General features: G+C 59.5%; 50 protein-coding genes (2 of these 50 running past the window's edge). 11 read left to right on the top strand and 39 right to left on the bottom strand.

Annotated elements, in window-relative coordinates; translation table 11 throughout:
* The 31 genes from ABWQ15_RS03790 to ABWQ15_RS03640 all read right to left on the bottom strand — a co-directional run.
* Positions 1–383, bottom strand: partial view of a PP2C family protein-serine/threonine phosphatase gene (locus tag ABWQ15_RS03790; protein ID WP_353907498.1) — the 5' portion only. It extends 1,282 nt beyond the left edge of the window; the window shows 383 of its 1,665 coding nt (coding positions 1–383); the start codon lies at positions 381–383; the stop codon falls past the left edge of the window.
* Entirely contained in the window at positions 380–2,413 is a 2,034-nt protein-coding gene (locus ABWQ15_RS03785; protein WP_353907497.1) for a SpoIIE family protein phosphatase, read from the bottom strand. Before ABWQ15_RS03785 ends, ABWQ15_RS03790 begins: the two co-directional genes overlap by 4 nt.
* A gap of 27 nt (positions 2,414–2,440) precedes the next feature.
* On the bottom strand, positions 2,441–4,189 hold the full coding sequence (locus ABWQ15_RS03780) for an MATE family efflux transporter (RefSeq protein ID WP_353907496.1): 1,749 nt from the start codon (positions 4,187–4,189) through the stop codon (positions 2,441–2,443).
* Between the two features lie 16 nt (positions 4,190–4,205).
* Complete coding sequence (locus ABWQ15_RS03775; protein ID WP_353907495.1) at positions 4,206–4,499, bottom strand: STAS domain-containing protein; 294 nt, start codon at positions 4,497–4,499, stop codon at positions 4,206–4,208.
* 25 nt (positions 4,500–4,524) lie between these two features.
* The gene (locus tag ABWQ15_RS03770) at positions 4,525–6,672 is read right to left on the bottom strand and encodes an ATP-binding protein (protein ID WP_353907494.1); all 2,148 of its coding nucleotides are present in this window, start codon (positions 6,670–6,672) and stop codon (positions 4,525–4,527) included.
* Between the two features lie 78 nt (positions 6,673–6,750).
* Positions 6,751–7,128, bottom strand: a complete 378-nt coding sequence (locus ABWQ15_RS03765) for a DUF4280 domain-containing protein (protein ID WP_353907493.1) — start codon at positions 7,126–7,128, stop codon at positions 6,751–6,753.
* An 18-nt stretch (positions 7,129–7,146) separates the two neighbouring features.
* On the bottom strand, positions 7,147–7,881 hold the full coding sequence (locus tag ABWQ15_RS03760; protein WP_353907492.1) for a hypothetical protein: 735 nt from the start codon (positions 7,879–7,881) through the stop codon (positions 7,147–7,149).
* Complete coding sequence (locus tag ABWQ15_RS03755) at positions 7,878–8,468, bottom strand: Pvc16 family protein (RefSeq protein WP_353907491.1); 591 nt, start codon at positions 8,466–8,468, stop codon at positions 7,878–7,880. Before ABWQ15_RS03755 ends, ABWQ15_RS03760 begins: the two co-directional genes overlap by 4 nt.
* A gap of 92 nt (positions 8,469–8,560) precedes the next feature.
* On the bottom strand, positions 8,561–10,942 hold the full coding sequence (locus tag ABWQ15_RS03750) for a TolC family protein (protein WP_353907490.1): 2,382 nt from the start codon (positions 10,940–10,942) through the stop codon (positions 8,561–8,563).
* Between the two features lie 102 nt (positions 10,943–11,044).
* Positions 11,045–11,374 carry a hypothetical protein gene (locus ABWQ15_RS03745; RefSeq protein ID WP_353907489.1) on the bottom strand — a complete coding sequence of 110 codons (330 nt, stop codon included), beginning with the start codon at positions 11,372–11,374 and terminating at the stop codon, positions 11,045–11,047.
* Between the two features lie 60 nt (positions 11,375–11,434).
* Complete coding sequence (locus tag ABWQ15_RS03740; RefSeq protein ID WP_353907488.1) at positions 11,435–14,047, bottom strand: hypothetical protein; 2,613 nt, start codon at positions 14,045–14,047, stop codon at positions 11,435–11,437.
* 7 nt (positions 14,048–14,054) lie between these two features.
* The gene (locus ABWQ15_RS03735) at positions 14,055–14,780 is read right to left on the bottom strand and encodes a hypothetical protein (RefSeq protein WP_353907487.1); all 726 of its coding nucleotides are present in this window, start codon (positions 14,778–14,780) and stop codon (positions 14,055–14,057) included.
* 34 nt (positions 14,781–14,814) lie between these two features.
* On the bottom strand, positions 14,815–16,584 hold the full coding sequence (locus tag ABWQ15_RS03730; RefSeq protein ID WP_353907486.1) for a hypothetical protein: 1,770 nt from the start codon (positions 16,582–16,584) through the stop codon (positions 14,815–14,817).
* Entirely contained in the window at positions 16,577–17,671 is a 1,095-nt protein-coding gene (locus ABWQ15_RS03725; protein ID WP_353907485.1) for a hypothetical protein, read from the bottom strand. The genes ABWQ15_RS03730 and ABWQ15_RS03725 overlap by 8 nt, the downstream gene beginning before the upstream one ends.
* Before the next feature lie 39 nt (positions 17,672–17,710).
* A complete protein-coding gene (locus tag ABWQ15_RS03720; RefSeq protein ID WP_353907484.1) occupies positions 17,711–19,777 on the bottom strand; it encodes a baseplate J/gp47 family protein in 2,067 nt (688 codons plus the stop codon).
* Between the two features lie 20 nt (positions 19,778–19,797).
* Complete coding sequence (locus tag ABWQ15_RS03715) at positions 19,798–22,719, bottom strand: baseplate J/gp47 family protein (protein ID WP_353907483.1); 2,922 nt, start codon at positions 22,717–22,719, stop codon at positions 19,798–19,800.
* The gene (locus tag ABWQ15_RS03710; protein WP_353907482.1) at positions 22,716–23,135 is read right to left on the bottom strand and encodes a GPW/gp25 family protein; all 420 of its coding nucleotides are present in this window, start codon (positions 23,133–23,135) and stop codon (positions 22,716–22,718) included. The genes ABWQ15_RS03715 and ABWQ15_RS03710 overlap by 4 nt, the downstream gene beginning before the upstream one ends.
* A gap of 48 nt (positions 23,136–23,183) precedes the next feature.
* Positions 23,184–23,957 (bottom strand): phage baseplate assembly protein V, encoded by a 774-nt coding sequence (locus ABWQ15_RS03705; protein WP_353907481.1) that lies wholly within the window; start codon positions 23,955–23,957, stop codon positions 23,184–23,186.
* Positions 23,954–25,060, bottom strand: coding sequence for a phage late control D family protein (locus ABWQ15_RS03700; protein ID WP_353907480.1), 1,107 nt, complete (start codon positions 25,058–25,060; stop codon positions 23,954–23,956). The genes ABWQ15_RS03705 and ABWQ15_RS03700 overlap by 4 nt, the downstream gene beginning before the upstream one ends.
* Positions 25,061–25,097: 37 nt before the next feature.
* On the bottom strand, positions 25,098–25,820 hold the full coding sequence (locus ABWQ15_RS03695; RefSeq protein WP_353907479.1) for a CIS tube protein: 723 nt from the start codon (positions 25,818–25,820) through the stop codon (positions 25,098–25,100).
* Positions 25,821–25,838: 18 nt separating this feature from the next.
* Complete coding sequence (locus tag ABWQ15_RS03690) at positions 25,839–29,174, bottom strand: hypothetical protein (protein WP_353907478.1); 3,336 nt, start codon at positions 29,172–29,174, stop codon at positions 25,839–25,841.
* Entirely contained in the window at positions 29,174–29,593 is a 420-nt protein-coding gene (locus tag ABWQ15_RS03685) for a phage tail protein (RefSeq protein WP_353907477.1), read from the bottom strand. The genes ABWQ15_RS03690 and ABWQ15_RS03685 overlap by 1 nt, the downstream gene beginning before the upstream one ends.
* Positions 29,594–29,621: 28 nt before the next feature.
* Entirely contained in the window at positions 29,622–30,095 is a 474-nt protein-coding gene (locus ABWQ15_RS03680) for a phage tail protein (protein ID WP_353907476.1), read from the bottom strand.
* Positions 30,096–30,112: 17 nt separating this feature from the next.
* The gene (locus ABWQ15_RS03675; protein ID WP_353907475.1) at positions 30,113–30,295 is read right to left on the bottom strand and encodes a DUF6760 family protein; all 183 of its coding nucleotides are present in this window, start codon (positions 30,293–30,295) and stop codon (positions 30,113–30,115) included.
* A gap of 95 nt (positions 30,296–30,390) precedes the next feature.
* Entirely contained in the window at positions 30,391–30,750 is a 360-nt protein-coding gene (locus tag ABWQ15_RS03670) for a phage tail assembly protein (RefSeq protein ID WP_353907474.1), read from the bottom strand.
* Between the two features lie 141 nt (positions 30,751–30,891).
* Positions 30,892–31,371, bottom strand: coding sequence for a phage tail protein (locus ABWQ15_RS03665; protein WP_353907473.1), 480 nt, complete (start codon positions 31,369–31,371; stop codon positions 30,892–30,894).
* Positions 31,372–31,406: 35 nt separating this feature from the next.
* Positions 31,407–33,215: a phage tail sheath subtilisin-like domain-containing protein gene (locus ABWQ15_RS03660; protein WP_353907472.1), complete on the bottom strand. Its 1,809-nt coding sequence runs from the start codon at positions 33,213–33,215 to the stop codon at positions 31,407–31,409.
* Positions 33,216–33,390: 175 nt separating this feature from the next.
* Positions 33,391–33,822 (bottom strand): hypothetical protein, encoded by a 432-nt coding sequence (locus tag ABWQ15_RS03655; RefSeq protein WP_353907471.1) that lies wholly within the window; start codon positions 33,820–33,822, stop codon positions 33,391–33,393.
* Entirely contained in the window at positions 33,819–34,223 is a 405-nt protein-coding gene (locus tag ABWQ15_RS03650; RefSeq protein ID WP_353907470.1) for a hypothetical protein, read from the bottom strand. Before ABWQ15_RS03650 ends, ABWQ15_RS03655 begins: the two co-directional genes overlap by 4 nt.
* Positions 34,132–35,145, bottom strand: a complete 1,014-nt coding sequence (locus ABWQ15_RS03645; RefSeq protein WP_353907469.1) for a hypothetical protein — start codon at positions 35,143–35,145, stop codon at positions 34,132–34,134. Before ABWQ15_RS03645 ends, ABWQ15_RS03650 begins: the two co-directional genes overlap by 92 nt.
* A complete protein-coding gene (locus ABWQ15_RS03640) occupies positions 35,142–35,504 on the bottom strand; it encodes a hypothetical protein (RefSeq protein ID WP_353907468.1) in 363 nt (120 codons plus the stop codon). Before ABWQ15_RS03640 ends, ABWQ15_RS03645 begins: the two co-directional genes overlap by 4 nt.
* A 343-nt stretch (positions 35,505–35,847) precedes the next feature.
* Here ABWQ15_RS03640 and ABWQ15_RS03635 point away from each other — a divergent pair, with 343 nt between their 5' ends.
* The 3 genes from ABWQ15_RS03635 to ABWQ15_RS03625 are packed head-to-tail and all read left to right on the top strand — an operon-like array spanning position 35,848 to position 38,106.
* A complete protein-coding gene (locus tag ABWQ15_RS03635; RefSeq protein ID WP_353907467.1) occupies positions 35,848–36,585 on the top strand; it encodes a LytTR family transcriptional regulator DNA-binding domain-containing protein in 738 nt (245 codons plus the stop codon).
* 37 nt (positions 36,586–36,622) lie between these two features.
* The gene (locus ABWQ15_RS03630) at positions 36,623–37,348 is read left to right on the top strand and encodes a LytR/AlgR family response regulator transcription factor (RefSeq protein ID WP_353907466.1); all 726 of its coding nucleotides are present in this window, start codon (positions 36,623–36,625) and stop codon (positions 37,346–37,348) included.
* 2 nt (positions 37,349–37,350) lie between these two features.
* Positions 37,351–38,106 carry a GHKL domain-containing protein gene (locus tag ABWQ15_RS03625; RefSeq protein WP_353907517.1) on the top strand — a complete coding sequence of 252 codons (756 nt, stop codon included), beginning with the start codon at positions 37,351–37,353 and terminating at the stop codon, positions 38,104–38,106.
* A gap of 214 nt (positions 38,107–38,320) precedes the next feature.
* Here ABWQ15_RS03625 and ppdK read toward each other — a convergent pair whose 3' ends face one another.
* A complete protein-coding gene (ppdK, locus tag ABWQ15_RS03620) occupies positions 38,321–40,957 on the bottom strand; it encodes a pyruvate, phosphate dikinase (protein WP_353907465.1) in 2,637 nt (878 codons plus the stop codon).
* Between the two features lie 413 nt (positions 40,958–41,370).
* Here ppdK and ABWQ15_RS03615 point away from each other — a divergent pair, with 413 nt between their 5' ends.
* Positions 41,371–43,254, top strand: coding sequence for a CvpA family protein (locus tag ABWQ15_RS03615; RefSeq protein WP_353907464.1), 1,884 nt, complete (start codon positions 41,371–41,373; stop codon positions 43,252–43,254).
* 156 nt (positions 43,255–43,410) lie between these two features.
* On the opposite strand, the gene ABWQ15_RS03610 is transcribed toward ABWQ15_RS03615, so the two are convergent.
* From ABWQ15_RS03610 to ABWQ15_RS03600, 3 genes are all read right to left on the bottom strand, one after another.
* Positions 43,411–45,861: an ATP-dependent Clp protease ATP-binding subunit gene (locus ABWQ15_RS03610; protein WP_353907463.1), complete on the bottom strand. Its 2,451-nt coding sequence runs from the start codon at positions 45,859–45,861 to the stop codon at positions 43,411–43,413.
* A 36-nt stretch (positions 45,862–45,897) separates the two neighbouring features.
* Positions 45,898–46,389 (bottom strand): UvrB/UvrC motif-containing protein, encoded by a 492-nt coding sequence (locus tag ABWQ15_RS03605; protein WP_353907462.1) that lies wholly within the window; start codon positions 46,387–46,389, stop codon positions 45,898–45,900.
* Positions 46,390–46,479: 90 nt separating this feature from the next.
* Entirely contained in the window at positions 46,480–46,935 is a 456-nt protein-coding gene (locus ABWQ15_RS03600) for a CtsR family transcriptional regulator (protein ID WP_353907461.1), read from the bottom strand.
* Positions 46,936–47,222: 287 nt separating this feature from the next.
* Between ABWQ15_RS03600 and fdxA the strand changes: the two genes are divergently transcribed.
* The 3 genes from fdxA to rsmI all read left to right on the top strand — a co-directional run bounded on the left by fdxA (position 47,223) and on the right by rsmI (position 49,121).
* Positions 47,223–47,396: a 4Fe-4S ferredoxin gene (gene fdxA, locus ABWQ15_RS03595; protein ID WP_353907460.1), complete on the top strand. Its 174-nt coding sequence runs from the start codon at positions 47,223–47,225 to the stop codon at positions 47,394–47,396.
* Between the two features lie 141 nt (positions 47,397–47,537).
* Positions 47,538–48,263, top strand: a complete 726-nt coding sequence (locus ABWQ15_RS03590; protein WP_353907459.1) for a tRNA1(Val) (adenine(37)-N6)-methyltransferase — start codon at positions 47,538–47,540, stop codon at positions 48,261–48,263.
* Positions 48,264–48,275: 12 nt separating this feature from the next.
* On the top strand, positions 48,276–49,121 hold the full coding sequence (gene rsmI, locus ABWQ15_RS03585; RefSeq protein ID WP_353907458.1) for a 16S rRNA (cytidine(1402)-2'-O)-methyltransferase: 846 nt from the start codon (positions 48,276–48,278) through the stop codon (positions 49,119–49,121).
* 58 nt (positions 49,122–49,179) lie between these two features.
* On the opposite strand, the gene ABWQ15_RS03580 is transcribed toward rsmI, so the two are convergent.
* Together ABWQ15_RS03580 and ABWQ15_RS03575 are read right to left on the bottom strand one after the other, a co-directional pair.
* Positions 49,180–50,655: an S-layer homology domain-containing protein gene (locus ABWQ15_RS03580; RefSeq protein ID WP_353907457.1), complete on the bottom strand. Its 1,476-nt coding sequence runs from the start codon at positions 50,653–50,655 to the stop codon at positions 49,180–49,182.
* Positions 50,656–50,689: 34 nt separating this feature from the next.
* Complete coding sequence (locus tag ABWQ15_RS03575) at positions 50,690–51,700, bottom strand: LCP family protein (RefSeq protein WP_353907456.1); 1,011 nt, start codon at positions 51,698–51,700, stop codon at positions 50,690–50,692.
* Positions 51,701–52,021: 321 nt separating this feature from the next.
* On the opposite strand from ABWQ15_RS03575, the gene ABWQ15_RS03570 reads away from it, so the two are divergent.
* From ABWQ15_RS03570 to ABWQ15_RS03555, 4 genes are all read left to right on the top strand, one after another.
* A complete protein-coding gene (locus ABWQ15_RS03570; RefSeq protein ID WP_353907455.1) occupies positions 52,022–53,125 on the top strand; it encodes a hypothetical protein in 1,104 nt (367 codons plus the stop codon).
* A 122-nt stretch (positions 53,126–53,247) separates the two neighbouring features.
* Complete coding sequence (locus ABWQ15_RS03565) at positions 53,248–53,958, top strand: response regulator transcription factor (RefSeq protein ID WP_353907454.1); 711 nt, start codon at positions 53,248–53,250, stop codon at positions 53,956–53,958.
* Positions 53,955–55,391 (top strand): HAMP domain-containing sensor histidine kinase, encoded by a 1,437-nt coding sequence (locus ABWQ15_RS03560; protein ID WP_353907453.1) that lies wholly within the window; start codon positions 53,955–53,957, stop codon positions 55,389–55,391. Before ABWQ15_RS03565 ends, ABWQ15_RS03560 begins: the two co-directional genes overlap by 4 nt.
* Before the next feature lie 13 nt (positions 55,392–55,404).
* The gene (locus tag ABWQ15_RS03555) at positions 55,405–56,919 is read left to right on the top strand and encodes a S1C family serine protease (RefSeq protein WP_353907452.1); all 1,515 of its coding nucleotides are present in this window, start codon (positions 55,405–55,407) and stop codon (positions 56,917–56,919) included.
* 40 nt (positions 56,920–56,959) lie between these two features.
* Here ABWQ15_RS03555 and ABWQ15_RS03550 read toward each other — a convergent pair whose 3' ends face one another.
* Together ABWQ15_RS03550 and ABWQ15_RS03545 are read right to left on the bottom strand one after the other, a co-directional pair.
* Positions 56,960–57,361 carry a sulfite exporter TauE/SafE family protein gene (locus tag ABWQ15_RS03550; RefSeq protein ID WP_353907451.1) on the bottom strand — a complete coding sequence of 134 codons (402 nt, stop codon included), beginning with the start codon at positions 57,359–57,361 and terminating at the stop codon, positions 56,960–56,962.
* A protein-coding gene (locus ABWQ15_RS03545) for a TSUP family transporter (RefSeq protein WP_353907450.1) crosses the window boundary here: on the bottom strand, positions 57,358–57,671 show its 3' portion. 37 nt of this gene lie beyond the right edge of the window; the window shows 314 of its 351 coding nt (coding positions 38–351); its start codon lies beyond the right edge, outside the window; its stop codon occupies positions 57,358–57,360. Before ABWQ15_RS03545 ends, ABWQ15_RS03550 begins: the two co-directional genes overlap by 4 nt.

The raw sequence follows: 57,671 nt of genomic DNA, 5'->3' as shown, positions 1-57,671 counted from the left end.
GCATAGTAGTTGCCGTCCTCCCCCGTCTTCAGGTCGGAATCAAAGAGAAATGTGACGCCCGTTCCATTAGGGCGTACAACATAGAGATACTCCACATCGTTGGTGTCCACCAGGCTCAGTATAAAGTCCTGAATTTCGTAATACCGGTCGTCCGTTGTCTGCGCCGCGTAGTAATGATCCAGATCGTCCGCCGTAAGCTGGCTGGCCAGTGTTTTCACCAGGCTGACGCCGGTTTTGTCATAGTATTTTGTGATTTCCCCAGAGTACACGCGGTAGCTCACTGTCACGGCCACTGCCCCGAGCACCACGCTGATCAGCGCAATCAGAATAGTCAGCTGCTTTCCGAAGGACTGATTTCTCTTCCTCTTGATAAGCTTTTTCATGATTCCTGCGCTTCCCCCTCCGATACGGTATCCTCAGGACGCTTTTCCACGGTTAAAATATCCTCTGCGCCGCCCGGCGTAAAGCTGGTTTTATCCGCGCTTGCGCGGATAAACCGGGCGGTCTGCTCGGCGGCCATGCCTTCGGCTGCGTCCAGCGGGTTCCTACCGCCCAGCGGCACCCTGACCCGCAGAGTCACGCTCCGCGTCTGCGGATTGACGGTGCATTCCAGACACACCGACTCTCCCTCTTTCAGCCTCCAACAGCACAGCGTGAATAGCTCCCCGGCCAGAACCACAATCTGCGCGATGGCGCGCGGCGCATAGCCGTTTCGGGACAGCTGCCGCTTGAGGAACTGTGTGATCCGCGCTTCTCCGTCTCGGTTCGCCGAAACGTCGCACTGGTCAAAATACATGCTGCTGCGCCGATACTCCAGCAGCATGCTTGCAAAGCTGTCCACTGCCTCCGGACGGCCCGCATAGGCCCTGCCCTCGTCACCGACGCAGCGCAGAAGGCCATCCAGATCCATATTTCTGCCGCGGCTGAAATTCAGCGTCACCTGAAGCTGCCGTCCAGAAAACTCTTCCCCCTCTGCGTTCGCAATGCGGCTCAGGCCCGCCGTGCAGAAAAAGAACCGATCCCCTTGACGCAGCGTGACTTTCCGCGCCTGATAGACGACATTCTCGTTCTGACCAAGCGGCGCATAAACCGGCTCCTTCATCGCCTCGTAGCGGTCCTTGCTCCGCATCAGAAGCGGGGAGCACTGCCCGGCGTTGATATAGGAAAATGTTCCGTCCTCTTCCAGAACACCGGCTAGCGCCTCCAGCGCCATTCCGCTTCCGATCTCATAAAGCAGCCGGTTGGCGGCGGTCATCGCCTCTACCAGCGGGAGACCGGAGCGCAGCTGACTTTTGACCGTCGTCCGAGCCACCACCATAAAAAGGCCCGCCGACATCCCCTCGCCGGGGACCTCACCAATCACGATGCCAAGTCTGCCGTGCTCCAACAGAAAATAATCAAAAAAGCAGCTGCTCAACTCATGCGCCCGCTCCACGCGGCCCCGGATATCAAAAGCTTGCCCCTCCGCCGTCAGCGCTTTAGGCAGCATGGCCGCGTTGATCTCATTGGAAAGCTGAAGCTCCGTCTCCAACCGCTCCTCCCGCACCGCCAGCTGCGTTTGCTCCTGACTGTGGCGGTCGATCTCCTCCAGCATTCTCCGGAATGCGTCCGACAGCATTTGCAGCTCGTCATGGCTCCTGATCTGAAGGCTGGAAAAGGCCCCTTTGTTCTCTCCGCCCTCATAGGCCCGCGCCGCCTCCGTCAGCTGACGGATCGGACGGATCACGGAGCGGCGGACAAAAATCAGATAAACCACCATGATCCCAAATGTCAGCAGAGAGAACAGCACCGCCATACTGAGCAGAAACTGATGCTCTGCGGACAACACCTCACTCATGCTGATGTCCACCATAATATAGCCCGCCATGGTGCCGTCCTTGTGATTCACCGGATAGCTGATGGTCATCAGCCATCCGTAACTCTCGTCCTTGGACTGGACGGGGGCAATTGTCTGGCCCGTCAGCATCTGATCGGTCAGCTGGGCGAAGGGTCCCGCCAGCTCTACGTAGGTTCCCAGAGAGCAGTTCCCTCCCGCATAGTAGTCGCCATTCGCGTCGGCGCGCATATCGGAGTCGAACAGGAACGTCACCCCGGTACCGTTCGGCCGGACGACATACAGATATTCCACATCGTTGTTGTCCGCCAGATCCAGGATGAAGTCCTGCAGCTTATAGTACCGGTCGTCGGTTTTATCCGTCTGGTAGTATCGGTCCAGATCCTCCGGCGTCAGCTCGCTGGCCAGAGTCCGGTCCAGATTTTCCCCCATCCGCTGCAGGGAATTTCTCAGATTGGTACTGTAAGATCGGTAGCTGACCGCCACCGAAGCCGCGCAAATGATCGCGCACATCAGAAGTGTCAGCAGCACGATCTTCTTTCCCAAGGTAAACCGTCTCTTCTCTTTCAGCCTGCCCATCCCCTTTCTCCCGGCCGTGGCTCAGATTCAGATCCGTACCACAAGCGTGTTGAATCCGGCATAGCGCCGGTAGAAAAAGTCCTTCGCCCGCGTTTTGATGACCTTGATGCCAATGGCATCCAGTCCTGTCTCCCGCTCAAGGCTGATTCCGTCCGTATTGAGTGCAAACGGATTGAACTCCTTGGCGTTGTCGCGCAGGTGCAGAGTGATGTCCCCATCTTCCTGCGGAACGATTGTCAGCTGGATATAGCCGTCCTGTGCGTGAAACGCTTTGCTGAGAATGACGCCGCAGACCTCTTCTACCATCATGGAAACATAGTAGGTCTGCTGGTGGCTAGCCCCGCGCTGCTCCATGTAAGCGTCCACCTCTCGCTCCACGCAGCCAAGGTCCGCCGTCCCGCTGTACAAAAATGCCGTATAAACGTTGCCGTCGTCCGGTTTCAGATAGGTCCAGCTTCTCTTTTTTCGGTTATAGAGAATCATTACCAGCAGCGTTGCCGTTTCCGTGGCGGGGTAAATCCACCAGAAGACGCCTATCCCCGCGCGTCCGAACAAGAGGCTGAACGAGAGGAAGAATACAAAGTTGCGCAGCGTAAAGAGCATAAAGCTCATGGACTCCTTTTCCAGCGCCTGATAATAGTAGGTCATCAGCATATTGACGCCAGAGAAGAGAATCCCCGCCGCGTAAATACGGACCGCCCCCGTACCCGCGGCCAGCTCGGCGGCCCCTCTCAGACCGAATGCAAAGCACACCTGCTGCGGGAAGAGGAGCAGTACCGCCGTCAGAAAGACACTAACCGCCGTGGTCACCCGAAACGCTTCTTGCAGGGAGTCCCGGATGTTCCCGTTGTTCCGCTCGCCGTTGAAGGTGCTCACCATGGGCTGGAGCGCCATGCTCACGGCGTCATAGGCAGAGCTTGCCAACAGCGCCACGTTGAACACAATGCCGAACACAGCCACGCCCAGATCGCCGGTGAGGCTCATGAGCAGGTGGTTGCACACCAGAATGGTGATAAACTGGTAGACATACTGAACCGACGTGGCAAAGCCCATGCGGAAGGACTTGGCGAGGCCGCGCCAATCCGGCCGGGCGGCGGCAAACCTCAGACAGCCTTTTTTGCCCAGAATGTGGGTCAGGCTGATGCAGATCATCACGGCCGCGCCCACGCCGGTGGAATAGACCGAGCCCGCCGGTCCCAGACGAAGCAGCACCACAAAAATGTAGTTGAAGACGATGTCCAGCGTATTGCTGGTCAGCAGAGCAACGCCCGCCAGCTTGGGGTTGTTGTCGCTGTTGATGAAATAGTAAAACGGGCCCTGACAGAACATCAGGGGCACCAGCATCAGCTGCGCGCGGACAACGCTTTCGCAGTTCGTCCAGACCTCCGTCCCGGGCACGCCGGCTCCGAGGAAGGTCAGCACCTGGGGTAAAAACAGCAGCCCTAGAGAGCACAGGACCAGATAGACGCACAGGGCAATCCCCAGCACGTTGGCAAAGATCCGGTTCCCCTCCTCCGTCTTGCCGCCGCTGAGTGCGGCGGAGTAGCGAATGGATCCGCCGATCGACAGCGAATAGCTGATCGTATTGAACAGCATATAGACCGGCTGGCCGATATTCAGCGCGGTCAGGCCCGTCATACCGACGACGTTTCCCACAAAAATGCAGTCCGCCAGCCCACCCACCGCCAGCCCCATGCAGGAAAGGAGGCTGGGCAGGAAAAAGCTTCGAAATGCTTTCCGGACAAAGATCTCGCCGCTGAAGGCGGTCTCTTTCACATTTACACCACTCAAATTATTCAATTGTCAGAATATCGGCAAAGCCGGTCATCTCAAATACCTCCATGATCTCACCGCAGACGTGCCGGACGATCATTCTACCCTGCCGGCTCATTCGCTTTTGTAGCGTGAGAATGGCGCGCAGCCCCGCAGAGGACAGATATACCAGCTTATCCATGTCCAGCACCAGCTCAGCCACACCGTCCAGCTCCTTAAGTTCCGCCTCCAGCTGCGGGGCCGTGGAAGTGTCCAGCCGCCCCTCCAGAGAAACCGTCAGCGAGGTTCCCGCCCTTGTTTTTGCAACCGTCATGATTTCCGTCTCCTTTCGTAGCCCGTCAGTCGTTCAGAAGATCCGCGAACTCCCGAAGTTCCTCCCGTACCACCACTATTTCATTTTTTTTCAGTTCACCCACCGCGGCGCGGAGCAGCTGCGACATTCCGATGGGAACGCCCTCCTGTGCCGCCAGAAATGCGGCCGAAAGCACAATGTTCTTGATATGTCCGCCGGAGAGCTGGAACTTCTCCGCGAGGAACTTCCAGTCGATATCGCCGGCCAGTGGGGCGGCGGCCGGAATCGTGCGCCGGTAAATTTCCGCCCGCATGGCGGCGTCCGGGAACGGGAAGTGCACCACATAGGTGATCCGGCGCATAAACGCATCGTCAATGTTGCCGATCAGGTTGGTCGCCAGGATGCACACGCCGTCGTACTCCTCGATCTGCTGGAGAAGGTACGCCACCTCCACGTTTGCGCTGCGGTCATTGGAGTCCTTCACCTCGCCGCGCTTTCCGAACAGGGCGTCGCACTCGTCGAAAAACAAAATGCAGTTGGCGTGCCGAGCCTCGGCAAACACCGCCTGGAGATTTTTTTCCGTCTCCCCAATGTACTTGCTGACGATCTGGGAGATGTTAATTTTGTACATCTCCATATTCAGCTCGTTCGCCATCACCTGCGCGCACATGGTCTTCCCGGTACCCGGCGCGCCCGCGAACAGGACGGACAGCCCCCGTCCGTAAGCAATTTTTTTGTCAAAGCCCCAGCCATAATAGACCTGATAGCGGTATTTGATGTGGCTGCATGCGTGCCGCAGCAGCTTTTTCTGCTCCTCCGGCATCACCACGTCGTCCCACGAAAAGGCCGGCTGCACCTGCACCGCCAAATTTTCAAGCTTATGAACCGCCTGGCGATAACAGCACTCGTGCATCCGCCGCGAGGAAACCGCCGCCTTCCCGTCGAGGTGGGCCAGTCCCAGCGCCTGCTCACAGGCCAGCCGGATCTGTCCCGGTGAGAAACGGAACTTGGAGGCAAGCTCCTCCACAGTCAGGCCATCCTCCAATTTGCCGTCCCGCAGATATTCGCAAAACAGCGCGATCCGCTCCTCTTCCGAGACGGGCGGAATCTCCAGATCCGCCGCGAGGAAGTGCGTTCTGCTGCGGATGGGCAGCTCGGAGAGGAGAAAGGTCTTGTCCCGACAAAGGTCCATGCCCAGAATCGCGTCGATCAGCGGATTTGAAGGAGGAATGCGCACTCCCTCGCCGTCCCGCCCATCCAGGTGGTAGCAGCACAGGTATGCCCCGTACAGCCGGGCGGACAGCGCCGCACGCGCGGCCAGCTCCTCCGGGTGCTCCGTCTCCAGATCGGCAAACACACAGCACTCCCTGTGGCGGACCATCAAACGCTCCACCTGAAAGCGTTTTCCCGCTCCGGGGCCTCCGTGCAGACAAACCGCGCAGGACCCGGGCTGCGCAAGGACCGCGTCCAGCCGTCCGGCGCGGCAGGCGCCCACCGCCATTGGTCCTGCGGGCGCCTGCCGCGCGCCGTCGAACAGCCGCAGCCCCGGTGAATCCGAAAAGGCGCCGGTGCTCAAAAACTCCAGAACCGTCTGATTGAGGACCAGCACTCCGTCTGAGAGCCGCGGGGAATCAAATAGCTCCGTAAATCGGTCCCTCCGGGAAAAGCGGGACAGGAACTCTTCCATCGTGTGGTCTTCCGGGAGAAAAAGCTCTGCAGCCAGTGAGCAGGTGAGCGCTTTTTGTGTGATGTCGTCCTGCAGATAGGCAAACAGCTTCTCATATTTCCGGTCCAGCACCGCCACATACGCGGTGGCCACGCACTGACACTCAAATTCATCCAGACGAAACCGTTCAAACAGCGCCAGTAACGGAAATTCCGGCTCCGTCCGCTCCAGTCGCAGCTGGACCGCCTGACCGGCGTCCTTCAGCTGCGCGGCGTCCTGCGGACTCAGGCAGGACATCAGTCCCCTCTGCGCCGCCTTTGCCAGGCTGTGCTCAAATTCCTCCCGGCTGACCACCAGTCCCAGCATATTCTTCATTTCGTTTTTCGGGCCCAGCCACTGGTGGTTCTGATAGTAAAAGTAGAGCCGCAAATCCAGCCAGGCAGAGAGATCGCTTATCAGCTCCCACTGCGTTTCATAGCCCCGATCGAGTTTGTCGCAGGAGACCTCCCGCAGTGCGTCTTCCTCCATAGTCATCCCTCCCTTTTGGCATATTTTCCGTGCTATGCGGACATGTATCTACAGTTCAGCGCCATCTGGCCCGCACTATCAAGGGCTTTGCACCGTGACGTTCGGGTTGACCGCCACCTGGATCACGCCGCCATAGGCGCACATCAGCTTACTGGTGTTATTCAGAAGCGGCTTTCCACACACCAGAACGGTGGGGCATCCGGGCATCCATGGGGCGGGCGTCACCGGCACGCAGGGCGCTGGGGTCGGTACCCCCAAGGCGGCGGCAGTTGCCGCAATCACCGCCGGATTCGCCGGATTGCTGCACATTCCGAATGTTGCAAATTGACTGTCCATGATCGTCGCGGCAGGCATGCCGCCCATGATCACGGTCTGCTGGCTGCTCACCATCAACGGCATGGGAGCCGCACCAAAAGAACAGGTGCACACTGCCATGGACACCACCGGATTCGCCATCTCGGATCTCCTCCGTTTCTATAAGGTTATGAGCCTCTCCGTCCTGCTTTCCGCCAGCTCCAGCGTATCCACCGTACCCCGGCCGTCCTCGTACACGTCCACGGTTCCGCCCGAGCGGAAGACGGCGGTCAGCCAGCCGTCCCGGTCGGTCCGAAACTGCTGCGCGGGCAGCAGACATTTGCTCCGCTTGTGCCGGTGCACCAAGGGTGCGGCGAGCTTTCCCGTCTCCTCCTCCGCAAAGAGAAGGGAGACAATCTCGCTGTCTTTTCCGTCCTCGATCAGAAATGTCCCCGGGACCGTCAGCGGCTCTGCCGCGCTCTTGCAAAAGATCCTGAATTCGTCCTCCCCCGCCTCAGCCGCCTCCTGTGCAATCCGGCACTCCGACGCGGTGGGAACAGTCAGCCAGAGCGCGCGGCCCGCGGCGGGCTCTTTTTCTTCAAACAGCCGAAGATGCAGCCAGACAGCCTCCTGACGGAAAACGTAATCCTCCGCCGGCTTGAGGGAGAGGTACAGCTTTTCAGGGGACCCTGCGCTTACGGAAAAATCGGTCAACTCCTCCTTGAACCCGGCGCGCCGCAGGGAGAGCCGGTGAGGGCCCTCTGAAAGGTTCAGCAGCACCAGATAACCGCCCGGCTTGCACACCGCCCGGACGGGTGCGCCGTCCAGCGCGCACCGCAGGCCCGCGCTTTCTATCGGGCGGCCGGTAAAGCCGTCCCGTACCTGACAGACGGCGCTTACATGCAGCTGAATCATTCCGGTTCCCCCCGCTGCTTTGTCTGCGTCGTAATAACGACGTCCGTGACGCGGCCCACCCTGCGGGTGCGGCGCGATTCGATTTCCACCCCGGTCAGCATCACCACAAAGGACAATTTATAAGGAGACGACGTGTTGTTCCAGATTTTCAGCATCTGGTCCTGTGTGGTCTTTTCCAACAGGATATGGATTGTGCTGCCGCTCTCCGCCAGCGAGCCGCTGAGATACTGGCGGTCGATGACCGGATGGTCCTTCAGCACTTGAAGCGCGGCGCCGACGATCCGGTACTGGTCCGCCTCACGCAGCTGCGCGGGCGCCTTGGAGTGCGCCGTAAGCAGAAAACGGAGGCTATAGCGCGACGGACTGATCCGCTGCAGGTTTTCCTCCGCCTGATAGTAGCCGACGGAAGCGCCCTGCGTATCTTCTTCGACCTGATAGAGGTATGCGGTCAGCTGGTTGTTCTCGCTGCTGTGGGGTGAGCAGAGCGCAATCATCTCCCGGTTTCCGATGGGTTCCGGCGTCAGATTGTCCCGAAGCAGCTCCACCAACGCACTGCCGGCCTCCACCAGCGCGGTATATCCTGCCATGGCAGGTCCCTCCTCTTCGCTGCAACCCGTTTCCGGTCACTGCGGTATTTTCCCGGCGGCCCTCCGCCGCGCTATGCCGTCTGCGTACGATCCTAGTCTGCCTGCGTTTGGTAAATTGCCGTGAAGCTGTCCGCGAGCCAGCCGCACTGCTTTGAAAGCCACCCGCCGGAAAGCCCGTTGAGCGCGCTGACCTGACGGGTAAATTCGGTCAGCGCGGCGTAGATGTCCGCGACCGCTTCGTTCTGATCCACCTTGGCGCGGTCAAGCGCGCTCTCCTCCACACTGCCCTTGGCATACGCCTGGCTCTGCTCCTCCACGTTCTTCTCTGCCTTCTCACCTGCGGAGCGCGTGGCCTGAACGTCCTCCCAGGCGACCTCCAGATTGATCAAAGCCGTCTTGGCCTGCACGGTCAGGTCCTGCGTACTCACGGCGTTCGGGTCCGTCGCGGTGGCCGCGGCATAGGCGGTCACCGCGTCGCACAGCGCCGTGGCGTCCAACTGTGCCGGATCGAAGGAGCACAGCAACCCATCCAGCGGGACGTCCTCACCGCTCTGTCCGGTCAGCTTCTGAACGGTCAGCTTCGCTTTTTCCGCATCGGCTTTACACCGGCTCAGCTTTCGGTCCAGGGCCTCCAGCTCGCCTTGAAGGGCCTGCGCATCTTCCTGACTGCCGATTCCCCGCTGAAGTGCCGCCTGCGCCGCCGTCTGCATCTTCAAAAGCAGCTTCTCGCTTTCCTTGAACGTCTCTTCCGTCCGGCGGCTCTCATAGCTGTCCAGCAGCGCGCTCACTAACGCTGCCGCGTCATCCGGCGTCTTCACGGACGTCAGCAGCTTTTCAAGCTTCCCATCGGAGCTTGCGGGAGCTCCGACGCCAACTTGGTCCAGCGCATCCAAAAGATTGTCCATCTGTTTTTGGGCATTGCTGGACGCGCTGCCGGAATCGGCCGCGGCCGTGTTGAGCGCACCGTCGGAAATCCACCGCAGCACATCCGGCGCGCCGCTTTTCGTCCTGCCGAAAGCCGTGCATGCGTAAGAGTCGTATGTATTCCGGAATTTCCAGTACTTCCCGGACGCGCCGTCGGGCAGCGAGACGGCCGTATAAACCGCCTCGTCCTGGCCGGTGCTGTCCGGATCGGCCCAGGAGAGGTAATCCGTTATCGTCTTCCACGGGAGCAGCAGCGCCATGGACTTCTCCCCATTGGCGGGAATCAGCCAGACACTGTGGGCTGCGGCGTCGCTGTCCTCCTTCTGATAGCCGCACTGCACCGTCACCCCCAGCTCCGCGTTGCAGATCAGAAAGCCGCCGCCGCTGTACTCCGACTCGGAGACGGTCGCGTCTCCGAATGCCTCCCGAATTGCGTCCGCGGTCTGGCTGAGTAGCCATCCGCCGTCCAGCGTCCCCCGCTTCAGCTGTCCCGCGTACACCGCCTTTCCGTTTGCGGCATACAGCGTTCCAAATCCGTCCGGCGTCAGATTATCGGCACTCCCCTCATACCAGAGCTTTCCGCTGCGATACCAGCTGATCTCTCCGTCGGTCCGTCCGGAGGCGAATTCCGCCTGAACCGAGCCCGCTCCGTCTTCCAGATAATAGGTCCCGCTCCCCTCGTACCGTCCCTGGGAAAACGAACCCTTATACTGTGTGCTTCCGTCCTCGCGGTACTCGGTGCCGTCGCCGTCATAGGCGCCGTCGGCAAACGAGCCCTTATACTCCACCGCGCTGTCCGGATAATAGGCGATCCCCTGGCCGGAGCGGACGCCGCCGTCAAACATTCCCACATAGGCCTTGGCCCCGGCGGCATACTCGGTTCCAAGACCGCTCTTCTCTCCGGCGGAAAATGCGCCCTCGTAGGAGACTTCACCGCTGCCGTACAGTGTTCCGGTCCCGTCATAGACGCCGTCGGCAAACGAACCCTCGTAAATCAGGACGCCGTTTTCATAGGCGCTTCCGTCACCGGAGCGCTCTCCGTCCGCGAAATTCCCCTCGTAGACCGGGGAGCCGTCCTCGGCGTACTGGATACCGTGTCCCTGCAGTACGCCGTCCTCCAGCTTTCCCAGATACATGGGCTGCTTTTTCTTTTCGTCATAGTAGACGATCACCTTCCCGGACCAGTCCGGCAGCTTCTGATCCTTTTGCCAAAGGTGGGCGGTGAAAAAGTGACTCAGCAGAAACGGCCACACGAAGAAGTAAATCAGCGCGATGGCCCCGGCAATCCCCAACGCCAACAAAATGAGAAAGGACTTGGCGACGTAGAGCCGCCGCGTCTCAACATAATCCTCGCGCTTAGTCGGCTTTTTCAGGGCGGTGGCAGCATTCTGAAATGAATCCGAGGCCACCTTGGTCGCCTGACGGGAGAAGTTGGTGATCCGCCGGATTCGCGCGCCGAGTCCCACAAATTTTCTTGTAAAATACGCCCGAATCGTCCGGAAGAAAATCCCGAACGAATTGATGAGCTGTCGAAACAAATAACTTAGCAAAGGAAGTCCTCCCACGTATCAGTTTCACCGATTGACAGGCCGCGTTTTGTCCGCCCCGTGCCTGATAAGCGCGTCTCCGTCATCCGCGCGGCGAAAATCGGGTCAAAACGCCAGAATCCCCGCGCCGATCAGAATCCGGACGAGAGCAATCAGCGCCGCGGCCAGAATGATCAGCCCAATGATGCGGCGAATGCGGCGCCGGTAATAATCTACCGAGACCCGTACGGGCTGCACCGGCGAGCGGCGGAGATACCCGTCCGCCAGCGGCACGGAAGCATGGTCGGCGGACCCATTTTCGGGCGCAGTGCCGCCTCGGCCCCGGGCGGAGCGCCCTTCTGCCCGCGCGGCCTGCCGCACCAAACTGTCCAACTGCGGCGGCGCCGCGCCGGTCTCCGCCTGACGCAGCGTCTCCTGTTCCAGTAATTTGGCCACTGTCTCTCCCTCCTGTTCCGCAAATCGATTGCCACACTCTGCTTCGCGCAAAACGACGCATCATCGGCCCTCCAGACCAATCTCCCGGTCCGGGTGCTTCTCCAGCTCGTCGGCGAGATAAAGATAGTATTTTGTCCCGCCGTCCCCGGTGTTCTGGTGCATCAGATCCAGGAAAATTTTCTTGGCCCCGGAAAAATCCCGGCTGTACAGGGCATAGACCCCCTCGGAGAATTTCTTTCCGGTAAACTCCTTCAGCCGACGGACCTCAAATGGATCGCCGTCAAAGATCTCGTAGATGCGGACGCTCTCCTTTTCCCCAACGCTCTTCCCCATATAGCGGACACCGTATTCCTGCGCGCTTTTCGCCACGGCTTCCGTACAGAGAATATTGGCCTCCAGCGAATTGCACAGGGAAATGAGTTTCCACTCCACAGAAAAGCTCGGAGAAATTGCCGCCGGCTCCATCTGTATGTCGTCTCCCACAATGCCAATCATAAGGTTGCCCTCGTCCAGCGCGATGCGGAGCACAATGGCAGGCCGTCCCGCGGCCTCCCGCTCCCTGTTGATGGCCAGCAGCTCCTGCTGCACCGCCACCGCCGTGCTGACCGCAGGGGCGGAGCCCTCCTCAAACACGGCGTCGTAGCCGCTGTATGTAAAATTGAACACCGTTCCGCCCTTGCCGGACACGATGGACGCCGTGCGCTCGATCACCTCGTTCAGGTTGTCAAACAGCTCCCGTCCGCTCTGCTCGTACAGCTGGGGCGGAAGGCTGAACCAGATCATCATGGTGGTCATCCTGCCGGAAGCGAATGTCTGTTTATCGACCTGTGTCAGGGATTCCTTGCCCAGCAGGGATAAGATCCGCTTCGGCACGAAGCGCTGATAAGAAAGGGACAGTTCAATCTGCCGTCCGTCCATCTTCTCCACAGTGTCCGCCAGACTGCTGAGTGCGCTGCTCATTCCCTCTAGCTCGTCGCCGGTTTTCAGCCGGACCCTGCGATCTGTTTTTCCGGCCGCCAGACGCTGCATTCCGTCGGTAAGCCGCCTCAGGCAGGAGCTGATCCACGCCAGCATGATAAAGGAGAGCAGAAGCAAAAGCGCGGTCAGCCGCCACGCGCTTTGTGCGCTCCGGTAATACGCGGAGTGCGCCGAAGCCTCCAGAGCGCTTCGACCAATACTGACGACAAGCAGCGATCCGCTGCGATATACGCAGCGGCACAGCCGATCTCCGCCAGCGCCCGGCAGCGCTTTGAAAGCGGAGCCGTTCTCTTGCGCGGACAGCGCCAGCTCGCGGTCAAACCCCTCCGTCAACTCTGCGCGCGCCCCGGGCAGCGCGCCCGCGTCGGACGATTGCAGAATCCAGACCTTCTCCGATCCCTGCCGATAGATGGACACCGCCGCGTCCCGGTAATCGTCGCCGGCGGCAGACAGACTCCGCGCCAGAACGCCGGGCAGAGTGTCGCTGTTCCATCCGGAATGATCCAACGCAAGCGACGTGACGCTCTCCATCAGCTCCTCTGCCCGGGAGACGGCCAGCGCCTCCTGCTCCGGCAGGACGGTGCAGCGCAGCATTCCGCCGGTCACAAGGCCGCAGGCCGCAAGCAAAGCGCCCCAGCGCAGCAACAGCGGCAGCTGAAACGAGCGCAGCTCACTCACGCTGTACCAAATACCAAACGACACCAGCAACACCGCCAGAGCAATCCCCCCGAGAATCAATCCGCATCGCAGCGGGCTTCTGTACAGCATCGCCGACAGGTCCCGTACGGAGCTTCCATTGTCCAGAAGAAGTGTCTCCCCCTGAAGCAGCAACAGCAGATCGCCGTCTCGGCCGAGGGATACGTCGGTGCCGCCGTTGAAGTCACAGCCGTCTTTTTCCGGTTTCAAAACCGACTGGAAATTCTCCGGATTGGTAAAGTCCGTATAAAACACCTCAAGACCGGCACGGTCTATATAGTAAAAACCGGTGCCCGCCTGCGTAAAGTCCGTCATAATTTGATTTTCCCGGGTTTGAAGCAGCTCCCCGTCCCGGTACAGCTTCTCCCCGGAACCGGCAATCAGCGACCCGTCCGCCGTCACGAGCGCGGTCTGTACGTCGGGAATTGAATAGGTTTTCCCGCCGGTCAATCCCTTCTGGGTTCCGGAGCAGGCATAAACCTCGACCGTATCCCCCTTCATCAGCGCAAACGAGATCACTCCGTCCGATTTTGTAAACGCGGAGACGCGTACGCTCTCCATCTGCTCGGGCACCGTATCGCCGGTGCAGGACTTTTTAAGCAGCTGAACGACTGTCTTTCCCTCATCGGACACGCGGAAGATCCGAAGGTCAGCGCCGCCGTTTGAATCAAACTCGTAAAGGCCCAGATAGAGGTCCCGGGTGTCCGGGTAGAGCGCGGCAACCCGACCGCCCGGAAGCAGGTTGGGGGCCAGCCTCCACGAATCGGACCGCGCGCCGTTTCCGTCCCCGAAAATGATGCTCCACGCCCCTTTTTCCCAGCCCATGGCGCAGACTCCGCCATCGGCGCTGAGCGCCGCAGCCTCATAGCGCTCCTGCCCGCGCCCGGAGCGGAGGACGCAGACGCACTCCCGGATCAACGGTGAAAACAGCAGTGCCGCAAACCCGGACAGGAGCGCCGCGATCAGCAGGAAAGCGCCTGCTTTTCTTACCTTTGCCACGCGCGTTTTACCTCCTCTTCCTCGCCTTTCGGCGGATTGCTCTTCCCAGATCGCAAAAGGTCCTGGACACCGGATTTCGCTCCTCCCGCTCCTCGTAAGCCGTCTGAAGCTTTTCCCGCTCCGCGTGCCAGAGGGAATAGAGCTGTACAACGCTTTCAAAGGAGCCGTCGTCCAGCCGGTTCAGAAATACGAGTTCCTCCTCCGGGGCCGAAAAGCCGCCCAAAAGGATCTTCTTCACCTGATCGCCCGCCAGCAGGGCCAGCTCCCGGCGGTTCATATCCTCCATCGGGCGGACACGATAGCGCAGGCGGACCCGGTCGCCGGGAAGATCCACGAACACATTCTCCGACAAAAACGCGGCGCAGCTCACCAGCGGCGGGAGGTTGGCCAGACTGAGTGCCTTGTGGAGCAGCAGCTCCGTGTAGACGAGCCGCGTCTTCCAGTTATGCTCCGCGCCTAAGTAAAAAACTTCGTCAATGGTGCGGCCCAGACACTCGTCAAAGACCGCCACAAGGCTCTCTCCGGCAAGGAAAATGCGCTGAAACCCCGGGCAGTCGGACATCTGCTCAAAGCAGTCCAGATACCGGCGGAGAAGGGGTCCTTCGTAGACGTTCAACAGGCAGGTATTGTTTTCGCGATCCTGAATGTCCACCGCCTCCATAAACGCATAGTACTCCTGCGCCTCCAGAACGCGGACAACCTTGTACCGCTCGCGAATCAGCATTGTGTCCAATGTCCGTCCCCCTTCTCTCCTTACCGAAAGCCTGTCATTCCACGATGACAAACGCGCTGGCGGTCACAGTCTCGTCCGCGCCGGACGCGGCCACGATCTCATAGGTACCGGGAAGCTCGGGTGCTTGGTACGTACCGTTACGGTCAATCGCCCCGCCGTTTGGCTCCTTGACCGACCAGGCGACAGATTTATCCTCACAGCCCACGACCTCGGCCCGGAACTGCAGCGTACTGCGGCAGGCCAGCCGGGAGAACTCCGGTGTCAGCGTCAGGCTGATCTTCCGATTGGAGAGGATGCGGCTGGTGTCCCGCTCCGGTTTCTGGGCGAAATAGTGGACCCGCACACGATTCCCGTCCACGGTGTCATGCAGCCACAGGCCGATGCGCATGGTTCCTTTTTCCGGGTAGACCACCGCGGCGGTCTCCACCCATGGGGGCGATATGGATACGCCCTTTCCCTTGAACACCTCGCTGTTGCCGTAGAGCAAAGCGGGTTCTTGATCGTCCAGAAATTCGACGCTCAGACGGATGTCAACCGCGCCGGTACCCAGACCGTGGGCTATTTCCTCAGAGAACACGCGGGTGTTGACCCGGATGCCGCTGGGCATCGTCAGATCCACCGCGCCGTGCGCCACAGCGTAGTCGTACTGCTCCGGAGACGGAATACCGAAATTAAAGTGCAGGCTCCGTCCGGACTGCTGATACGCCGCGCGGACATCCGGCTTCTGCCAGTATTCCAGACTGTGGACCGAGGTGGTGACCGTCAGGTCCCCGCCAATGGAGCTCCGGCTCTCGCGGCTTTGCCTGACGCTCTGTCCGAAGGGCAGGTTGGTAACACCGCCGAGGAACACGCCGCCAGCGGAATTGATCAGCTCCAACTTCGCAAGGTAGATTGGAATATCCCGGCCCAACAGATGCTGCTCCAGCGCGTCCCGCCGACGGCAGTACGCAAGTAGCGTCTCCTCGTCCCGGCAGAGGCAGACGGAGGAGTCCGCCTCCAGATAGTTTTTGTAGCGATGGCTTCCCAGCTCCAGATTCAGCTCCATCCCGGAGGGGAAGAGTTTGCTGGTGATGTCGCTGAGCGCGCGGGCCCGAAGTGGCAGGTCCACGCTGTAGACGCTGCGCTTTTCCTCCCGGCTCTCATGAAAAGAGAGGAGTACGCGGCCACTCTCGCTCTCCACAAAGGAGCTCTCTCCCTCCAGTGAGAAATTGACCTGCGGGGTCTTTTCACCCTTGACCACCAGGATACGGACCTGAAATTCCTCCCCGGAGCACACTGCAGAGGGGACGGAAAGCACCAGCGTCAGCTCGTCGCTGCTGTAAAGAACGGAGACATTTTCTTGGCCCGACGCCTCCAGCAGCCCCCGGTATTCCGGAGCCTGTGCGGTCAGATAGAGGTGGCAGCCCTCGCGGGTCATGTTAAATTGACTGCTCTCGCCAGCCTCGCCGCCCACCGCATTCACTGGCTCAACAGCCGCCTCATCATAGGTCAGGCACAGATATGCCTGCTGTCCGCCAGCCAGTGTTTCCTGTCCGTCCAGCATCTGGAGCTTGCGAAAGATCGTCTCGGGCAGGACGATTTCCCTTCCCTGATAGTCCATCGCGAGGCCGCTTTCGATCATCAGCGTGGCGTCATCGCTGGCCGTCACACCGAAGCCACAGACCACACCCGCGCCCTGCAGCACACGGTTGAGCAGCTCCCGCTTGGCGCGGTTATACTGCTGTTCAACCTCAAAATCCCGGACAGTCAGCAGCTTTCCATAAAAGTACCGATTTCGCTCCAGAGGGAAGAAATGCTCATTCATGGCTTGCTCCTCCAATCGTGGTATCATAGTGAATCGTCATAGTCTCGTCAATTGCCACGGGGACGTAACCCCCGACCGCAGAGTTGATTCCGAGATAAGTGTGCCAGTCCAGCTGAATGCTCTGCTTGAGCAGCACCAGTTCCATGGAGGTCCCCGCCGGGATCAGCTCCTCCATTCGCCGCCGGAACTCCTCCATTGCCTGCCGGTTGGGAAATGTGCCCTCCCGCAGAAGCACAAAAAAACGGTAGGGGTCACCGCCGTACAGCCGCCGGTATAGCTCCGGATTCCGGCAGTCCGCCCGGTTGGACGAGACGCTGAAATGCTCGATGATCCAAGGCTCCCGGCCGGTCAGCCGTCTGACAGACCGGCGGATTCCCCCCAGGGTGTACTGCGTCTCGTAATCCGGGAGAGCGCCGGCGATCCGGTCAGCCAGCGCAGGCGACTCCGTCCCATCCTCCACGCACACCCAAGAGGCGAGGTAACGAAGCATTTCCGGGTCCGCGCTCTCATAATCCATCCGTCCCGGCAGGGCACAGATGCTGTCCTCCATATCCAGAAACATACTGTTGAATATGGAGAGAAATCGGCGGGTAAAATCGTCCTCCTGATAGATGGCGGGCAGATAGTCAATCATGTGGTCACCGGCCATGCGGACCGTGACTTTCCGGATTGTCGGAGAATCGGTTCCCGCCGCTGCAAGCTCCAGCAGCAGCCACAAATACCGTCCTCTGGCGCGGAGCAGAAAATCGCCGCTCTCCGCTACGGGCAGGCCAAACCACTTACGCATTGCCCGGGCAGCGTCCTCTGTCCCGTCAATCTCCGGCCATCCGTCGTTCCAGAACTGATCGTCGGAGGCGTGAGCGTAGACGCGCAGCGCCGAATCCTGCGGCAGATCCGCGTCAATCAAAATCCGGCCCCAGCAAAACCCATTTTCCGCGCTGTCGATCACCGGCAGGCAGCAGAGTCCGGATGTGAATCTGGCGCTGTCAAGGCGCAGGCCGTCATCCCACGGCTCGATCCCGCAGAATTGACCACCCAGCCACTGTTCATGACAGCAAAGCACCAATTTTTTCTGTACTGGGTTCACAAGCTCTTCCTCCCTCATTGCTCCGCAGTCCCACAGGACTCATTCGCCGGCCGTCTCCGCCGATGTCAAAATCAGTTCCAACTTTTGAAGGCATGGAATTGTACAAGGCGGCAGCTGAATCTCCCCTGCCGTGTTCTGGTAGCATCCGGGTCCCGGCGCCCGCAGGTCTGTCCGCGCCACACGCAGAACGCCTGGGATGGCCTGAAGCCGTGCCGACAGCTCGCCTGGGCGGAGAACCCCGCCGATACCGGCGCCATCGGCGGAGAGATACCGCTCGGCAACGCCACGGATTGCCGCCTCACTCACCGCCTCCCGTGCGGTGAGCCGGATGGAGGCTAGAACCCCCTGATAGGCCGGCGGCACGGCCCGCACACGGGTACACACAGGGCGGTAACGCTCCAGCCGCTCCTGCACCGCCGCCAAAAAACGGCTGTCCGGCAAAGGTTTTTCGTTCTCCGATGCGGGGGCTACCACCACGGTGACTGTCGGCGTCCGGCTGGTGCCAGCCGGTTCGTCCGGATCGTAGCCGGGCAGCGCCCTTGCCGCACCTACCCGCAGGCCCGGCGTCGTCAGCGCCAAGCGTTCATAATCGGCGGCGGACGCACATTTTTGAGTATTCTCCAGCAGCTGCAGGAAGCGGACAGACGCCTCCGCCGCACTCTCATACCCGATTCCGCCGGACGCACTCTCGTTTCGCACTGCCGCGTCGTCGTCTGTGAAGCGCATTCCGGTTCCGGCAGGAATATTTCCGCCGCCGCACAGAGAAAGCGTCATGCCGGTGACCAGCACCGCACCGCCGCCTGCCTGAAGCAGTGCGCCGTGTTCCCCGTCGCCGAACGTGATTGTCTCGCGCAGCGGATCGTAAGTAAACACCCGGTCCCTGGGGGAGCTCACGTAGAAATCGTCTGCGCAGCGCCACTGTGTGGGGCGGACGCTGCCGTCGGCGTCCAGCGTCTGGCAGAGGAGTGTGAATCCCTCCGTCAGTACCTCCCTTCCCCCCAGATTCAGAAAGAACGTCTCGCCGGGCAGTCCCTGGGCATCGAAGATCAGGTCCGAACAGTGCTCCGGGTCCAGACAGACGATCAGCACGTTTTTTTCGCCGTCCTGCTCCGTATCGGTCGTATCCACGCACACGCTCCGGCCCTCCGGCTGAAGACGGGACTCGTAACCGTTCGTCTGTTCCCACGTCCCGTTTCGGCGCAGAAACACGGCCAGCTCCGCCCGTCGGCTCGTTGCGTCGTCCAACAAAACAGACCACTCCCACTCCTTCGGCGCGGCAAAGGAATGGCTACATGCGCGCGTCTCCCGCTGGACGGCCTCCCAACGGGAGACTGAAATTTTGGAGAGCCGCACGGCTTCCTCGCAACCGCCGTCCGTCTGCCGGACGCTCAGCCAGCGCAGGCCGTCCGCGTCGGTGGGCCAGTCCCGCGGAACTGAAAAAGTGACATAGCCGCTTTGACTCAGGGCATGGGTCTCATCCCGCAGCGGGGCCACGGCCCCAAGACCCTCCGCTTTCCACTCGAGTGTACGCGGCTTCTGGTCGTCCCGGTCGAATGGATTGCGCGCCGCTCCAACGGGCGGCTCCACCTCAAACCAGATGAGCAGGTCACCCTGCCCGGGAGAGGAAAGCCCGATACAAAGTCCCGTGTCGGGCCGCCCGCCAAAACGGAAGGGCTGAAAGGTCAACCGGCCGGAGCGCAGCATCTCCAGAAGCTCCGTCCCGTCCACGAGAACATGCTCGATTCGGGACGTCCGCTCCGGTACCGGCCATTCAAGCTCAAAGGGGACACCCTCAGACGTCGTCAGCCGGGACAGGGCCGGGCGGGCCGGGCCGCCTTCCGGCAGGTACACCGCGCAGACCGCCGGCGAGGCTGGACGGCGCCGGACACCCGCCAGCTTCAGCAGCTTTGCGCGCAGCTCGTCGGTAAGCTGGCTGAGCTGGTATTGCTGCATCTCCTTGTACCATGCCATCAGCTCCAGAATGGTCACGCCCGGATCGTGCGCGTTATGATCGGTCCACGCAGGGCAAATCCAGGGGAGCCGGCTCATCGCGGTTTCCAGAATGGACTGATAGGTCTGATCGTCCAGATTTCGCTTGTTAAGCATTCCGTCTCTCCTTTCGTGCGTCAGCCGATTTGAATTCTATGCAACCCGCTGCGCACAGTGGCGTAGGGAATCGTCCCGTCGTTCTCCAGGGGAACGGAGCGGGTCGCGCCGTCCTCGTCATAGACGCCCTCCACCAGCACCTGCCGGGTCAGGCGCACGTTGGGCGTGTCACGTACCGTCTGCCAGATTTGATCGACCCTGACCTGATCTCCGATGCCGCGGCTGCGCCAGCGGTGGCCGATCAGCTCTGCGAGCCGGTCCGCAAGGTTCTGCTGCGTTGCGGCGGACTCATCCGGATCCTCGACCTCCACCACGATCTGCGTGTTCACCGTCAGCACGGCGGACGGAATCACATGCAGGCCACCGGACGACACCAGTGTGCAGCTGCACCGGGTCTCCAAATACTCCCCAATCCGGTCGCACAGGTCCAGCGCTGACCGGCCCGCGTCCGCATCGGCATTCTCTACCACGACCGTCACATTCCCGGGTGCTTTCCGGTTCTTTTCATCCCGCCCCGCGAAACACCGGACATGCTGTGCCTGCGGAAACTCTTCCAGAACCATCTCCTCAAAATCCCGGACGCCCAGTGCCCGGTACCGGTGGCGCAAGCGCCGGTTGCCCAGTTCCTCCGTCTTTTCCCGAGTAAAGCGGTCGGTGCCGCCGCTCATTGAGGTCAGGTTTGCCACGGAGCTGATGCGCGGAAGCGCGCCGATCAACTCCGCCACGGTCCCCCGAGGCCGGTTGCCTCGTTTTCCACCGCCGAACGCATAGGTAACGCGGATATTTCTCATTCCCTCGGGAGGAACGCGCCCGTGAAGCCCGTCTCCGAAGGCGACGGTGCCGGAATAGGGATCCAGCAGATAGGCGCGTCGCTCTCCATCCGCCAGCTCCAGATGGGCCAGTCTCTCCCATAGGACCCAGCAGTGCAGCAGCACACCGTCCTCCCGCTCCAGATGCACGCGTTCCGGAGACTGCCTTGCCAGCGTCTCAGCATCCGCCACCGTCAGGCCGTTGACCTCATCCACCCAAAGCTTCAGATCCTGCGTCGGCGTCTCCAACAGCGTCAGCGTTTTTCCGGCCTCATAGGAACCGGTGTCGAACCACTGCTCCTGCGCATGCCGGCGCTGAACCGCCGAGACGGTGTTGAGCTGCACGCCGCCGATACGGGGATAGCCGCCAGAATTTTCAAGATAGGAGCTGCGGATCATCCGCAGCCAGCAGCCCTCGCGGCCAAAAAATCGTGCCTGAGGCAGGATAGAGGGCAGGTAAAGGAACACAAGGCCCGTGTGGAGCAGGTTCCGCGTGAGATCCACGCTGCGCACCTTCTCAAAGCGTTCCCCCGTCCACGCCTCAAAGGAGAGCTTATCGGACAGAATCGCACGGCCCGCCACCTCGAACAAAAGTGCAAGCGGCATGGCGTCCGGGGAGCGGTCGAAACACAGATAGATGGCCGCCGGTTCCTCCGGCAGAGAGATCAGTGCCTGGAAGTGCAGAGAATTCACCTCCGCGGCGTCGCGGAGCCACACCGTATCGCCGTTGTTTTCGGACCAATATAGGTCGGCTGGCCGCCCCCCGGGATACTGCCAGGAGCACTCCGCCTGTTTTACGAATGGTACGATCCAGCGCGGTGTGACCGAAAACTCATTCTCCACGTGGACTACTCGCGCCCGAATAAACCAGCCGGTCTCCGCATTTACCTCAGCGGGACAGATGTCCTCCGGAACGGTAAAGAGTGTTTCCCCCGCCGCGGCCTCTTTGCAGGAAAAAGGATTTCTGCTGCCGCTCACGGGAAGGCGGGTCCAGCCCGCGCCGTTAAAATACTCCCACGCAACTTCGTCGACAAACACATCGTCCGGCCTGATCGCCACGGCATCCCGCTTGTCGATAATACGCTGATTAAACTGATACTGCGGCGAGCTTTGCTCGTAATCCGTAACAACGGGCGCGACGGTCAGCATCAGATTCACCCGCGCGCCACGCTTGCAAAACGTCTGGTCGGAGCGGAGATAAAACAGGCTGTACGGCGTTGGGCGGCGGCCAAAGCAATAGCCGCCCTCGCCGGCGAGGATCGGTGTATCGCCGCCCGCCATCTGATCAATGGGTACCGGGCCGGCGGGTGCACTGCGCATCCGCACGCCGCTCAGCAGAATGTTTCCATCCAGGGCTCCCAAGCAGGCGCAGGTGATAAAACGGTTGCCCTCCTCGTCCGGTTCCAACGCCCCGGGGGCTGTCTTTTCAAGAATCAGACAGGCTCCCTCGGCCCGGACGCTGTCAAAGGAGCGTTCGGTGCCGCCGGTGCGGTAACTCCAGCGCATCCGTTCCGGGTTTGCCAGCTCCTTGGCGGTCTCCGCGGCGGCAAATTCCGTCTCACCGAGCACCTCAATCTCAACGGTGAAGGGACCGGAGAGGGCCAGTACTTCGCTGGATGAGACAGCAAACCGGTGGCACTGAAGGTTTTTTCCGTCTCCGGGAGTAAACAGTCTCTGCGGGTGCGACAGGTCCAATTCCTGAATCACACCCTTGCGGGGATCGGAGTAAAAGAGGCCTTCCAACTGGGCAGGGGTGGACTCAATCCGCCGCTCCGTCTCGTAGATGATATTTTCGCCAGCCTCGTCCACGGTGAACACCTGAGTACCGGCGGGGACGGGGACCGCCTTTTCCACCGTATCGTGCGCGTTGAACTGTATCAGGCCCGCCGCTGGGACAGGGTCCGGGGTCTGCACGCCGACAAGCTCCAGAAACTCCAGATACAGCTTCTCCGGAACAGCGTTGAACCGGTCCACCGTCTGATAAAACATCTCCCCAAACAGCCGGGTAATCGCCGCGCCCGGATCGTCCGCCGTTCCCTCGTAGCGCCACTCCGGCGTATATTGCCGGGCGTGGGCGGCCACCTGCGCCATGATTTCCTCAAGCCCTCTGGGGTCCAGAATCGGTGCGTTCATATGGCTCCGCCTCCTTCCGAGCCCTCGGTAACATAGAATGGATAGACATGGTTATACCGGTTATTGGTGTTTCGCACGGTGTAGGACACCTCAATCACCAGCGCGCCCTCCTGCTCGACGGAGGGGCGGTACTCCACTTGAATGTCGGTGATTCGCGGCTCCTGCTCCTCCAGCTGGCGGGCAATATCATAGCTGATCCCCTGGGCGGCAGAGGAGGACATGGGGGAGAAGGCGTACTCCACAACATTTGAGCCAAACTCAGGCCGCATGACCCGCTCGCCCTGTGAAGTGCGCAGAATGATACCGACGGCCTCCCGGATGTCCTCCTCCGCGCTCACCATGGCGATCCGGCCTGTGCCGGCATCCACCTGAAGCGGGAATTTTACACCCCTGCCGAGGAATTCGCGTCCGTTCATCATCTAGCCTCCCGTCTGTCTGCTCAAGCTGCTCCTGTGTTCCATTGGTCAGTTGATTTTTACGATGGCCCCCTTGACCTGCAGCGGTCCGGAAGCCTGTACGCTCATGGTGCCGTCTGCTTTGATCTCTGCAGCCATCCCTTGCAAGGACAGCTTGGCTGTGGCCTTGCCCTCAACCGTTGCTGCCTCAATACTCACCTTGCTCTGCGCCTTCTCCTCGATCGTACCGCTGGATTGCAGTGTGATTTCCGTGCTTCCGGCGGTCAGCGTCAGCTTTGTTTTGGCGGAGAGAGCAATTTCGCCCTTGGCAAAGTCCATTGCCAGCTTGTTGTCGCTGTTTTTATCAGAAAAGGTCGCGCACTTCTTCTCGTCGTCAATAATCAGCTGCGATCCGGCGGGCGTCGTGACCGACAGCTTCTGCTTTCCCGGCTCGTCATAGAAAAGCAGCTCCGACCCTCCCGGCGTCTTGATGGAGAAGTTATAGACCTTGCCGTTTTCAATCGTATAGGGCGGCGTAACCTCCGTGTTCCAGACGGCACCCAGCACAATCGGCCGTTCCCCGCCCAGATAGCCCAGCACCACAAGGTCGTTGACATTTGGGAAAAAGAACTGGCCGCACGCTTTTCCCCCCAGCGGTGCCATCACATAGCACCAGTCTGTCTCCTCTTTGTTTTCGTTTTCAATGGGGGTGCATTTGACCCGGTTGAGCTTTTCCTCATCATTGATGTTGGTGACTCGGGCCAGCCGCAGCCCCATCTGCCGAATCTGTAGACTGGGATTCTGCGTCTCCGCGCTTTCCCCGAAAAGCTGTTCGATGCTCATTCGGTCTTTCCCCCCTTCACTTCAAAACGGGTGTAGTACCCCTCGGCTGTAAAGCTGTGGGTCACCTTACTCAGGAAATAGACGCCCTCCGTTTCGCTCTCCATCCCGTCAACCGTGATAAACCGGCCCGGAATCAGCTCCGGGATCCCGATGCACACGCCCTCGCCGGAAACCAGGTTCATGGACAGTCCATCCAGTCTGGCTTGCGCCAGGCGGGTGCACTCCTCCGCAGTCCGAGCAAATTCGCTGAACTCCCGCAGCACCGCACCCTTCAGCCCGGGCGCAAGCTGCGCCGCGCTCTTTCCCTTTCCTCCGGTCTTAACCGAGGCGGCGGTGCCCTGGACAAATTTTTCGTTGACGTCCCGGCCCCAGACCACCACCTTGCCCACCTGGTTTCGAAGGCATACCCTCTTGGTAAAGCTCAGCAGTCCCTTTCCCATGGTGAGCTTTATAATGGACTCCGATTCCTTCCACAGCGCGTCAAACACCAGCTCCCCGTCTATGCTCGTCACGGTCATGCCGTACCGCTGGGCCAAGAGCTGCAAAAACCGAAAATCGTCCATCCGCTCCTTGACCAGCGGGGTCGTAAACTCCTTTAGCGCGTTGCCGCTGTCTACGGTGAACTTCTTTGCAAAGCCCGCCGCCACACTTTTTTTTAAGATGTTTGTGATGATTTCCTTGCTTTTGGTTTTTCCACCGTAAATGGGCTCGTTGCAGCTCATCAAAAAGCCCAGCCCGTCGATCCCGGAAATTTTGAGCTTGGGTGCGCCGGCGTTGCTGTGCTCCATGACGCTCTCGTCCACATAGCCGTAAAAAAGCGGACTCCGCTTGACATAGCCGCCGGAGACCTCCAGCTTGGTCCCCACCTTGACGGTCTTCGCGATCTCGTTCTTCCACTCACTTTTCTCATAGTCGAACAGACTGTCCACGGTAAACGTGCAGCCGCCTGCAGATCCTCCCGCAGACAGCTCCACCTCCAGCTCCGTGATCGGAGTCTTGCTGGTATCCAGCTTCTTTCCATCCAAGGTGATTTCGATAGAGGGCGCCAGAAATTTTTCATACTTTTTTTCCAGCTCTGAAATTTTGTATGAACCCTGATCCATGGCGTCCTCCCTTCTGGCTTTTTTACCCTTTTGCGAATTATTTCAGCGCGGGCAGGGCGATGGTGTCTCCGCTGCGCAGCAGGCGCGGATTTGTGAGGTGGTTGGCGTTTGCAATCTCCCTCCATTGGCCCGCTTCGCCGTATTCACGACCTGCGAATCCGCTCAGGGTATCCCCCTGGCGAACGGTACGGTACTTGGTGGTATCTGGGGACTCCAGCGACTTGGTCCCGATATTGCTGATAAACTGCCGGAAGGTACATTCCAGCCACGCGCGAACCGGGACCCCCTTCTCGTTGAAGCGGACAAAGTTCTGCTCGCACTGCACCAGATGTCCTGTGAAGTGAAGCGATCCCCAGTCCAGACGGAGCAGCGGCGGAACGTGGAGCTTTGGGTCGATTTCCATCAGCTTATAGACTTTTTGCGTATAATCCGAGACATCCACAAATTTCAAAATAGAGGGCAGCTTGCTGTTAGCCTCCATCTTCAGGCGGTTGCCAAAGGTGCCGCCCACCTCCGCTCCGGCAGACATGCTGTCAAAGAACAGGGAAAATTTCAGTATCTCCGCCGAGCCGTGTGAAAACTGCGTGATGGGCATATCCATGGAGAGACCGGCTTTGTCGGAATACTGCACCTGCCGGGTCCGGACATACTTTTCGGGATTGAACAGGACGTCAAAGCCGGAGTCCGTCCCGCCGGCTTTCGAAATATGCAGCTTTTTCAGCGGTATCAGCTGATTGGGATTCGGCAGACCGATATACATGTTCTTCCGCTCCTCTCATCAAAGGTCCAGCCTTCTCCGCTCTCTGCGGATGCGGTCCTCGATCAATTTGTAGACCTTGTCGGCCATATGCCGAATCTCCGTGTCCGACAGCTTTTCCTGCGGCCGCGTGGTCTGCGGTTCCTCCTTCTGCCGGAAGGAGAGCTCCTCTGGTCGGCGCTGCGGAGCCATCCATCGTTGCGCAGCCGCCCAACGCATCTGCCCTGCTTCCCCGCCGGACCCTGGCAGCACCGAGATGTCCCGAGCCGCAGTGGGAAACGCGCTGCCCGCGTCCGGATTTTCGGCCACAGAACTGTTTTTCAGAAAATTCTGCGCCCATGCAGGGAGACTTTTGACATATTCAGAGTCCATCTGCGAGGCGGGCGCTTCGGCGGGCTCCTGCCGAACGAAAGCGGCAGGTGCATACTCCAGCACCGGCACGCTGGCGTCCGAATAGCTTGCCCCGGCACTCTCCGCCACGCCGCGCGGGACACCCCCCGTAAGATGCCCCGCCGTCCGAATGTCACGGCTCACCGGCATAGCGGCACGGGGTGGAGTAAGCTCCTGCGGATGTGCGCTCTCCATTGTGCGCGGCATCTTTAGGGCGGCGGTCTGCGAAGTCGCCTGCACGCGCGGAGGTGCGCTCCTCACCTGCTCTGTTTTCACTGAGTCGCGGGCGGGGCTGCGCTCTTTTTTGTTCTCCGCCTCGCGGGTCGGGGACAAGCCTGCCCTTGCAGGCATGGCTGGCGACACACTGTCCGGCGCTTTCCTGTTCCGAAAGGGCACAAGTTCCAAAAACGCCGATTCGGCGGCGCGCGGCGGTCCAATCTTAAAGGGCTTTGCAGGCGCCGAAGCCGTTCCGGCAACAGCGGCAGAAACTTCCGCCGCAGAGATTGACGACACCGTCGCCCCAGCTGCCGGGTGATTCAGAGCAGGTAAGTTTTCCATCTTCCCGGCAAGTCTGCCGGGTCCGGGTAAGCCGGGCTTAGTGGGGCCGTTTGTCAGGCTGCCGCTCCGCAAAGTGGGCGTCGGCCGCTCCGGTACATCGGATTCCGGCGTACGAAATTTCAACGGTTTAGGTTCCTTCCCGACATATGCCGTTTCTCGTTTCTCCGACAGACCGGCATTGTCTGGGAATGTCTCTGGCAAGGTCAGGGCCCGGGGCGAAAACTCCGTTCGTTCAGAAGCACCGAATGTCCGCAGCGGGGGCTCCTCCCGATTCGCCGATTCCCCCGTCCGGACTGCCGTCCGGATGTCCCGATTTACCGTCGGAGCGGTGGGGCTGTGTCCGCTGCGCTCTGCGGTTCGGCCCCGCAGTCCGGAGGATTGTCGCTCCGCCTTTTGCGTCTCCGGTGGCTGAAGTTCAGCCGGGGACTTTGGAAGCATCTGCCGGGCGGCTGGTGCCTGAATGCTCGCGGACTCCGAACGCGCCTCGGCGGCAGCGGAAGAGCGAATGTCCACCGGCACCGGAGTTGAAGCTCCCCGAGCCGCCTTTCCGGGCAGCTCCGACTTTGAGGCAGAATGTGTGGGCTCCGGCAAACCGGCGTTCTCTGCGGACGTCTTCTGAACATACAAGGTTTCGGGCGAATATACCATGTCCGCCGCTGGATCAGCGGCACCAAACATCTGCCGGGGATACGCCGAATCCGTCTTCTCCGCAGGCGCGGCTGTTCGGATATCCCGGCTCACCGGCGAAAGGCCGTGCGTCTGCGGAGCTGGGGCCGAAAAGCGGTCCTCTCGCCCGGAGTCCCGCCACTCTGCCGTCGGTGTCTGGTCTTTCGCGGAACGCTTGCCGGATGCCGCAGGCTCCCCGGCGGCAGAGGAAGAAACCGTTGCCATGGAGACTGGAGACGCAGTCGAACCGGCTGCCGTATTCTCCGAAACCGGCGGCTTCGCTGCCTTTCCGGCGGACCCGCCGGACTCCGAACCATCAAAAATTTGTTGGGCAGACTGCCGCAACTTCTCCGATGAATCGCGCGTTGACAGCCCGATTTTTCCCGCGTCAGGCTCCGGCGTATGGAATTCCCGCAATGCAAGCTCCTCGGGTTCCCGTATGTAAATCTCCCGTGAGCTGCTGTTTTCAATAAGCTCCTGAGTCTGCGGAATTCGCAGCGAACGCGGCAGAGGCTTTCCCGGTTCGGGATCTCCGGAGAACCGCTGGGAATGCTCCGCCGAGCTTGACTTCTCCTCGGCAGCCGTCCGAATATCCTGGTTCACCGGCAAAAAACCGTGCTTCTGTGAGGCGGGTTCACCCGGTTTCCGGCCGGAGTCCGCCGGCAGGCTGTGAAAATCATCGCCCACTTCAATGCCGACTGCTCTTGTTTGGCGGTCAGGTTCGTCTTTTTTCCATTCCGGCTTCGCTCTGGAAGAGCGGGGCGGCACATGCTGGGAGCCTTTCATCATACTCGGTTCTTCCGCTCGGGGGCGGGACCCCTTCGGTTCCCGAAATGGCTCTGCTGCCGCGCTCCGGTCAACCGCCGCCGTCGGCTCCCGGCGCTGTTGCTCTGCCGTGGCCGCCTGCCGCGCGGTTTCTTCGCGGAGCCGACGCTCCAGCGTCCGTTCCATGGCTTCGGCAATCTGTGTGGGAGAAAGGTCGCTTTCCGATTGCGGTTTCCCTGTTGCAAAAACCGTCTCCGCGTCTGCGGGCCGTGCCGCGTCCGGTGCGTTTATGCGAAGGCTTTCAGCTTCTGGCTTGTTCTGAGAATTCATCCGCATCGCAGGAGATGGTCTCGTCGGTATACCGCTTTGCTCAAAAGCAAGCACATTGGAAGCAGAGAAATTACCGTCTATACGCCGCTTCTGCCCATTTGCCGCTGCCGCCGTCGAAGCGCTCTTTGCGCGGAAGGCGGCTTCGGCCGACGCGGCGCGCGCAGCGGACTCCGCCCGCAAAAAGGCGCCAGAGAGCGTTTTATGGGGGAAAGCAAGAGTCTTTTCCGCCTCTGAAAGCTGCAACATTGTCCGGAACAGAAGGTTTTGCAGCGTAACCGCCATTGGGCGCGGCTCCGCCGGAGCAGGCCGTTCTCGTTCCGGTGCGTTGGTCCGCTCCCAGAGCCGCGTCTCCACGCGCTCCAGCAGCCGCTCCGTCCGGACGCGCTCCGGCCCTTCGGGCGGTTCCAGCTTTCGGAGCGTCTCGAGAATCAGCTCAAGACTGATGTGGTATTCGTTCTCCGCTGGGACGGCCGGCTCCGGCTCCTTGAGAAACTCCAGCGCCAACTGCCGGTAAAGGCCGTCAGTCACGCTCATGCGGCTGAGGATCTGCAGGGCAAACGCCCGGCAGAGCAGGCCGTAACCCGTTCCCTCCAACGCTTCCCGGGAAAGGATACCGGGGTTCTCTTTGACCACGGAAATAGATTTCATCAGCAGCTCCCGTTATAAACCAGTTCAATCCGGCTGACCGCCAGATTCGGCTGGTTACTGTCCAACTGCGGCCCCTCGTATTTCACCAGATGGGCTCCCCGGATTGTCCAGACTCTCTTCAGCTTTCCAAAGCTGTCCATCAGGGAGATGATCCCACTGAGGGAAAGGGACATCCCCAGATTTGTCATATTGACCAGAATCGATATTGTGTCCAGGGAGGTAAGCGTCCCCTCCTGCAGGATCAGGGTCTGCGGCTTTGCCTGCTTAAAGAAGTAGCGCGGATAGCTGCTGCCGCCCTCACAGAACGTCTCGTACTCAAACTCCATGTCCAGCCCGGAGACGGAGACAAAATCCCCCCTGAGGGAAATGCCGAGACCCGACAGCATCACCGAAAAATAGGCCCCCGATTGAAAAGACATCAAACCACCTCCCCTGCTTTATTCGCTCTCAGCTCCCGCCCTCCGTCTTCCGTTCCATTCCCTGAATGGAAAACGTCAGGCTCTCGGTCAGCACCTCGCTCCGGCCGCCGTCCATGGGCGCAAGCTCGTAGCCGATGGGCAGAGCACCGCGCAAAGACCATGTCACGCCGCGCTTTCCGTGTTCATCCAGTGCCACAACATTCAGCGTACGGCGCAGTGAGATGCCCGTGGGGCCGCTGTGCACTCCGGCCGAAGCGGAATGGAGCCATCTTAGAAAGTCGCTGTCGCCCACGACTCCCTTGGACAGCGTGACCGGCTGAAACACGGTCAGTACGGGAACGTCGGTCTGCACGCCGCGCCAGTCGTCTCCCGCGCGGCCGCTGACGGTCCGGACGTCCATCTTCACCCCTGAAAAATAGGAAAACGCCGCCGCGACCACGCCGCTATTCTCCATCTCCACCAAAAACCGGAAGGCTTTCAGCGGTTCGGTATAATTGGCCATCCCGTTCGCGTCCTCCCTCACTTAAACTCGTAAGTATTTCGTTCGTTTCCGCTGAGCTTCTTGTTGATGGCTGAAATCTCACTGCACCAGCGCCGCCGCTCCCAGTGGTCCAGATTCATCAGATCCTCCCGAGACCAGTGCAGGTAATAGGCCAAAAACGACATCTCTTGATAGAGCCGTTCCTGCGGGTAGAGCGGCATCCCCCGCGCGCGCCCGTTTCCGGATAGACCGCCCGGCCGCTGCGGAGCGCTGACGGCGGCTTCCGTCGGCGACTTCACTCCGGCCGGAACGGACGTCAGCCTATCAAAAAATCCAGCGGCACCTCGAACTGCTGATTGCAGTGGGGACAGGTGACCTGATATTTCGGCGTCTCCGACAGATTGATCCGCTGGTACAGATCCTGCAAATACGCAAGGTCCATTGTAAACAGGTTCTCGATGACGTGGGTGTTAACGGTACTCAGCGTCCCCAGCTTTGTGACAACCCTGGAAAGTAGGATCACGGTCAGATACCCCGCGTTCTGCTGGACTCTGGGGTCGCGCAGCGGAAGAATTTCATCCGCTGCGGTGGCCAGACGCATGGTACCCTTCTTATGAACATCGCCGTTGGAGTCCACATAACCCTTCGGCAGTTCAAACTCATATTCAGTCTGCATTTACAAATCCTCCGAAAAAGCGCATTCATCCGAAACACCCCCCCAGCCCAAAGGCGCTGCGGCCCACGGGCTGGGAGGCATTCGTGGGGTCAGGCCGCGCGCGTGTATACGCGCGGCCTTTTAAAAAAATCTCTCTTCGTTTCAGATGGTTGAGGGCTCGCCGGACACGCTGCCGGGCGTGTGCTCGAGGCCCTCGTGGCACAGCTCCAGTGACTGGATGGCGACCTCGCCGCCCATGCCGTTGAGATCCGGCACCGTGTAGCCCACAGGCCACGCGTTGATGAGGTTCCAGGATGGGCCGGGGTTGCCGGCGTCGTCGATCAGCGTGATGGTCACGTTGTGGCGGACAATACCGGTGGGAGGCGCGGTGTTTGTGGGAGCCACGGAATAGACCCAGTCCAGGAAATCGGAGTCGTCGGACACGCCCCAGCGCAGCGTCACATTTCCGAACTTTGTGAGCCCGGAAAGCTTGCGCGGGGTGTTGCGCAGATCATCGCCCTCGCGGTACTCCACGGCATCGGTGGAGGAGCTCATGCCGGACACCTCGGAGAATCCCGCGCGGCTGATTCCGTCAATCTCGACCTGATAGCGGAATACGCGGTATGGATAGTTGATGGCCATGTACGTTCACCCTTTCTGTAACAGTGTGCGCGGGATCATTCGGAAGCGGAGGAGGTCTTCTGCGTAATGCGGAAGATCACGAACTCGGCGGGCTTGACGGGCGCAATGCCGATCTTGCAGATCAGGCGGCCGTTGTCGATATCGTCCTGCGTCATCGTGGTGGGGCCGCACTCCACAAAGAAGGCCTCGGAGGGGCTGGACCCGGCCAGTGCTCCATCGCGCCAGCAGGTGGCGAGGAAGGTCTCGATCGTCCGGGTCACGCGGCTCCACAGTGTCGCGCTGTTGGGCTCGAAGACCACCCAGTTGGTGTTGGCCTTAATGGACTCCTCCACAAAGATAAAGAGGCGGCGGACGTTCAGATACTTCCACAGGCCATTGGAGCTGATGGTCCGTGCGCCCCAGACGCGGATGCCGCGGCCGGTGAAGGCGCGGATCAGGTTGACGCCGATGGGGTTAAGGATGTCCTGCTCACCCTCGTTATAAGTGCAGGACAGGCCCGTGCAGCCGCGCACCACTTCGTTGGCAGGTGCCTTGTGGACTCCGCGCTCCGTATCCACGCGGGCGTAGACACCGGCGATTGCGCCGGAGGGCGGGAAGTATGCGGAGCGCTTGGCGCCCGCGTCCATCATCTCCAGCCAGGGATGATACATGGCCGCGTAGGTGGAGTCATACATATCGCGGAAGTTGGCCACGTCGTTGGTCTTCTTGATATCCATGGGGACGTCCAGCAGCGCGAAGCAGCTCTTCTTCTCCTCGCAAAAGCCGATCAGCGCGGCCTGAACCTCCGGCGCGGTCACGCCGGGAATCGCCATGATGGAGACGTTTCCGTTCTCCCGGAACGCCTGCAGTCCGGTGCGCCTGCCCGGACCGTCGTCTTTTCCGGTATACGCGTCGGCGGTGACGGTGAGGACGGAGCCATTTGCGCCGCCGACAAGCGTCAGGACCAGCTCGGCATCTCCGCCGCCGCACAGCTCAAACGGCACGATGGCAGCGGGGCTGGCCGATGTGGGAAGTTCCTTGCCGTCCTTGTCCTTTGCCTTTTCTCTTGCGGAGGCCTTGCCCTCCAGCACCTCCACGCAGATCAGGTCGGATTTCCGGGTCCGGACACAGACGTTATTCAGCGCGTCCGGCTTCAGGGAGAGGTTTTCAAACGTCTCCACGCTGTCATCCAGACGGGCGGTGATGGTGATCTCACAGGTCTTGATGTACTTTGCGGTGCCGACCTTGGAATCGGCCACGTCCAGAGCGCAGGGGGCATCCAGCGTGACGACCCGGTCCAGGACATTCTTCACGGTGGCGTGGGCAATCGCCTTTCCGTCGAACAGCTCTACCACGTCGCCCGCGCTGAAGCCGTCCGCGTTTTTAAGCGTCAGGTCCGCGCCGCTGACGGCCAAAACCTGCGTCTTTGCCTTGGAGGCCGATGAGACCGAGACACGCATGTTCTCAGCCCAGGCACCGGGATTCGCAGCGGTGATCCGAAGAACGCCCGTCGTGAGCGAGGCGGCTTTTGCGTCGCCGGGCACCGCGCGCATGATATAGGCGCGGGACCCTCCGTTTGCGAAGAACTGCTCAATTGCGTAGGGGAGGAAGCGTGCGCTGCCGTATGCGGCCTCGCTCAGGTAACCGCCGAACATCCTCTTGTAATCGGCGAAATTGGTGACCAGCTGCGGCTGGCCGATGGTAGGCCCGCGTTCCGCAAGACCGAGGAAGCCGGCCGTGCTGGTGCTGACGCCCTGCATGGGGGTTGCGCCGGAGTCATACTCCTCCACATAAACGCCTGGTGATAGATACTCTGCCATGTTTGTGTGCTCCACACCGTCCTCTTCGCCTGCGGTATGAAGCATTCCTCCTTTCTGACGTTGGAATAACATTTTTGGATTCATTCTTATCTCAACGCGGTCTTTTGCCGCATTCAAGATTGATACGATTTTCCGTTAAAAGTAATGAATATCCTTTACGGAAATACATGGGGCGGTTTTGGCTTATGCGCAAGGCAAAACGCGGTCAGCCGGACGGTCCTTAATTGAAATGACCAGAGCCGGAAGCTCCTGCCTCCAGCGCCTCCCAGAAATGCGAAATTACCGCGGCGTTGTATTCCAGCGCCTGTGCCAGTAGTTCGCGGGCCGTGAAAGGTTCGGAAAGCTCCGCTCCGGTTCGGCAGACAATCCGCTCCTGCGTCAGGAAGCAGGCCCCCTGAACCATTTGCCGGTTGACATCCGAACAGACGGTCAGCGCGGCTGTCAGATCTGCGGCGGGCTGTGGGTGAATCCCGTAGATCAGAACCCGGCCCCCCTCGCAGCTGCACACCGTCCGCCAGGTACGGCTCTCCTTTGTAAACAGCAGTTCAAAGTGGTTGCCCGCCCGATCGTACGGCACGCCGCTGTCATCCAGCAGCGCCGCCAGCTCGGCTGCGCCGTCCGGGTTGTCCTGAAAATGGAATCGACCGCTCATGGGCCGCCTCCCCACGCGCTCAGCGTAGCTGGATCGCAGCCCCCTCCCGCGGCGGCTTCCGTTGGGAGTCCCGCAGGCGCGGTCAGCGGACAGACCAGCTCCGGAATTTCAAATGGAATGCCGGGACCTCCGCCGCCAAGCGGCGGACACTCCGACAGCGCGGGCCTGCTCCGGCTCAGTTCCGCCAGAGCCAGCATCCCGCTGTTTCCGGCGAAAGCCGCCAGCTCCTTGAGTGTGCGGGGCGGAAGCTCCCTCAGCGGGACGCCTCCGAGAACCGCCCGCAGGGCAGGAGCCAAGGCGCTCTTCGATTTACTGCGGCTCTCCTGTTCTTGGGTCTGCTCCCGTTCCCGGGCTGTCTCCTCCCGGGGAAGCGTCTGCGTCTCCTTTTCCGTCTCCGTCACCCTCCTCCGGCGTCTGTGCGCCCTCCGCCTCGCGGAGCGCTCCATACAAAGCTTCCGCCGCTCCCGGTGCCTCCAGCTCGGCCAGTGTCTCCGTGGCGCGGTCCGAGAGAAAGCGGAGCTTGTTGATAAACGCAAGCTTCATCTGCGCCTTCTTCGCAATCAGCGCCTCCGCGCGAACCGTCGCGTTGTGCAGAACGGACGCGGCGGGATCGCCCGACCCCAGTCCCGCAAGCTGTTCGCGGTATTGATTCAGGAGTTCCCGTTCCCGGCTGTCGTCCAAAAATGGATACATCCTGAGCAGCGTCCCGGATTTACCCATTTCGCTTCCGCCCCTGACCAGATCGGTCATTTCGTCCACCACCCGGCGCGCGTCCCGCAGGGTATCCACCACCAGACCAACGGCGCTGTCGGTGAAGCCACGGTTAAACAAAACCCGGTCCGGGCTGTACCCCGGCACGTTTCTCTCAGGGGACGCGGTTTGAAACAGCTTGCGCTGCTGCCACTTGTCCGGCTGGGACTGCCCCACGGTCTTTTTCAGACAGGAGAAGAGCATCATCTGGCCCGTCCCGCGCAGTACCGCAGCGGAGAGTGTTCCGCGCTGGAACGCCGTTTCGGAAAACCGGCTGAGCAAAGCTCCGCCTTCCCGGCCGGAGTCCTCAAAAATCGGACGCGCGGACGTGGGGTCCGGCGCTTCCGCGGACGGTGCCTCCTCCGGAGCCGCCGTGTCTGCCATCTCCGCGCCGTGTCTGCGCCCAATGGCGTCAAAGGTTTGCTGAAAGGATTCCGTTATGTGGTAAAGCGGGTCCCGGTTCTGAAACGACTCGGTCCCCGCAGCCCAGGAAAGCTGTCGGCGGACCGTCTGCTCCGCTGTCGGCGCGGCGGTGGGCGGAGACTCCTGCTTCTTTGTCAAGATTCGGTTCATACGCTCTGCCTCCCCGCCAACTGCATGCTGCGCACGACTTTCCGAAAATCCACGGGCCGCAGAATAAAATCCGTGCAGTGGAGGCGGACGCTGCGGATTGCATATTCCGGTGTGTCGTCGATCAGGATGATCTTGCAGTTCCGGTCCCGCTCGCGCAGAGCGCGCGCCGCCAGAAAGCCGGTCCCGCCCCCAAAGCCGCAGAATACCGTCTCAAACGTCTCCTTATTCGCGGAAAACGAGTCAGGAGAGAGAAACGTGCGAAAGGAAACCGAATAACCGTAAAGCTCACAGTACCGGCCGATCCAGTTTTTTATCTGCTCCGCCGAAGAAACGCTGTTGTCACACAGGGCCACTCTCACAACCGCCACCTTCTTGCCATGCAGCGCTCCGGAATTACCTCTGAGTGTATCATAGGTAGCGTTTTCAAAAATTACAACTGAATTGGCATGAATTGCCTTCAAATGCACTGAAAAGCAAACTGCCTCCGCGCAATTTTGCAGGGAGGCAGGAAAATGTGCGAAATGAGTCGAAAATATCCTTGCATGGAGTTTTGAAATCTGCTAACATGATTTTGATCGTAGTCAGTAGCAAATAATTCCATTTTTGAGTCATGGGTATGTTTTTGAGCTGCAGTATTACAAAGGCGCACGTTTTACTGTGGAAAAGTCATGAGCCAGCGTTTTGGTATGCGGGAGGTCAGTGATGGAGCAGATTATAAAGCAGGGCGCCGTTTCCTTCGGGCTCTGTTCCCCGGACTGTGTCTTCTCCGACCATCTTGCGCAGGCGCTCCGCATATGGAGTGAGACCGTCTGCGCGGACGTCGCGCTTTGCGTTTGGTCGGACTGCGCATCCTTTTTGGAAGATGCGCAAACATCCGAGTGCGCCGTGCTGTTTCTGGATGCGGACGGCGGGGAGTTTCCCTCTCCGGCTGCTCTGAGAGAATCCCCATGGGGCGGGGCGCTTTTGCTCTGCTCCGACTCTGCGCATTCCGCCATCCACAGCTATGTGTTCCATCCGGACGGCTTTGTCTCCAAACCTGTGACCGCCGCGACGTTGGAACGGCCGTTGGCCCGCTGCTTTCCGCGCTGGCAGGGCGCCCTGCGGCGGCTGGAGGTGTTTTCAGAGAGAACCCGCCTCCGTATACCGATGTGTGATCTCATCTGGGCGGAAGCGTGCGGGCGGAGTTGCATCCTGCATGTCCCACAGGGGGCGTTTACGGCGGGAGTCTCCCTGTTGGAGTTGACGGAGCTCCTTCCAGAAGAGAGCTTTCTCCGCTGTCAGAAAAGCTTTCTGATTAACCTTTACCGGGTCCGGTCGGAAGACGGGAAAGCCTTCCGGATGTCCGACGGCGGTCGAGTTCCCATCGGCCGAGACTGCCGCGACGCGGCGCTGGCCGCGCTGGCCGCTTATCAGGCGCGCTGGTCCGGTATAGCGCGGTAAATTACAGAAGAAACGCTACAAAAGGGGGCGTGTTTTCGTGCAGGTATCCGTTCTGGTCTGTGATGATCTGTCCGAGGAGCGGGCAAAGCTGGGACAGATGATTCAAGTATACGCGGAAAAGCGGGGGGTCGCCTTGGGCCTCACCTTTTTCTCTGGCGGCGCAGAGCTGCTGGACGCGTTCCGTCCCGGGCGGTTTCAGATCCTGTTCCTGGATATTTACATGCCGGGTCTGTCCGGTATGGAGGCAGCCCGGCAAATTCGCAAGCTGGATACCGGCTGCGCCATTGTCTTTTCCACCACCAGCCAGGACAGTGGAATCGAGAGCTTTGAGGTGCAGGCCGCCGATTATCTTGTCAAGCCCTTTCGGCAAGAGGACGTAGACAGTGCGCTGGACTGGTGTCTGGAGCACCTGCCGGAGTCTCCCCGGTATCTGGCGGTCCAGTCGGAGCGGGAATCGGTCAGCATTCCCATCCAGTCGCTGGAGTACATAGAGGTTATGGGGCACCTGGCAAATCTCCACACCGGCAAGCAAGTTGTGACGGCCCATCGGGGGCTCGGAGAGCTTCAGACCGCCATCGGCAGTTCGGATTTTCTGCGCTGTCACAGAAGCTTTCTTGTTAATATGAACCATATTCAGAAAATGGAAGGGAATTCCTTCCGGATGGACAGCGGCGATCTGGTCCCCATCAGCTCGTCGGACACAGCGCAGATCCGCGAGCGGTTCATGGACTGGACATTCGTCAAGACCTGGGAGGCTCTGTGAAGATGAAGGCGGTTCTGATTGCGTCGTCGGTGGGGCTGGCGGCAGCGTGTCTCTGTCTGGCGTTTCGTCTGAGAAAGGCGCTCCGGGTACTTCGGACCGAGCGTGAGGAAAACCGGCAGCTACGCAGAATGATGGAGTTTTGGCGTCTCCAATCGGACACTCAGAGCAAATCTCTGGAGGAGCTGCGCAGAACGCGGCACGATCTTCGGCATTATCTCTGTGCGCTTGGCGGCGCGAGGCCGCCGGACATCCTTCAGGACCTGAAGGATGTCCCGGAAAAGGAGCAGACTCCACTTCCCGGGGACTGGGCACTCTCCTCCCTGGTCAACTACTATTGCGCGGAGGCCGAACGCGTCGGAGTTGAAACGGACTGCAGACTGGATCTCCGCGAGATACCGGGTTCCTACGGAGCGGATTTATATCTGATCGTTGGAAATCTGATGGAAAACGCCGTGGAGGCTCTGAAACGGGAGGGCGGCGGCTGGCTTCGTGCCAGGAGCCTCTCCTCGCCCGGCTGGTTTTCCCTTGTGATCGGCAACTCATGCTCGAAGCCCCTGCACACGAAAAACGGACAATTTCTGTCCGACAAGGCGCTGGGTCGGTTTGGGATCGGTCTTGACACGGTGCGCCGCGTTGCGGAGCGGAACGGTGGGAAGGCGGAGTTCACTGCGGACGGAAGGGAGTTCCGCGCCTCCGTTTTTCTTTCGCGGCCCGCGTCTGCCGCTCGGGATGAGACGTCCAGATCGTTTTTTCAGTAATACAGCTCTACTCCGTTATAAAATGCGTCTCATAAATTCTCGGAAGGCATAGCTGTCGCAAACGGCGTTTCCACGCCCTTATCCGACCGTTTGAATCGGCATTGCAGCAGTGACGCCAGCCCCTTTTCACTGTTGAATCATAAAAAGCAAGCGCACCGCCCATTACGGCGGTGCGCTTTATAAATATATGAATTTTTTAGGGTACTGCGATCAATTACTTTACGCGGGGCGCTTTAATGGCGGCCTGTGCGGCAGCAAGGCGCGCGATGGGCACGCGGAAGGGAGAGCAGGAGACGTAGTCCAGACCCACGCCATGGCAGAACTCCACGGAGGTGGGGTCGCCGCCGTGCTCGCCGCAGATGCCCAAGTGAATGTCGGGACGGGTCTTGCGGCCCAGCTCCACAGCCATCTTCACCAGCTTGCCGACGCCGTTCTGGTCCAGATGCGCGAAAGGATCAGACTCGTAAATCTTCTTCTCATAGTAAGCGCTCAGGAACTTGCCCGCGTCGTCGCGGCTGAAACCGAAGGTCATCTGGGTCAGGTCATTGGTTCCGAAGGAGAAGAACTCAGCCTCCTTAGCAACCTCGTCGGCGGTCAGCGCTGCACGGGGAATCTCGATCATGGTACCGACCTCGTACTTCATGTCGATGCCGGCGTCCTTGATGATCTTGTCGGCGGTGGCGACGACCACATCGCGGACATATTTCAACTCCTTGACCTCGCCCACCAGAGGAATCATGATGTTGGGGCTGATCTTGTAAACACCCTTTTTGGTAACGGCGATGGCGGCATTGATCACGGCGGTTGTCTGCATCTCGGCGATCTCGGGATAAGAGACGGCCAGACGGCAGCCGCGGTGGCCCATCATGGGGTTAAACTCATGGAGGCTGGCGATGACGTTCTTCAGTTTCTCAACCGTGATACCCAGCTCGCCGGCAATCTCCTGAATATCGGACTCCTTGGTGGGCAGGAACTCGTGCAGAGGAGGATCCAGGAAACGGATGATGACGGGACAGCCTTCCATTGCTTCGTAGATCCCCTCAAAGTCGCCCTGCTGATAGGGCAGGAGCTTCTCCAGAGCCTTGCGGCGCTCACTTTCGTTCTCGGCCACAATCATCTCGCGCATGGCCTTGATCCGCGCACCCTCAAAGAACATGTGCTCGGTACGGCACAAACCGATCCCCTCAGCACCGAACTTACGGGCCTGAGCGGCATCCTTCGGAGTGTCGGCATTGGTGTAAATCTCCATCTGGCGGTACTGGTCGGCCCAGCCCATCAGGCGGCCGAAGTAGCCAGAACTGGGGTTGGCGGGAACGGTACCCACGGCTTCGCCATAGATATTTCCGGTGGAGCCGTCCAGAGAAATCCAGTCACCTTCGCGATAGGTTTTGCCGTCCAGCTCAAACTGCTTTTTCTCGTAGTTCACCACAATCTCGCCGCAGCCGGACACGCAGCAGGTACCCATGCCGCGGGCCACCACGGCGGCGTGAGAGGTCATGCCGCCGCGAACGGTCAAGATACCCTTAGCAACCTGCATTCCCTCGATATCCTCGGGGGAAGTTTCCAGGCGGACCAGAATGACCTTTTCGCCCCGGTCGGACCACTCCTTGGCCTCTTCGGCGGTGAACACCACGCGGCCGCAGGCGGCGCCGGGAGAAGCGGCCAGACCCTTGCCGATGACGGCGGCCTTCTTTAGAGCCTCCGCGTCAAACTGGGGATGCAGCAAAGCGTCCAGCTGCTTGGGTTCCACGCGCAGGACGGCTTCCTTTTCGGAGATCATTCCCTCGTCCACCAGATCCACAGCTACCTTCAAAGCGGCGGCGGCGGTACGCTTGCCGTTGCGGGTCTGGAGCATATAGAGCTTGCGGTCCTGAATGGTGAACTCCATGTCCTGCATATCGCGGTAGTGATTCTCCAGGTTGTTCGCAATCTTGGAAAACTCCTCGAAGACCTCGGGCATTTCGTCCTTCAGCTTGCTGATGGGAGAGGGCGTGCGGACGCCGGCAACCACGTCTTCACCCTGGGCGTTGATGAGGTATTCGCCGAACAGAGCCTTTTCGCCGGTGGCGGGGTTGCGGGTGAACGCGACACCTGTGCCGGAATTGTTGCCGGTGTTGCCGAAGACCATGGACTGGACATTGACGGCCGTGCCCCAGTCATAGGGGATCTCGTTCATGCGGCGATAGACGTTGGCCCGGGGATTGTCCCAGGAGCGGAACACAGCCTTCACGGCCTCCATTAGCTGGACCTTGGGGTCCTGAGGGAAGTCCTCGCCCTTTTCCTTCTTATAGAATGCCTTGAACATAACGGACAGCTGCTTCATGTCGTCGGCGTCCAGATCGATGTCCTGCTTCACGCCCTTCTTGGCCTTGACCTCATCGATGATCTCCTCGAAACGCTTCTTGCTCAGCTCCATGACCACGTCGGAGAACATCTGAATGAACCGTCGATAGGAATCGTAAGCGAATCGGGGATTTTCGGTCTTCAGGGCAAAGCCCTCCACAGCCACGTCGTTCAGGCCCAGATTCAGGATGGTGTCCATCATGCCGGGCATGGAGGCCCGGGCGCCGGAGCGGACGGAAACCAGCAGGGGATCGCTGGGATCGCCAAACTTCTTGCCGTTCTCGCCCTCCAGCCAGGTCATATACTGGGCAATCTCCGCCTGAATGTCGGCGTTGATCTGGCGACCGTCGGTATAATACTGGGTGCAGGCCTCGGTGGTAATGGTGAAGCCCTGAGGAACGGGCATTCCGGCCAGGGTCATTTCGGCCAGATTCGCGCCCTTGCCGCCCAGCAGTTCCCGCATGTCCTTATTGCCCTCGGAAAACTTGTAGACATATTTTTTTGCCATGTGTTTCTCCTCCGTCTTATATTTGCCCTATGGCAGGGAAGTTCGTTAAACGATTGCCTAAATGATTGAACAGAACTATTATATAAGGATTTCACAGGAAAGACAAGACACAATTAAAGCGGAAAAGCGGGAGAACGAAAAAATTTCAAAAGATTATTTTGTACAAATCATACAATTTTGGAAAAAATAAAAACGCATAGTAAACTTTCCCGACATTTTACGCCTCTTAATGAAGCAGAACGGGAGAACACCCCATTCATGTGCGCTCTTTGACGCTGTCCGGTAAAAGAGGCTGCTTCGCTGTGCGGTTGCGCGGGACTCTGTGTCAGGAAAAAACAGGAAGGTTGATTTATTCATATAATTGGCATACAATGTTTAAAAATACCTTTAAGCTAAAAGGAGGACATGCAGGAATGCCTTTTCACATCAATTTTACCCCCGGCAGATTTGATTCCAGCGGGTTCGGCGGGTTTAACAACAGCGGAGATGGAACAACGCCCCCCCAGCGACCCAAAAAGCAGCGCAAGCCCCGCAAGGCCATCGGCAACGGTTTTACCCGGGTACTCATCAATCTGCTGGTGACATTACTCTTCGGTTTGATCTATTTTTATGTAGAGCTGCCCGCACTGAACTTCCAGAGTCAGGACCTCTATGCTTTTATGTTCCTGCTGTGCGCGGTATACTGCGTCTGCGCCATCTTTACCTCCGGCTTTCAGGGGGAGGGGGCAAAAGGGTACCTTCATTTTGTAAAAAAGCAGTGTACGGTTCCTTTTTCTTTGGTGATCGCCATGATCATCGTGGTGGCGGTGGGTTCCCTGTCCGGCTGGGTGGTACTTCGGGCAAAAAGCTACAGCCAGCTGCTGCCCATCCAGACCGGGGATTTTACGCAGGAGGTGGACGAGATCTCCTACGATCAGATTCCCATGTTGGACGCGGACTCCGCCGTGCTGCTAGGCAACCGGAAGCTGGGCGAGTTGGCGGACATGGTCTCTCAGTTTGAAATTCTGGATACCTATACCCAGATCAATTATAAAGGTCGGCCCGTCCGGGTAACCTCTCTGGCCTACGGCGATATCATCAAGTGGTTCACCAACCGGGCCAGCGGCCTGCCCGCCTATCTTATCATCGACATGGTGACCCAGGATGCACAGGTGGTCCGGCTGAACGAGGGCATGAAATACACCGTGGCGGAGCATTTTGGCCGCAACCTATACCGGCACCTGCGGTTCAACTATCCCACCATGATGTTCGACACTCCGGTATTTGAAATCGATGACGAGGGTACGCCCTATTGGATCTGCCCCCGTATCGTGAAGACCATCGGCCTCTTCGGCGGCACGGATATCAAGGGTGCGGTGCTGGTGAACGCCATCAACGGAGAGAGTAAGTATTATGAGGAGGTCCCCTCCTGGGTGGACCGTGTGTACAACAGCAACCTCATTATGCAGCAGTATGATTATTACGGCAGCTATCACAATGGCTTTCTCAACTCCATTTTTGGCCAGCGGGATGTGACCAAGTCCACCGACGGTTATAATTATATCGTCATTGGGGACGACGTCTATATGTATACCGGCGTCACTTCCGTCACCTCCGACGAGTCCAACATCGGGTTTATTCTCTCGAATCAGCGGACAAAAGAAACCCATTTCTACTCCATAGCCGGCGCCACGGAAAACTCCGCCCGGGGCTCCGCGCAGAGTAAAGTCCAGCAGATGAATTACACGGCCACATTCCCCCTGCTTTTGAACATTGCCGATCAGCCCACGTATTTTATGTCCCTGAAGGGCGCGGACGGTCTGGTTAAAATGTATGCCATGGTCAATGTCCAGCAGTACCAGATCGTGGCTACCGGATCCACATTGGCGGAGTGCGAGGTGAACTACCGCACGGCTCTTGCGGACAACGGACTCATCACCGGCAACCAGACGGAGGTGGTGCCCTCCGACCAGAAGGAGACATCCGGCGCCGTCGCGGAGATCCGCATGGCGGTGATGGACGGCAACAGCTATTACTTCCTGCGGCTGGAAGGCGCGGATACGTTCTATGCCCTCAGCGCGGCGAAAAATCCGCTGGCGGTGATTCTGAACGTGGGCGATCAGGTAAACATCACTTACACCGCCGGAAGCGAAGGCAGCATTCTTTCAGGCAGCAGCGTAACGGTGGAGGGCAAAACGGCGCAGGCCGTTTTGCCGGAGACGCCTTCCGGATCCGGCGATACCGCGGGAGCAGGAGATGCCCAAACACCTCAAGCTGTGCCCGATGGGACGGAATCCCCCGTTTCCGGAGCAGCGTAAAGTCTTGGCGGCCAAACGAAGCAAAAGCGGAGGCTCCCCACAGGGAGCCTCCGCTTTTTGGGTAAGTTGCCGCTAGCCCTTCCGGCCTTGCACCGTGTGGAAGAACAAAGGCCGCATGCAGCCCTTTTTACAGCTGTACGCGGCCTTTGTGGTTATTTATTTTCCCACGCAGAGCCGATCGTCTGCAAAGGTGAGGTGCGCCGTGTCGCCGGACTTCAGTCCGCCGCTGAGCATCTGCTCCGCCACCGCGTCCTCCACCTTGTTCTGAATGGCCCGGCGCAGAGGCCGCGCGCCGTACTTGGGATCGAAGCCCTCTTTTGCAAGCTCTCTGACCGCGGCGTCGTCCGTCTCCAGCTTCACACCCATGGCGGCCATGCGCTTTTCGGTGGCCTTCAGCATCCGGCGGGCAATTTCCGTGATATCGTCCTGAGTCAGACGGTGGAAGACGATGATGTCGTCAATCCGGTTTAAAAACTCCGGGCGGAAGGTGCGGCGCAGCTCGTCCATCACCAGTTCCCTGCCCCTTTCATAGGCAGTTGCTTCGTCCTTCACCGCCTCGCCGCTGTCAAACCCAAGACGGCTTCCGGCGGAGGTGATGCTGGCCGCGCCCACGTTGCTGGTCATGACGATCACCGTATTCTTGAAGTCCACGGTACGGCCCAGGGAGTCCGTGATGCGCCCATCCTCCAATATTTGCAGCAGAATGTTCCACACGTCCTCGTTGGCCTTTTCAATCTCGTCGAACAGAACTACGGAATAGGGCTTTCTGCGGACCTTTTCGGTCAGCTGACCGCCTTCCTCGTGGCCCACGTAGCCGGGCGGAGAACCGATCAGACGGGAGACCGTGTGCCGCTCCATATACTCCGACATGTCGATGCGGATCATGGCACTCTCATCGCCGAACATGGACTCTGCCAGCGCCTTGCACAATTCGGTTTTACCAACTCCCGTGGGACCCAGGAACAAGAATGAGCCGATGGGCCGCTTCGGGTCCTTCAGTCCCACCCGTCCCCGGCGGATGGCTCTGGCCACAGCCGTCACGGCTTCGCTCTGGCCCACGACCCGGACGTGGAGCTGGTCCTCCATGTGCATAAGGCGCGTTCCCTCGCCCTCCGTCAGGCGGGTGACGGGAATCCCCGTCCACTCCGCAACCACGGCGGCGATATCCTCTGCCGTCACAGGGCGGTGGGTGGAATTGTGCTTGCGGTGCTTATCCCGTTCCATTTCCACCTGTTCCTGATAGTTCTTCTCAATGTCCCGCAGCTGGGCAGCCTTTTCATAATCCTGGGCCACCACAGCGGCGGTCTTGTCCTTTTGCAGCGCCGCGATCTTTTCCTCCAGGCTCTTCAGCTCTGGGGACACCTCCTCCGCTTCCATACGAACGCGGGAAGACGCCTCGTCCATCAGGTCAATTGCCTTATCGGGCAGATAACGGTCATTGATATACCGGGCGGAGAGCTCCACTGCGGCGGAGAGGGCCTCGTCTGTAATCTGCAGCTTGTGGTGCTGCTCATACCGCTTGCGCAGACCCTTCAAAATCTCCAGCGTCGCCTTCTGGCTTGGCTCGCCCACCTGGACAGGCTGAAAACGGCGCTCCAGAGCTGCGTCTTTTTCGATATACTGCCGGTATTCGTTCAGGGTGGTGGCGCCCAGGCACCGGATCTCCCCCCGGCCCAGGGCCGGCTTAATGATGTTGGCGGCATCCACGGCGCCCTCGGCGCTGCCCGCACCGACGATGGTGTGCAGCTCGTCGATAAACAAAATCACGTCGCCGTCCCGTTTCACCTCGTCCAATGCCTTTTTGATGCGCTCCTCGAATTCGCCCCGGTATTTGGTCCCGGCCACCATACCGGAGAGATCCATGGAAAGAATGCGCTTATCCAGCAACTCGTCCGGCACGTCTCCAAGGGCGATCTTTCTCGCCAGTCCCTCGGCTATGGCGGTCTTGCCCACGCCGGGCTCACCGATCAGGACGGGATTGTTTTTTGTCCGGCGGGATAGAATTTGAATGACACGCTGGATCTCCGTATCACGGCCGATCACCGGGTCCAATTTCCCGGCCCGCGCGTCGGCGGTCAGGTTCCGGGTGAACTCCCGCAGAGCCTTGTCCTGGCTTTCGTCCCGTGTGGTCCCGGCGGAGCGAAAGCTCTCCCGATTCTCTGCTCGGGGGGCCTCATTCAGCTTTTGCATCAAGGCGGTATAGAGCTGCTTGGCATCCACGCCGGCGGTCCGTAGAATACGGACCGCCATGTTGTTGCCATCCCGAAGGAGACCGGCCAGCAGATGAGCGGTACCGACAAAGCTGTACCTGCCTCTGGCCGCGTCCTCCACGGCCAGCTCCACCACCCGCTTTGCGCGGGGAGTCAGGCCCTGAGCGGGATTGCCGCCGGGCAGTCCCGCTCCCACGCTCTTTTTGATAATTTCCACGATCATGCTGTCCGTCAGCCCGGCGGTTTCCAAAACGCTGTGGGCTGTGCCATCCGGCTCTCTTAGAAGGCCCAGCAGAAGATGCTCGGTGCCCACGTAGCCGTGGCCCAGCTCTCCTGCCGCTTCCTGCCCCAGCCGCAGAGCCTCCTCGGCTCTGGGACTGAATTTTGCCTCATTCATAGCTCTCGCTCCTTTCAAAAGGGCTCATCTTTGGTATTACTCCGCCTGAGGACGCTCCTGCTCCTCGGGGCTTTTTTGCTCTAACCGGTGGATCTGGTCTCGGAGCTGGGCCGCCTTTTCAAAGTCCTCCCGCAGCACGGCGGCCTTCTGCTCCAGACGCAGCGCGTTCAGCTGGCGCATTTTTGAAAAGCGGCTGCGTTCCTTTTCCTCCACCAGCGGCTTCTCCTTTGCCTCCTGCGGCTCTGCGGTACCGGCGCCCAGTGCGGGCATCTGCCGGAAAAAGTCGTCGAACAGATTTTCGCCGAAGAAGGACGACCCCAGCAGATCGGACTGCGGGCTGAAAAAGTCATTCAGAAGTCCGCCATCGAAGAAGCTCTGCATCATTCTGCGGCTCTGCGCCGCCACTGCCTGGGTATAGCCCAGCTTCTCGGCGCACTCGCTGCAAAGGTGAACTTCCTCCACGTGCCCGTTGACGTTGCTCTGATAAACGAAATTAACTTCATTCTTTCCACAATTCTCACATTTCATGATAAGTTCCTCCTTAAAGACTATATAAATATAATTGAAATCAAAAGGAATGTGCGCTTATTCCGCAGTCCCGCGCCGGGATGCGGCGGATTACCCCATCTGGTGGATCAGGACCTGCTTCATGACCTCGGCCCTGACGGCATCCCGCGCCTCTCGCGGCACTGCCCCCAGTGCCCTGTCTCCCATGCAGATCAGCATCGTCTCGCCGATGCCTTCATCCAGCGCCCCCGAGGACACCAGATTGCTCAGGATCGCTCTGGCTGAAGGAAGGTCCAGCTCGTCGCCCACCGAGTTGATGACGTGCATCAAAAGCGTCTGCCGGTCCATCCGTACCCGGGTAATCCGAATGTATCCGTTGCCGCCCCGGCGGCTCTCTACAATGTAGCCGTGCTCGGGGGAAAACCGGGTACTCATGACATAATTGATCTGACTGGGCACACAGTTGAACCGCTGGGCCAGATCGCTCCGCTGGATCTCCAGTACCCCGCCGTCGGATTCATTTAGGCCCTCCTGCAGGAAGCTGGCGATCAAATCGGAAATGCCCATTCATTCCGCCTCTTTCTTTAGTCGTATTTGACTTTGACTTTCTTTAACCTTTTATCTGACACGTAGTATAGCACGGTCCGGAAAAATGTCAAGAGAGAATTTTTGACTTTTTTGACCAAAATGAAAATAAATTGTGAACACGAATCCTGTTGCATTTTGTATGGCAAAATACTTGATTGCTCGGTTTTATGTGCGATGGATTTCCAATATCTTTTTCTCAAAATTGCTTGCTTTTTTTAGAGCGTGTGTTACAATGGTCTCACTAATTTTTATGGAGGTGCTTTCCCATGGCTTACAAAATCACTTCTGCCTGCGTAAGCTGCGGCTCCTGCGCGGACGTTTGCCCCGCCGGTGCCATCAGCCAGGGCGATGAGTCCTATGTCATCGACGCTTCTGCCTGCTTGGACTGTGGTTCTTGCTGCGACACCTGCCCCAACGGCGCCATTGTTCCCGCAGAATAAGGTAAGTGTACATAAAAGCACCGCAGGGTTTCCTGCGGTGCTTTTATTATGCCATGCCGGAAGCCGCGGATTTCCTTGCGAAACGCGTCCGCTTGCCGTATAATGAAGCTTGAAGAATTGACCGTGGAGGGAGGGAGCGCCATGGAGCACTGGGACACCCTCTGTCCGGATGGCCTCCGCTTCTGCTGGGATGAGAGCGCTCATAAGCCCGGCACGGACGCTTTCCTGTTGGGCGCGTTTCCGAGACTGCGGCCTGGGCTGCGGGTGTGCGATCTGGGCAGTGGAACAGGACTGCTGGGGCTGTTGCTGCTTCAGCGCCAACGGGATTTGTGCGTCACCGGCGTGGAGCTGCAGGGTCCCGCCGTAGCGCTGGCAGTCCGGGCAGCGGCGGCAAACGGTCTGCAGGACCGGATTGCAACGCTGCGGGCAGACCTGCGGGACATTCGCTCGCTGCTAAGCGCGGGGAGCTTTGACCTGTGCGTTTCCAACCCCCCCTATTTCTCCGGCGGCAGCGGCAAAGCCGCCCCGGACGCCGCACGGAGGACTGCACGCAGTGAGACGGACTGCACGCTTTCGGACGTGTGCCGGGCGGCGGCATATCTGCTTCGCTGGGGCGGGGACTTTTGTATCGTGTACCGGCCGGAGCGACTGTGCGACCTTGTGTGTGCCCTGCGGGAAAACGGCTTGGAGCCAAAGCGGCTACGCATGGTAGAGGCCCGGCCGGGGGCCGCGCCGTCCCTGCTGCTTGTGGAGGCCCGCCGGGGCGGAAAGCCCGGGCTTATGACGGAGCCGCCACTGCGTCTGACGGACGCGTCCGGCGCCCCAACAGCCGAGTATGACGCCGTCTATTTTCGAACATCCAACTAAGGAGAAAAAGTCATGAGCGGAACGCTGTATCTGGTCGCTACCCCCATCGGGAACCTGGGCGACTTTTCCCTGCGGGCGGTGGAAACGCTGAAATCGGTGGACTTTATTGCCGCCGAGGATACCCGGGTTTCCGTGAAGCTGCTGAATCACTTCCAAATCAAAAAACCGCTGGTAAGCTATCATGAGCACAACCATGTCTCCGCGGGGCAGTCGGTTCTGAGCCGCCTGCTGGCAGGGGAGAGCTGCGCGCTGGTGACGGATGCGGGGACGCCCGCTGTCTCCGATCCCGGTGAAGATCTGGTGCGTCTGTGCGCGGAAAGCGGGGTGGAAGTCCTGTCCATTCCCGGCTGCTGCGCCGCGGTAAACGCCTTGGCCGTCAGCGGACTGCCCACGGGCCGATTCACCTTCGAGGGTTTTCTCTCAACCAATAAAAAAGAGCGGCGGGAGCACCTGGCGTCCCTTCAGAACGAACGGCGCACCATGCTGTTCCACGAGGCTCCCCACAAGCTCCGGGGTACACTGGACGATCTGTGCGCTGCCTTTGGCCCGGAGCGGAAAATTGCCCTGTGCCGGGAGCTGACAAAGCTCCACGAGGAGACCATGCGCTGCACGCTAGGCGAGGCCTCGGCTTATTACCGGGAGAACGGCCCCCGGGGGGAATATGTTCTGGTACTGGCGGGCGCGGAGCCGGCGGCGGAGGCGGAGATCACGCCGGATGAGGGAGTTGGGCAGGTGCTGGCTCTGAAGGCCAAGGGCGCCCGGATGAAGGACGCGGTCCGGCAGGTGTCCGATGCCACGGGTCTGAGCCGAAATGACCTGTATAATGCCGTTGTCGCCGCTGAAACGGATCAGGAATGAACGCGAAAGAACCGCGCCGGAAGGGATTTTCCCTCCGGCGCGGTTCTTGATTTGGCTCTTACCAGGAGTGATAGCTCCTGGACTGCTCCGCTGTCATGGCAAAGTAGCGGTAGTCCACCGACCCAGAGCTGTCGCCCCAAGTGGTGTCGATGTGACAGGATGTGCCGTCCAGCGTGGCCACCGTCCAGATGTGGTCATCGTTGGACAGAGCATAGCAGTCAATCCCCTCCAGCTTTAAAAGCAGGTTATAGGCCCCCGAGTATCCGTCGCACACGGCCCGTCCGTTCCGGAACAGCGCATAGGCAATGTGGGAAACGGAGTCATTCCCCGCGCCGCTGTCGTAAACACAGTTGTCGCAGATCCACTTAAAGTAGACCTTGGCCTTTTCCTTCTGCGTCATATTCGCGGTGATGGAACCCTCGCTCCACAGCTGATCGTGAACGGCGATGGCGGCGTTGAGCGTATAGTCCCGGTAAGAAGAGAGGTTTGCCCCTGCCGTAACGGCGGAGAAAGTCATCGTTACCTTTCCGGTAAGTCCCTCATACGTGCATTCCACCGAATTGTACATCTGCTCGCAACAGGACTTGACGGCACTGAGCGCGGCATTCATTACGCTGTTCACGTACTGCGAGGTTACGGTTCCGCCGTAATTCAGCTCCAATACGTTAGTCTCGTGGGAGAGCATATAGGCGACGTCCGATGTAATCTGGCTCTGCGTGGTGGGTGCGGCGGTATAAGTGGTGTCTCCGGTAATCAGATCCCCCCAGGAGGTGCCCGCCGCGCTGTAGTTACCGGTGGATACGGTAGCGACAGCGACAGTCCACTCCGGCGTCAGCCGCAGGGAGGAATCCACCATGCGGGTCAGCATGGCCGCTGCCGCGCCGCGGGTAATCGTGTTGTTGGGTCCAAAGGTGCCGCTTGCGTCGGACCCCACGGCGAGGCCGGTTTTGTAAAGGGTCAGAATATCGTCGTAGTAGGGCGTGTACTCCGTCACATCCGTGATGTACTGCCGGGAGGCGTAGGCCGTTGTCACCAGCGAATCGTTCACCGGCGGCAGCGTTGCCGCCGGCAGCGTCGCCGCCAGCACATGGGCTACCTGAGCCCGGGTGGCAGGGGCGCGGTACAGGCCGTTCAATTCATCCGCCAGCACGCCGGTGCTTTGTAAATAGGCGAGATACGGCTCATAGGCCGCCTGCCCCTCCTGTTGAAAGCCGGCAGCGCCGGCCTCGGCGTCTCCGGTGGCGTAAAGACTGCGGATGCGTCCGGCAAAGATCACGATCTGCCCCACGGTCACGCTGTCCCGCAGACCAAAGGTCCCGTCGAGCTTTCCGACCGACAGTCCGTATTCATACAGAGCTTTTGCATTGTTGTAAAAAGTTGAGCCGGGGACTACATCGGAAAATTCCCCACCGTAGGTTTTTCCCCGGACAAAATTGTCGGCGGAGTTTTGGACGGCCGCCGCAGGGACGCACAGCGCCGCCGACAAAGCGATCGTGAGGATCAGCCCGGGCAGGCGCTTTTTCAGGTTCAGCATAAGTCCTCCTTTTTGGAACGCGGTAAAAAGAGTATCAGGTCAGGATATTCAGGTCCGCCGGAACCCGATCCTCCACATAGGGATTCAGGTGTTCGTTCACGATGGTCAACACCTCGTCGGCATCCAAATAGATATAGGGAGAGGTCCATTTACCCGGCAGCGTAGAAAAATCGATGTTGTCGGCTCCGACAGTAAAAGCCTCCTGTCCGAGCCAGGCCAGTTCACCCAGCTCCAGGTCGGTCTTCACGTATTTTTGAAAAATCTTTGCAAAACTGGAGACTTTTGTGAGGTTGGAGGGCCGAAGCGTCTGCTTTGCCACGGTTTTTAAAAATGCCTGCTGGGTCTTCATCCGTCCGATGTCCTCGCTGCCATAGCCGGAGCCGTCGTTGTTGTGGCGGAAACGGACCACCTTCAGGGCTTCCGCGCCGGTGAGATGCTGCGTTCCGGCACGGAAGTGAATAGACAGGTCCTGATACGGGTCGTCATAGTCCATATCAATGGGAATATTGAAATCCACGCCGCCAATGGCATCCACCAACGCGGAAAATGCCTTCAGGCTGACCTCCACGGTGTAGTCCACCGGAATCCCCAGCTGCCCGGAAAGCGCTTCGGCCACCTGATCCATACCGCCGATGTTGTAGGCGGCATTGAACTTATGATTCTTTCCGTTGATGCGGATTTTGGTGTCCCGGGGAATGTTCACCCCGTATATTTTCCCGGCCCCGGCGTCCACCGCCACCAGAATATTGGTGTCGCTGCCGCCGTTCCCGTCATCCACACCGGAGACGAGAATCGTATAAAAGTCAGATTTGCGGGCCGAGTGCGCGGCCTTGGCCGCCAGGGCCAGCTGGTCGGCATCCTGCTCCTCGGCGGGAACGTCGGACACTGCCGCCGCGCTTCCGGCCTCCTTGTTCTCCCGCTGGGGCGGGTGGACAAGCGCTTTGTATGCGCAGGTCAGAGTCACAACTACTAATAAAACTGCGGCGAGTACCATCAGGCAGCGCTGACCCACGGTGATCCGGCTGCGGCGGCGTTTTCTTGACATCGATGCAGCAAACTCCTTATCTGAACCCTCCGCCGATCTGCGGCAAAGAGACTCCAAATTTTATTGGAACAGCGTAATTTCGCCGGAATATAGCGCGGCCATGCGCCGTTCTCCCCGGCACAATATCGCTTCTTGACGATTTCTTTTTATTATAACGCCTCCCGGAGTAAATCGCAAGGTTGGATTTGCGCAGACGGCGCGGCAGGAATGACGCCCGTGGGTATGATGCTTTACAAATCGGCGTGAAACGTGATAAAATGGGGCAGAATCAATTTGCCTGCGGGAGAACTGCGGCAAGGTGGAGGAAGGGGCGAGGTCCGCGTGAAAAAGCGATTTGCCGCCATGGTGCTTGCCGTGGCAATGTTGCTGTCCCTCTGCCCAGCCGCTATGGCGGAGGACTTGGTTTACTTTACCGCCGTGGATGAACGGGTCCTGGATCTGAATGACTCCACCATGCCCTTCTGGTTTGGTGGGTATCTATACGTGGCCGCCACCGTGTTCCGGGAATCCGGGGTGGGGTACTCCTATAACATCGTCAGTCAGACCCTGGTGCTGTATGACTCCAGCCATTCACTGGTGTACGACGTCAGCACCGGCTCCGGCACTGACGGTCAGGGAGATGTTTACGATCATGTGTGCGTGACCCGGGGGGGCGTGACCTTTGTGGCGGCCTCGCCCGTGGCTTCCTATTTTGGCCGCACTTACAGCAACACCCGGGTAAACCATGGTTACCTGATCCGGGTGAAGAGCAGCAGCGCCGTCCTGCCCGACAGCATGTTTACCGAAACCGCCACCTATCAGATGGAAACCAAGTACCAGCAGTATCAGAAGAATACCACCGCCGTCCAGACGCCGGACCGGGACCCTACGGGGACGGAGACAACTGACCCGGCGGAGAATATCGCCGGAAAATCCATTTATCTCTGCTTTCTGGCGGAGGACGCAAATACAGTGAGTGAATGGCTGGACGCGATGGAAAACCGCAGCGGACATGCTGCCTTTTATTTCACGGAGGAGGCTCTCGCCCGCTGCGGTGATCAGCTTCGGCGTCTGGCGGCGTCCGGCGGTGCCATCGGATTGGTGCCCAGCTCCGGGGATCATCCGACAGAGCAGCTGGACCGCATGAATAAAACTCTCTTTGCCGCCGCCGGGGTCAAGACCCGGTTGGTTTACGCGGCGGGCGCCGACATTTCCACGCTCCAGTCGGCGGGCTATTGCCCTCTGACCCCCGGAATTGACCGCTCGAAGTACGGATTGACCACCTCGGGTGAAGCCTCCTCGCTTTTAAAACAGATCCACAGCCGCCGGAGCGCCATGTCCGTATGGTTGGGAAGCGGCGTGACCATCGGAGCGCTGCGGACCTTCCTCTCCTCCGCCAGTGCGGAGGAGGACCGGCTGCTTTCCATGACGGAAATTGCCAGCTGAGCGCGTATTTCACAGAAAATTCAACACCCGCCTGCAAAAGCGTATATAATAGGAAGGTGTTTTCCGCCGGCATGGTGTAAATTTTTAGTTTTCTACATTTTGAAAAGTACGGAGGCAGGACTATGGCGCGTAATATTCTGGTTGTCGAAGACGATCACAACATCTCCGACCTGATTCACATGTATCTGGTAAAAGAGGGTTTCGATGTTCGCATCGCCGGAGACGGCGGCAAGGCTGTGGAGGAATTCCAAAAGCAGGCGCCGGATCTGATTCTGCTGGACATTATGCTGCCGGTGATGGACGGCTGGGCCGTCTGCGCCAAGATTCGGGAAACCAGCAAGGTCCCCATCATCATGCTCACTGCCAAGAGTGAGGTCTTTGACCGTATTCAGGGCCTTGAAATGGGGGCGGACGACTATATCGTCAAGCCCTTTGAAATGAAGGAGCTGCTGGCCCGCATCAATGCGGTGCTCCGTCGGACGGAAATCCCCAACGATACATCGAAAAAGCTGACCTTTGACAAACTGGTCATCAATTTGGACTCCTACGAGCTGATTGTGGACGACAAGAAAATCGATACGCCTCCCAAGGAGCTGGAGCTTCTGTATCATCTGGCGACCACCCCCAACCGGGTTTATACACGCAATCAGCTTCTGGATGAGGTTTGGGGCTTTGACTACTTCGGCGACAGCCGCACGGTGGACGTCCACATCAAACGCCTGCGGGAAAAGGTGGAGAATGTGTCTGACCAGTGGGCGCTGAAGACTGTCTGGGGTGTCGGGTATAAGTTTGAAGTCGTCGGCGGGTCAGCGAAGCAGCCGGAGAAATCATGAAGCATCTGAGTGAGCGATTCCGGGGTCTTTACTGGCGGCAGATGTTCGTTACCATGGGTACCGTTCTGCTGACGCTGGCTCTGCTGGGTGCGTCTTACAGCGCGCTGGGCTATAATTTTCTCCGCCAGGAACGGACCGGCGACATGGGTACCCGGGCCGCCGTGGTGGCCCGCCTCTCCGCCGGGTATCTGCGCAACGGCAGCTTCACCAGCCAGACGGAGCTGTCTACCCTGACCGGTTTTGCTGCGTCGATGTCCGATCTGAACTTCCTGATCTGCGATACGGAGGGCCGTACCCTGCTGTCTACCGACGCCAGCCTGAACGGCCTGTCCATCACCATCCCGCAGGATCTGATGGACAAGGCAATGACGAAAGGTACCGGGTCCGACCGCTCCGATCTGAACGGTGTCTACGCGGAAAAGCGTCTGCTGGTGGGTGTCCCGGTTACGGATACGGCGGGGACGCAGGTGGGTGCGGTATTTGCCGTGTCCGTGGATCATTCCTCTTTGGATGAGATGTGGCAGGGATTCATCGGCCTTTTCGTCATGACTGCCTGCGTCGTTTTAATGGTGGCATTCATGGCATCCTCCATTACGGCCATGCGGCAGGTCCAGCCCATCCGAGAAATGGTAGCCGCCACCCGACGGTATGCCGACGGTGATTTTGATATTCGCATGAAGGATACGGACCGCAACGACGAGATTGGGGAACTGGCGTCCTCCTTTAACACGATGGCGGAGAACTTGCAGCAGACCGAGCGCAAGCGCCGGGAGTTTATCGCCAACATCTCCCACGAGCTCAAAACCCCTATGACCACGATCGCCGGCTATACCGACGGAATCCTGGACGGCACCATTCCCCACGAGAGTGAAAACCAGTATTTGCAGATCATTGCCGGAGAAAGCCGCCGCCTGAGCCGCCTGGTACGGCGGATGTTGGACGTCAGCCAGCTTCAGGCCATGGACCCGCTGAAAAACGGGTGCCACTTCGACCTGTGCGAGAGTATGCGCCGGGTGCTGATCTCCATGGAAAAGAAGATCACCGACCGGGGCCTTGACGTGGATGCCGACATCCCCGAAGAGCCGATTCTCGTGCTGGGGGACAACGACATGATTACCCAGGTAATCTACAACCTGTTGGAAAACGCAGCCAAATTCGCAATTCCCGGCTCCGTGCTGTATCTGGGCGTTGTCCGGCGGGACGGTAAGGCCCGGGTCACTGTCCGCAACGAGGGAGACACCATTCCCGCCGCGGAGCTGCCGCTCCTGTTCGAGCGGTTCCACAAGAGCGACAAGTCCCGCAGTGAGGACAAGACCGGCGTGGGACTGGGACTTTATATTGTAAAGACCATTTTGGAACAGCACCGGGAAAAAATCGATGTGACCAGCGAGGACGGCGTCACCACGTTTTCGTTCTCCCTGACCGCGGAATAACGAGGCATCGCAGATGAACGATCAATTTTTAGACCCCCAAACCCCCGACGGGGAACCGTCTCATCCCTCTCCGGCAGAATCCGGACTTCTCACGCCGATTCATCCATCCGCTCCTGAAGAGCGGGGCGAAACCGCGCCCTCCGCTTTGCCGGAGGCCGATGCTCCGCCGGAAATGCCCGTCCCCGAAAAATCGGAAGTTGACGCGGCGGAAGCTCCTGCGTCTGAGCCGCAGGAGGTGGTAGAATACTACCCGCCTCTGCCCGCGGTGCGGGAGGTGGTGGAGATCTATGTGCAGCCCCGTCGCATGCCGGGCCGGGCCGCACTTCCCGACCTGTCGGACAAAATGGTTGTCGCCCCTCCCCAGAGCGGTCCGGCGGCAGCAACTGGAAAAAAAGCTCGCAGCCGGAAGGGCCTTTGGATCTTTCTCGCCTGCCTCGCCGCAGTGTCGGCGCTGTCTGTGGGCGCATTTTTTCTGAGCGGCGGATTTCCCCACGCCGCCCCGCCCGATGTGGACGGCGAGACCCAGCAAAACGAGGACTGGGATAAAGAGGAGGTCTCCATCACCCCCTATCCCTTCGGCCAGGGCGCGGTGATGGACCTGACTGTCTCCCACGGCGATCCGCTGACCATTCAGGAGATCTACCGCCGGGTGAACCCGGCGGTGGTGACCGTGATGGCTCAGCTGGATTACGGCGCATCGGTGGGAACCGGCGTGATTTTCCGGGAGGACGGGTATGTCCTCACCAACTACCACGTGGTGGCAGGCGGCACCGATTGCAGCGTTACTCTGGCCTCCGGCAAGACTTACGAAGCGAAGTACGTGGGCGGCGACAGCGGAAACGATGTGGCGATTTTAAAGCTGAACGCCTCCGGTCTGTCCTCAGCGGAGATCGGCGATTCCGATGCCCTGGCTGTGGGTGACACGGTATATGCCATCGGCAATCCTCTTGGCGTGGAGCTGCGGGGAACACTGACGGACGGTATTGTCTCCGCCATCAACCGGGATGTGGAGGTCCAGGGCCGCACCATGACCCTCATTCAGACCAATGCTGCGCTGAACGAAGGCAATTCCGGCGGTCCTCTCATCAATATATACGGTCAGGTGGTGGGCATCAATACCATTAAGATGATGTCCTTCTCCTCCAACGTGGAGGGTCTGGGCTTTGCGCTTCCCATGCGGTCGGTTCAGAAAATGGTGAACGACATTCTGGACAGCGGTGCGGTCCTTCCGGAGCCCCTTTTGGGCATCACGGTCCTCGACATTCCCAAGATTCTGCCGGACGGGACGCAGGGCGTTGAAGTGCAGGATGTCACCCTCGACTCCGCCGCCGGCAGGGCCGGCGTGAAGGCCGGGGATGTGATCGTCTCCGCCGGTGGACAGAGCGTCACCGAGCGGCATATGCTTCTGAGCGTCCGTCGGCAGTTTCACATCGGTGATGATCTGCCCATGACTGTCTGGCGGAATGGGGAATATCTGGAGGTGGTCCTCCATCTGGATAAGGCATTTGTGGAAGAGCCCGCCGGATGAGAAAGCTGAAAACCGGGAAGCGAAATTTTCGCTTCCCGGTTTATTTGTTTTGTTTCTTTAAGTCGTCTCCCGGCGGTTCCTCTTTTTCTTTCCGGGGCCACAGCATTAAAACACCGGAGGCCAGCAGATAAATGCCGAAGGGTCTGCGCAAAATCTTCACATCCACCGCCGTGGCAATCCAGGCGCCGATCAGGGCAAAGAATACCGCCCATGGTACGGAACATTTCAGAGTGGGCTTGTCCAAAAATCCATTTTTCCAGTGAAACACCAGCGCCGCTGCTGCGGTGGGCAGAAAGAACAGCAGGTTAATGCCCTGAGCCGTCCGCTGATCCACGCCGAGAAACAGCGTCATCATCAGCAGCAGCAGTGTTCCGCCGCCCACGCCCCAAGCTGAGAGAATGCTGGTGCCGAAGCCGCAGAGGAACGGCAGCAGCCAACTCACAGCAAATATTTCACCCCTCCGTAAAAGAGAAATCCGGCGAAAATCCATTTCAGCCACCTGGCGGGCATCTTACCATAAAGCTTTCCGCCCAAGAGCCCTCCAGTCAGCCCTCCCAGCAGGTAAGGCAGGGCGGTTTTGATCGTCAGCTCCGCCCTCCAGAAATACACCGCCGCCGATACCGCGCAGACGGGAAAAATTACACCCACGCATGTGGCGTACAGCTTTTGCCGCTTCAGGGAGGATCGGCTCATAACCGGAATGAACACCATTCCCCCGCCGCCGCCGAACAGCCCGTTTCCCAGTCCCGCTC

The organism is Oscillibacter sp. (assembly GCF_040505565.1).
Taxonomy (GTDB): domain Bacteria; phylum Bacillota; class Clostridia; order Oscillospirales; family Oscillospiraceae; genus Oscillibacter.
This window is presented reverse-complemented; position numbering and strand designations above follow the sequence as displayed.

Bases quoted from the DNA above. Each gene is read 5' to 3' on its own strand.
- ABWQ15_RS03635 (WP_353907467.1), top strand. From the start codon at position 35,848: ATGGAGCAGATTATAAAGCAGGGCGCCGTTTCCTTCGGGCTCTGTTCC.
- fdxA (WP_353907460.1), top strand. From the start codon at position 47,223: ATGGCTTACAAAATCACTTCTGCCTGCGTAAGCTGCGGCTCCTGCGCG.
- ABWQ15_RS03665 (WP_353907473.1), bottom strand. From the start codon at position 31,371: ATGGCCATCAACTATCCATACCGCGTATTCCGCTATCAGGTCGAGATT.
- rsmI (WP_353907458.1), top strand. From the start codon at position 48,276: ATGAGCGGAACGCTGTATCTGGTCGCTACCCCCATCGGGAACCTGGGC.
- ABWQ15_RS03690 (WP_353907478.1), bottom strand. From the start codon at position 29,174: ATGAAATCTATTTCCGTGGTCAAAGAGAACCCCGGTATCCTTTCCCGG.
- ABWQ15_RS03755 (WP_353907491.1), bottom strand. From the start codon at position 8,468: ATGGCAGGATATACCGCGCTGGTGGAGGCCGGCAGTGCGTTGGTGGAG.
- ABWQ15_RS03670 (WP_353907474.1), bottom strand. From the start codon at position 30,750: ATGCAGACTGAATATGAGTTTGAACTGCCGAAGGGTTATGTGGACTCC.
- ABWQ15_RS03775 (WP_353907495.1), bottom strand. From the start codon at position 4,499: ATGACGGTTGCAAAAACAAGGGCGGGAACCTCGCTGACGGTTTCTCTG.
- ABWQ15_RS03760 (WP_353907492.1), bottom strand. From the start codon at position 7,881: ATGATTCAGCTGCATGTAAGCGCCGTCTGTCAGGTACGGGACGGCTTT.
- ABWQ15_RS03590 (WP_353907459.1), top strand. From the start codon at position 47,538: ATGGAGCACTGGGACACCCTCTGTCCGGATGGCCTCCGCTTCTGCTGG.
- ABWQ15_RS03605 (WP_353907462.1), bottom strand. From the start codon at position 46,389: ATGAAATGTGAGAATTGTGGAAAGAATGAAGTTAATTTCGTTTATCAG.
- ABWQ15_RS03560 (WP_353907453.1), top strand. From the start codon at position 53,955: ATGAAGCATCTGAGTGAGCGATTCCGGGGTCTTTACTGGCGGCAGATG.
- ABWQ15_RS03645 (WP_353907469.1), bottom strand. From the start codon at position 35,145: ATGAACCGAATCTTGACAAAGAAGCAGGAGTCTCCGCCCACCGCCGCG.
- ABWQ15_RS03675 (WP_353907475.1), bottom strand. From the start codon at position 30,295: ATGCCGCTCTACCCGCAGGAACGGCTCTATCAAGAGATGTCGTTTTTG.
- ABWQ15_RS03600 (WP_353907461.1), bottom strand. From the start codon at position 46,935: ATGGGCATTTCCGATTTGATCGCCAGCTTCCTGCAGGAGGGCCTAAAT.
- ABWQ15_RS03625 (WP_353907517.1), top strand. From the start codon at position 37,351: ATGAAGGCGGTTCTGATTGCGTCGTCGGTGGGGCTGGCGGCAGCGTGT.
- ABWQ15_RS03770 (WP_353907494.1), bottom strand. From the start codon at position 6,672: ATGGAGGAAGACGCACTGCGGGAGGTCTCCTGCGACAAACTCGATCGG.
- ABWQ15_RS03700 (WP_353907480.1), bottom strand. From the start codon at position 25,060: ATGGATCAGGGTTCATACAAAATTTCAGAGCTGGAAAAAAAGTATGAA.
- ABWQ15_RS03685 (WP_353907477.1), bottom strand. From the start codon at position 29,593: ATGTCTTTTCAATCGGGGGCCTATTTTTCGGTGATGCTGTCGGGTCTC.
- ABWQ15_RS03720 (WP_353907484.1), bottom strand. From the start codon at position 19,777: ATGCTTAACAAGCGAAATCTGGACGATCAGACCTATCAGTCCATTCTG.
- ABWQ15_RS03715 (WP_353907483.1), bottom strand. From the start codon at position 22,719: ATGAACGCACCGATTCTGGACCCCAGAGGGCTTGAGGAAATCATGGCG.
- ABWQ15_RS03575 (WP_353907456.1), bottom strand. From the start codon at position 51,700: ATGTCAAGAAAACGCCGCCGCAGCCGGATCACCGTGGGTCAGCGCTGC.
- ABWQ15_RS03555 (WP_353907452.1), top strand. From the start codon at position 55,405: ATGAACGATCAATTTTTAGACCCCCAAACCCCCGACGGGGAACCGTCT.
- ppdK (WP_353907465.1), bottom strand. From the start codon at position 40,957: ATGGCAAAAAAATATGTCTACAAGTTTTCCGAGGGCAATAAGGACATG.
- ABWQ15_RS03705 (WP_353907481.1), bottom strand. From the start codon at position 23,957: ATGAGCATCGAACAGCTTTTCGGGGAAAGCGCGGAGACGCAGAATCCC.
- ABWQ15_RS03680 (WP_353907476.1), bottom strand. From the start codon at position 30,095: ATGGCCAATTATACCGAACCGCTGAAAGCCTTCCGGTTTTTGGTGGAG.
- ABWQ15_RS03695 (WP_353907479.1), bottom strand. From the start codon at position 25,820: ATGTATATCGGTCTGCCGAATCCCAATCAGCTGATACCGCTGAAAAAG.
- ABWQ15_RS03765 (WP_353907493.1), bottom strand. From the start codon at position 7,128: ATGGCGAATCCGGTGGTGTCCATGGCAGTGTGCACCTGTTCTTTTGGT.
- ABWQ15_RS03610 (WP_353907463.1), bottom strand. From the start codon at position 45,861: ATGAATGAGGCAAAATTCAGTCCCAGAGCCGAGGAGGCTCTGCGGCTG.
- ABWQ15_RS03730 (WP_353907486.1), bottom strand. From the start codon at position 16,584: ATGAATGAGCATTTCTTCCCTCTGGAGCGAAATCGGTACTTTTATGGA.
- ABWQ15_RS03785 (WP_353907497.1), bottom strand. From the start codon at position 2,413: ATGGGCAGGCTGAAAGAGAAGAGACGGTTTACCTTGGGAAAGAAGATC.
- ABWQ15_RS03565 (WP_353907454.1), top strand. From the start codon at position 53,248: ATGGCGCGTAATATTCTGGTTGTCGAAGACGATCACAACATCTCCGAC.
- ABWQ15_RS03655 (WP_353907471.1), bottom strand. From the start codon at position 33,822: ATGAGCGGTCGATTCCATTTTCAGGACAACCCGGACGGCGCAGCCGAG.
- ABWQ15_RS03660 (WP_353907472.1), bottom strand. From the start codon at position 33,215: ATGCTTCATACCGCAGGCGAAGAGGACGGTGTGGAGCACACAAACATG.
- ABWQ15_RS03615 (WP_353907464.1), top strand. From the start codon at position 41,371: ATGCCTTTTCACATCAATTTTACCCCCGGCAGATTTGATTCCAGCGGG.
- ABWQ15_RS03580 (WP_353907457.1), bottom strand. From the start codon at position 50,655: ATGCTGAACCTGAAAAAGCGCCTGCCCGGGCTGATCCTCACGATCGCT.
- ABWQ15_RS03710 (WP_353907482.1), bottom strand. From the start codon at position 23,135: ATGAACGGACGCGAATTCCTCGGCAGGGGTGTAAAATTCCCGCTTCAG.